This is a genomic window from Geodermatophilus obscurus (assembly GCF_900143215.1).
GTDB classification, from domain to species: domain Bacteria; phylum Actinomycetota; class Actinomycetes; order Mycobacteriales; family Geodermatophilaceae; genus Geodermatophilus; species Geodermatophilus obscurus_A.
Window position 1 is genome coordinate 1 of record NZ_FRDM01000026.1, and the last position, 53,803, is coordinate 53,803.

A 53,803-nucleotide genomic window follows, 5' to 3' on the forward strand; every position below is an offset into this window, starting at 1 on the left:
GTCGCGGACGTCGCGGACGTCGGTCACCCGCTCGGCCATGAGCCCGCCGAGGCTGGTGAACAGGTCGACGAACTGCTGGGCGGCCTGCACGGTCGCGACGGCGGCGGGCGCGCCGGCGTCGATCCGCTGCTCCACCGACGACAGCAGGCCGCGGTCGCGGGCCAGTCCGGCGGTGGTGGCCAGCACCTCCGCGCTCACCCCGGTCGCCGCGCCCGCGCGCTCGGCGAGCCGGTCGGCCACCACGCCGGCGGCCGCCGCGAAGCGCTCCTTCTCCCCCGCGCGCTCCTCCTCGGCGACCACGGCGCCGTCGTCGGACGGCAGCAGGACCGTGCCCGACGGGCGGACGACCGGACCCCAGGCGACCCCGGGGACGACGGGCGTGCCGGGTAGCACCACCGGGCCGGCGGTCGACGGGGCGGCAGTTCCGGGAGCGTGGGTGGTCATGGCTACCTCGCACGGGTCAGGGTGGGACGCGACTACGGCTATGACCAGAGTCACGAATGGGTGTTGACTTGTCAACGGATCACACGTAGAACAACAGCAACACAACACCAAGCCAACACAACCGGGCACCCGGTGTGGGCCACGGCAGGGAGGTGGGACGTGTACGCGGAGGAACGTCAGCAGACGATCGCCGGACTGGTCGCCGACCGCGGCCGGGTGTCGGTGGCCGCCCTGGCCGAGGAGTTCGGGGTCACCACCGAGACGGTGCGCCGCGACCTCGCCGTCCTCGAGCGTGCGGGGATGCTGCGCCGCGTGCACGGTGGTGCCGTGCCGGCCGGCGCGCTTGCCTACGTGGAGACCGCGCTCGCCGAGCGGCACGGCACCCGCAGCGAGCAGAAGCGCAAGATCGCCGCCGCCGCGCTGGACCTGCTGCCCGGCACCGGCGGCAGCCTGCTGCTCGACGGCGGCAGCTCCGTCGCCGCGCTGGCCGAGGTCCTCCCCGCCGACCGCCGACTCCTGGTGGCCACCCACTCGGTGCCGCTCGCCGCCCGGCTGGCCGTCGCCCCCGGTGTCGACCTGCACGTGCTCGGCGGGCGGGTCCGCGGGATCACCCAGTGCGCGGTCGGTGAGCGGACCGTCTCCACCCTGGCCGACCTGCGGGCCGACGTGGCCTTCCTGGGCACCAACGGCCTCACCCCCGAGTACGGCTTCACCACGCCCGACGAGGCGGAGGCCTCGGTGAAGCGGGCGATGATCCGCGCCGGGCAGAAGGTGGTCGTGCTCGCCGACAGCAGCAAGTTCGGCCGGGAGCACCTGGTCCGTTTCGCCACGTCGGCCGACGTCGACGTCCTGGTCACCGACGCCGAGGCCGCACCGGCCGACCTCGCCCGTCTCGAGGACGCCGGGATCGAGGTCGTGGTCGCATGAGCGGGCGCACGAGTGGCCGCGTCGTCACCCTCACCGCCAACCCCAGCCTGGACCGGACGCTCTCGTTGCCCGGCCCGCTCGTGCGCGGCGGCGTGGCCCGCCTGGCGCCGAGCTCCACCGAGCCGGGCGGGAAGGGCGTCAACGTCGCCCGCGCGGTCGCCGCCGCCGGCGGGGACGTCGTCACCGTGCTGCCCGCAGCCGACGACGACCCGATCGTCCGGGCGCTGCGGGCGCTGGACCTGCCGATGGCCACCGTCCCGATCGTCACGCCGGTGCGCACCAACTACACGCTGGCCGAGCCCGACGGCACCACCACCAAGCTCAACGAGCCCGGCGCCGCGCTGGACGACGAGGCCCGGGGCGCGCTGACGATCGCGATGCACCAGCACGCCGAAGGCGCCCAGTGGGTGGTGCTCTCCGGCTCGCTGCCGCCCGGCACGCCGCTGGACTGGTACGCCGACCTGGTCCGCTCGCTGCGGGACACCGGCGCGAGGATCGCCGTCGACACCTCCGAGGCGCCGCTGCTGGCGCTGCTGGCCGCCGGCCCCGACGCCGCGCCGGACCTGCTCAAGCCCAACTCCGAGGAGCTCGCCCAGCTCTCCGGGGTGCCCGAGGCCCACCTCACCGCCAACCGCGCCACCGCCCTGGCCGCCGTCGACACGCTGCACGCGCGCGGCGTGGCCGAGGTGCTGCTGACCCTCGGCGCCGACGGCGCGCTGCTGTCCTGCGCCGAGGGCGTCTGGGCGGCCACCCCGCCGCGGATCGCCGTCCGCAGCACCGTCGGCGCCGGCGACTGCAGCCTGGCCGGCCACCTGCTGGCCGACCTGGCCGGCGCCGGGCCGGCCGAGCGGCTGCGCAGCGCCGTCGCGTACGGCGCGGCCAGCGCCTCGCTGCCCGGTTCCGCCGTCCCCACACCCGAGGAGGTGGCCGCCCTCGACGTCGAGGTCACCACCGTCCGGACCGAGGGCCTGCCCAGCAGCACCACCGCACCGCCCGTCACATGGAGCACCACCGTCCCGGCCGCCGGCCGCGACGTCCGCTGACCACCCGGAGTGTGGGCCATGCCCGACCTGATCACCCCTGACCTGGTGGCGCTCGACGCCGACCTGGGTTCCGACAAGACCACGGTGGTGCGCCGTCTCGCCGGCCTCGTCGCCGGCGCCGGGCGGGCCACCGGAGCCGACGCCCTCGCCGACGACGCCCTGGCCCGCGAGGCGCAGGCCGCGACCGGGCTGCCCGGCGGCATCGCGATCCCGCACTGCCGCTCGGCCGCGGTCACCGAGGCCTCGCTGGCCTTCGCGCGGCTCGACCCGAAGGTCGACTTCGGTGCCCCCGACGGCCCCGCGGACCTGGTGTTCCTCATCGCGGCACCGGCGCACGGCGACGCCGACCACCTCACGCTGCTGACCGCGCTGGCCCGGGCGCTGGTGCGGCCGGAGTTCGTGGCCTCGCTGCGTGCGGCGGGCTCCCCGGCCGACGTCGTGCGCCTGGTGCAGGAGGTCGTCGCCCCCGAGCCGGCGCCCGCCGGCGCGCCCGCGGCGTCCGGCTCCTCGAGCGCCGCGACCGCTGCCACCCCCGCCGCCGCGCCGGCCGCCGACACCTCCACCACCGGCGCCCGCCGCAGCGTGGTCGTCGTCAGCGCCTGCCCGACCGGCATCGCGCACACCTACATGGCCGCCGACAAGCTCACCGCCGCCGCCGAGACCGCCGGGGTCGACGTGCACGTCGAGACCCAGGGCTCCTCCGGCTCCACCCCGCTGGACCCGGCCGTCATCCGGAACGCCGACGCGGTCATCTTCGCCGTGGACGTGGGCGTCCGGGACCGGGACCGGTTCGCCGGCAAGCCGCTCGTCCAGTCCGGCACCAAGCGGGCGATCAACGAGCCGGACGTGATGATCCGCGAGGCCCTGGCCGCCGCGGACGACCCGAACGCGCGCCGGGTGCCCGGGGGTGCCGGTGGCTCGGCCGAGCCCGCCGCCGCCACGGGCGACCGGCCGGGCGCGGGCACGGAGATCCGCCGCTGGCTGCTCACCGGCGTCAGCTACATGATCCCGTTCGTCGCCGCCGGCGGTCTGCTCATCGCCCTGGGCTTCCTGTTCGGTGGCTACCAGATCGTCAACTCGGACCCGACCTCGGCCGACGGCAACAGCTTCGCGCTGAGCTGGGTGCTGAACAACTCCCTGTTCGACCTGCCGACGGCCGAGCCCCTCGAGGGCCTCAACGACGGCTTCTGGGGCTACCTGGGCGCGGTCTGCACCGTGCTGGGTCAGGCCGCGTTCGGGTTCCTCGTCCCCGCACTGGCCGGCTACATCGCCTACGCGATCGCCGACCGCCCGGGCATCGTCCCCGGCTTCGTCGTCGGCGCGGTGTCCTTCACGCTCAACGCCGGCTTCCTCGGCGGCCTGGTCGGCGGCATCATCGCCGGGTTCGCCGCGCTGTGGATCAGCCGCTGGAAGCTGCCTGCCGGGGTCCGTGGCCTGCAGCCGGTCGTGATCATCCCGCTGCTCGCGACGCTGATCTCCAGCGGCCTCATGGCCGTCGTCCTCGCTCGGCCGCTGGCCGCCGCCCTCAGCGGCCTGGGCAACTGGCTCACCGGCCTGACCGGCACCTCGGCGGCCCTGCTCGGCATCATCCTCGGCCTGATGATGTGCTTCGACCTCGGCGGCCCGGTGAACAAGGCGGCCTACGTCTTCGCCACCACCGGCCTCACCGCCGCGGCCACCGGCGCTCCGCTGATCATCATGGCCACGGTCATGGCAGCCGGCATGGTGCCGCCGCTGGCGATGGCGCTCAGCACGGCCATCCGCCCGAAGCTCTACACCCCCGCCGAGCGGGATCAAGGCAAGGCCGCCTGGCTCCTCGGCGCCTCGTTCATCTCCGAGGGCGCCATCCCGTTCGCCGCGGCCGACCCGCTACGGGTCCTCCCGTCGATGATGCTGGGTGGCGCGACCACCGGCGCCATCGTGGCTGCGGCCGGTGTCGAGCTGCGGGCCCCGCACGGTGGCATCTTCGTGTTCTTCGCGATCACCGGTCTCCTGTGGTTCGTCATCGGGATCCTCGCCGGCACGGTGGTGGGCGCGATCGCGGTCACCATCGCGAAGAGCATCGGCCGGCCGAAGGCCGAGGCCGTGCCGGAGGACGCCGTCGACATGGCCCACGCGCACAACGCCGCCCCGGTCACCCAGCCGGCTCGGGCCTGACCCAGCAGGCTGTAGCCGACCGCCCGTCCCCGAAGCGAGGGAGAACCCCATGCCCAGTCAGACCGTCACCGTCGGCTCCCGGGTCGGGCTGCATGCCCGGCCGGCGGCCCTCATCGCCGAGGCCGTCGGCAAGGCCGGGACGCCGGTCACGCTGGCCACGCCCGGGGGCAACCCGGTGGACGCCGGGTCGCCGCTGATGATCATGACGCTCGGCGCGAAGCAGGGGACGGAGGTCGTCGTGAGCAGCGACGACCCCGCCGTCCTCCAGCAGATCGCGGGCCTGGTCGCCCAGGACCTCGACGCCGAGTGAAGGCCCGCCCTCCGCAAGCGCAGCGCGGGCCCTGACGGGCGGCCACCACAGACGACGGCGCCCGTCCCCTGGAGAAGGGGGCGGGCGCCGTCCTGGTGAGGTGCTGGAACGGCCCCCTCGCGGGGCCCCGCCGCCGGCCCCGTCCCGAGGCTCCGGCCCCGTCCCGGGTCCCGCCCCGAGCTTGCGAGGGGTGGGGAGGACGGGGTCCTTCTCCGAGGGATGAGGCGGACGGGGTCCTTCCGCGGTGGGGCGAGGCGGCCTCTCTCAGGCCTGGTCGGGGCGCGGGACGTCGCCGCGCCAGGCGCCGGTCTCGGTGCCGCGGCTCTCGATGAACTCCTTGAACCGCTTGGCATCGGCCTTGACCTGCCGGTCGTCGAAACCGAGCGCCGCGCCGGCCTTCTCCACGATGCCGGTCGGCTCCCAGTCGATCTGGATCATCACGCGGGTCTTGTTGTCGTCGAGGCGGTGGAAGGTGACCACCCCGGCGTGCTTGGCGTCACCGCCGGTGCTGGTCCAGGCCACCCGCTCCTCGGGGTGCTGCTCGGTGATCTCGGCATCGAACTCGCGCTTGACGCCGTCGATGTTGGTCACCCAGTGGGTGCGCGTCTCGTCGAGCTGCGTGATCCGCTCGACCCCGCCCATGAACTGGGGGAAGGACTCGAACTGCGTCCACTGGTCGTAGGCCACCCGGATGGGGACGTCGACGTCGACGGATTCCTGCACGCTGGCCACGTTGGCCTCCTCAGCTCGGGTCCTCGGGTGTGGCTCCGCTGCAGGGCCCCGCCCCGAGCTCGCGAGGGGTGGGGGGCAGCGGGGTCCTTCGACTACCCGGCGTCGCCGGGCAGGACACCTGCCTCGCCCCGGGTCACCGCAGCGCGGCCGCTGCGGCTGGCGGCGTCATCGCAGGCTCGCCGCCACGCTCCCGCGCACCGGGCGGCCGGGGAGCAGCAGCGCCTGCGCCAGGTGGTAGGCGTCGGGCTGCCCGTCCCAGGTGCCTGCGGCGACCGCGCCCTCCGGCGTCAGCTCGTGGTGCCAGCTGCCGGTCGCCGGATCGGCGAAGCGGGCCTCGCCGTGCGCCCACCAGTGGTCGCTCAGGGAGCGGTAGGCGGCCTCGCCGGTGACGGCGGCCAGCGTCCCCGCCGCGGCGACCGCCTCGCACAGCACCCAGTGCATGCGCTGCGACACGACCGGCCGGTCGTCCCAGTCCAGCGTGTACGGGAAGCCGTCGTGCCCGTCGGCGGCCCAGCCGCGCGAGGCCGCCGCGGCGAAGAGCGCCGTCGCGTCCTCGACCAGCCAGGTGGGCGGGTCGGGGGTCGCGGCCCGCGCGTGCAGGGCGAGCCGGGCCCACTCGAACTGGTGCCCGATGGTCACGCCGTACGGGCGGAACGGGTGCGCCGGCTCGTCGCGGTTGTACTCGAGCAGCGGCTGCCACCCGGCGGTGAAGTGCTCGGGCAGCCGCCAGTCCCGCTCCCGCGCCCAGCCGTGCACCACCCGCTCGACGGTGCGCACCGCCTGCGCCCGCAACCGCGCCGCGCGCGGATCGCCGTCCCCGAGGGCGTCGGCGGCGGCGAGGGAGGCCTCGACGCCGTGCATGTTGGCGTTGGCGCCGCGGTAGTCCGACAGCCTCGTCCAGCCGGCGTCCCACTCCTCCACCGCCAGGCCCTCGGCGTCGTCCCAGAACCGGGCCTGCCAGACGTCGAGCGCCTCGTCGAGGAGCTCACGCCCGCCGGGTGCGCCGGCGGTGGCAGCCGTGGCCCCGGCCAGGACGACGAAGGCGTGCACGTACGCGGCCTTGGTGTCGTCGGCGGTCGAGGCGCACCAGCCGCCGTGCGCGGCGTCGTGCAGCGGCCCGCCGGCCAGCGCCCGCACCCCGTGCCGGATCAGTTCGTCCCAGCCGCTCCGGCCGCTCAGCCGGGCGAGCCCGAAGACGTGCGTCATGCGGGCGACGATCCAGGTCTCCTGGCCGCGCTCGGGCCGCACCCGCCCGTCGTCCCCGAGGTAGCCGAAGCCGCCCTCGGGCAACCGGGAACGAGCGGCGAAGTCCAGCAGCCGGTCGAGGTCGGTCACGTCAACGCTCCCCTCGCGACGATCATGGCGTCGCGACCACATCCTGAACCGGATCGGTGGTCACGGCGCCATGATCGTCGGCGAGTTCAGAACGCCAGCGCCGTCCCGGGGTCGGAGAGCAGCGCGCCGACGTCGGCGAGGAACCGGCTGCCCAGCTCCCCGTCGATGATCCGGTGGTCGAACGACAGCGCCAGCTGGGTCACCTGCCGGGGCCTGACCTTCCCCTTGTGCACCCAGGGCATCTCGCGGATCGCCCCGAAGGCCAGGATCGCCGACTCGCCGGGGTTGAGGATCGGCGTTCCGGTGTCGACGCCGAAGACCCCGACGTTGGTGATGGTCATCGTGCCGCCGGTCATGTCCTCCGGCGCGGTCCGCCCGGCCCGCGCCGTCTCCGTGAGCTGCGCGAGCGCGCCGGCCAGCTCGGCCAGCGACAGCCGGCCGGCGTCCTTGACGTTGGGGACGACGAGCCCGCGCGGGGTGGCCGCGGCGATGCCGAGGTTGACCTGCCCGTGGACGACGATCTCCTGCGCGGCCTCGTCCCAGGAGCTGTTGACCATCGGGTGCCTCGCGGCGGCCAGGAGCAGCGCCTTGGCGACGAACAGCAGCGGGCTGACCTTGACGCCCGCGAACTCCGGCCGCGCGGCGATCCGCGACCGCAGCTTGACCATCCGCGTGACGTCGACGGTGAGGAACTCGGTGACGTGCGGGGCGGTGAAGGCGCTGGCCACCATCGCCGCGGCGGTGTGCTTGCGCACCCCCTTGACGGGGATCCGCTGCTCCCCCGCCGCCGCGGCGGGAGCCGGCCGCAGCTCGGTCACCGGTGCCGGGCCGGCGGCGGCCGCCTCGACGTCGGCGCGGGTGATCACCCCGCCGTCCCCGCTGCCGGAGAGCGCGGTCAGGTCGACGCCGAGGTCCTTGGCCAGCTTGCGCACCGGCGGCTTGGCCAGCGGCCGTGGCCGGCGCCGCCCCGCCTCGGCCGCGCGGGAGGGCGCAGCCTCGACCGACGCGGCGTGCGCCTCCGCCTGGCGGCCCACCTCGAGGCCACCGTGCCGCACCGGCTTGGTCGTCACGTCCGGCGCGGTCGCCAGCAGCGGCGGGCGCTGCTGACCGCCCGAGCCGTAGTCGGCACCGGGTGTCGCGGCGTCCGCGGGGACGGCCGCCCGGCGCGGACGGCGGCGGGCCTCGGTGTTCCGCGGCCCGTAGCCGACGAGCACCGCCGTCCGCCCGCCGGGCGCCGCCCCGCCGATCAGCCCAGCCGCCACCTCTTCCCCGCCCGCCCCGTCGGCGGTCTCGCCGCCGTCCCCGGTGGGCGCCGGGGCGGCGTCCCCGCCGACGTCGATGGTGATGATCGGCGTCCCGACGTCCACGGTGGTGCCGGCGTCGTGCAGCAGCGCGGTGACCGTGCCCGCGTAGGGCGAGGGCAGCTCCACGGCGGCCTTCGCCGTCTCCACCTCGCACAGCGGCTGGTTGACGGTGACCGTGTCGCCCACGGCGACCAGCCACTGCAGGATCTCCCCCTCGGTCAGCCCCTCGCCGACGTCGGGCAGCTTGAACTGCTTGAGCGTCCCCATCGGTCAGAACCCCATCGCGCGGTCGACGACGTCGAGCACCCGGTCGAGGTCGGGGAGGTACTCCTCCTCGAGCTTCGACGGCGGATAGGGCGTGTCGTAGCCGCCCACCCGCAGCACCGGCGCCTCCAGGGAGTGGAAGCAGGCCTCGGTGACCCGCGCGGCGATCTCCGCGCCCAGCCCGAGGGTCACCGGCGCCTCGTGGACGACGACGCAGCGCCCGGTGCGCCGCACCGAGTCGACCACCGGGTCGAGGTCGAGCGGGCTGATCGTCCGCAGGTCGACGACCTCCAGCGAGCGGCCCTCCTCCGCGGCCGCCTGGGCCGCCTGCAGGGCCGTCTTCACCATCGGGCCGTAGGCGAGCACGGTGACGTCGTCGCCGCCGCGGACCACGCGGGAGGCGAACAACGGGTCGGGCGTGGCCGCGGTGTCGACCTCGGCCTTGTCCCAGTACCGGCGCTTGGGCTCGAGGAAGACGATCGGGTCGGGGTGGGCGATGGCCTGCTGGATGCCCCAGTAGGCGTCGACCGGGTTGCTGACGGCGACCACCTTGAGCCCGGGGGTGTGCGCGAAGTAGGCCTCGGGGCTCTCGCTGTGGTGCTCGACCGCGCCGATGCCGCCGCCGAACGGGATCCGGATGACGATCGGCATGGTCAGCCGGCCGCGCGAGCGGGCGTGGATCTTGGCGACCTGGGTGACGATCTGGTTGTAGGCGGGGAAGACGAACCCGTCGAACTGGATCTCGCAGACCGGCCGGTAGCCGCGCATGGCCAGGCCGACGGCGGTGCCGAGGATGCCCGCCTCGGCCAGCGGGGTGTCGACGACGCGGTCCTCGCCGAAGTCCTTCTGCAGACCGTCGGTGATCCGGAAGACCCCACCGAGGCGGCCGATGTCCTCCCCCATGAGCACGACCTTGGCGTCGTCCTCCATCGCCTTCCGCAGACCCAGGTTGAGCGCCTTGCCGATGGTCAGCGTCTGGGTCGCCATCAGTGCCCGCCTCCCTCGAAGCTCGCCTGGTACGCCTCGAACTCGGCCTGCTGCTGCGCCAGGTGCGGCGTCTGCTCGGCGTAGACCTGGTCGAACATGGCGGTGCCGGGTGGGTCGGGCATCTCGGTCGTGCCGCGCCGGATCCGGGCCGCGAGCTCGTCGGCCTCGGCCTCCACGGCGGCGAAGAACTCGGCATCGGCGACGCCGGAGCGCGACAGGTACGCCTTGACCCGGGCGATCGGGTCGCGCAGCTTCCACTCCTCGAGCTCGCTGGCCAGCCGGTAGCGCGTGGGGTCGTCGGAGGTGGTGTGCGCGCCCATCCGGTAGGTGAACGCCTCGATGAACGTCGGGCCCTGCCCCTCCCGCGCGGCGGCGAGCGCCGCCCGCGTCACCGCCAGGACGGCGAGGACGTCGTTGCCGTCGACCCGGACGCCGGGGAAGCCGAAGCCGGCGGCGCGCTGGTAGAGCGGCACCCGGGACTGGCGCTCCAGCGGGACGCTGATCGCGTACTGGTTGTTCTGGCAGAAGAAGACGACCGGGGCGGAGAAGCTGGCCGCCCAGATCATCGCCTCGTTGACCTCGCCCTGGCTGGTGGCGCCGTCGCCGAGGAAGGCCAGCACGGCGCTCTCCGCGCCGTCCCGCTGGACGCCCATGGCGTAGCCGGTGGCGTGCAGGGTCTGGGCGCCGATGACGACGGTGTAGAGGTTGAACGCGGTGGCGACCGGGTCCCAGCCACCGTTGTCGACGCCGCGGAACAGGCTGATGACGTGCAGCGGGTCGACCCCGCGGGTCCAGGCGACGCCGTGCTCGCGGTAGGTGGGGAAGGCCATGTCACCGGGCTGCAGGGCGCGGCCGGCGCCGATCTGCGCGGCCTCCTGGCCCAGCAGCGAGGCCCAGATGCCCAGCTCGCCCTGGCGCTGCAGGGCGGTGGCCTCGACGTCCCACCGGCGGACCAGCACCAGGTCGCGGTAGAGGTCGCGCAGCTCCTCGGCGTCGAGGTCGATCGCGTACTCGGGGTGCGCGACCCGCTCCCCCTCGGGGGTCAGCAGCTGCACCAGGTCGGGTTGCCGGGGCAGGTGCGGCGCTCCCGCCCCCGGTACCGGGTCGACCACCTCGGTGGCACTGGACACGCTCACGTGCTCCTCCTCGCCGTCGGCCGCCGCCGCCGGGGTCGCCGGCTCGAAGCGCGCGGTGTGGACGTCTCGCGGCGCCCGGGTGTGGCACCACTCACACATCGTGGCACGACCCGGCCGTTCGTGGAGCAGGCACTCTCCCATCGATCTGCGCAAAATCCCTCGGACGGATTGCGCACGATGACCGGTCGAGGGGCCGAGGGTCCTGTCAGACTGAGCGGCGTGCCGGCTCTCGACGCCACCGACGCCCGCCTGCTGCAGGCCCTGGGCGAGGACCCGCGCGCGACGGTGATGGCGCTGTCGCAGCGGCTCGGGCTCGCGCGCAACACCGTGCAGGCGCGGCTGGCCCGGCTGGAGTCCAGCGGCGCGCTGGCGCCCTTCGACCACCGCGTCCGCCCCGAGGCGCTGGGCTACCGGCTCGGCGCGTACGTGACCGTGCAGGTGGTGCAGCGCAGCCTGGCCGACGTCGGCGAGGCGCTCGGGCACATCCCCGAGGTGCTCGAGGTGACCGCCCTCTCGGGCGTCGCCGACCTGCTGGTGCAGGTGGTCGCGGTCGACGCCGACGACCTGTGGCGGATCACCGAGCGGGTGCTGGCCATCCCCGGCGTCCAGCGCACCGACACCGCGCTGGCGCTGCGCAGGCTGGTCGACCACCGCATGGGGCCGCTGCTGGAGCGGGCAGCAGGGACCGACTGGGCCTGACCGGCGACGCACGCGCACCGGGCCGCGTGCGGTGCCGACGTCGACGACCTCGCCGCGCTGGGTGACCTCCACCCGACCGGCCGCGGCCAGCCGCCCGGCCGCCGCGCGGGCAGCGGGCATCAGCTCCCGCCAGCCGTCCGGGTCGACGGCGCGGGCGGCCTCCGAGGGGCAGATCGTCCCGCCGGCCCGCCGGTGGTCGAGCAGCGAGTCGATCGCCCGCTCGAGGCGTGCGTCGACGTCGTCCACGCCGTCCAGGGTGCGGCGCGGGACGCCACCGCGCCACGGCACCCGGTCCGCTGCCGCTGGGCCCGTCGCGTCGTCGCCCGGGACGCGGCACAGCGCGAGCAGGGCGCCGACAGCCCGTCCCAGGTGCGCATCCCCCGGCCGGGGGATGCTGGGCGGGTGCGCCGCTGGACGACCGGGCTGCTCGCCGGCCTGCTGCTCGTGCTCGCCGGCTGGGTGCTGGCCCCGGCGGCCTCGGCGTGCGGCTGCACCGGGGGGACGCCGTCCGAGCACGCGCTGCGCGCCGACGCGGTGTTCTCCGGCCGGCTGGTCGACCGCGAGGTGGTCGGTGGGACCGCCCTGCACGTCTTCGCCGTCGACACGGTCCACGCGGGCGCGGTGTCCGCCCGCCAGGGCGTGCTGTCGCCCGCGTCCGGGGCCTCGTGCGGCCTCGAGCTCGCCGGGGAGGAGCCCTTCCTCGTGTTCGCCGGCCGCGAGGACGGCCGGCTGGCCGCCGACCTGTGCAGCGGGACGACGGCGTGGACCCCCGAGGCCGCGGCGGAGGTGCAGATGCTGACCGGCGCGAGCGCTCCCGAGCCCGGGTCGGCCGGCACCGAGCTACCCGGAGGCCCCTCCGACACGGCCCTGGAGGCGGTCGGCGCCGTGCTGCTCGTGGCGGCGTTCGCAGGCGGGCTGCTCCTGCGGCGGCGGGCGGCCGGGTAGACCCGGGACGGCGGGGAGGGGCCGGTCGTGCGCCGAGCTGCTGCGCCGCCGGTGCCGCGCCGAGCTGGGTGTACCCGGCAGCCCGGCCGGGGTAGACCGGGCCGATGGCGAAGCGCACCCCGGTGGGGACCATCGGCAAGGGACGACGCGGCATCAGCGTGGCGGGCTGGGCCCTGCGCGGCGCGGCGGCCGGCGCGGCGGGCAGCACCGCGCTCAACGCCGTCACCTACCTCGACATGGTCGTGCGCGGCCGCGGCACCAGCTCCACCCCCGAGCAGACGGTGGAGAAGCTGGCCGAGAAGGCGCACGTACCGATCCCGGGGGACGGCGAGACGCGACGGAACCGGGTGCAGGGCCTGGGTCCGATCACCGGGCTGGCCGCCGGCGTGGGTGTCGGCGTCGGGGTCGGGCTGGTGCGCGCGGCCGGCTACCGGTCGCAGCCACTGGTCGGCACGCTCCTGACCACGCTGGTCGTGCTGGTCGCCGCCAACGGGCCGATGACCGTCCTCGGCATCACCGACCCGCGCACCTGGTCGGCCACCGACTGGGCCAGCGACATCGTGCCGCACCTGGCCTACGGCGCGGTCGTGAAGACGACGATGGATGCCTTCGACCGCCTGTGATGCCGCACCGGGTGCGACGAACTCGTGGTGATCAGCCGCCGATCGCCACGAGTCCGTCGCACCCGCCGCCCGGGCAGGCGCCGCGACGAGCGGCTCGAGGACATCGAGCGCCTGCTACGGCGAGCAGTACTCCGCGGGGCTCCACCCCACGCCTGACGAGATCACGGCGCAGGGAGGGGCGCGGCCTCAGGCCCGCCAGCCACCCTCGTCGACACCGCCGGGCACCGGGGCGCCGGGGTCGTAGGGCGCGCGGGTGAACACGAAGGTGCCCAGGTCCAGGTGGTCGTCGGCGATGCGCAGCGGCTCGCCGGCGTAGTAGCCGTCCAGGCCGATCCACGTGCCGTCGTCCCGCCGGGCGAAGCGGCTGGCCCGCCCGGCGCGGCCGGGCAGCGGTCCCAGGTGCAGCAGGCCGCCGGGCAGCGTCCGCAGCACCTGCGGCCCGGGCCCCCAGTACCAGATGCCGAGGGAGTCCAGGGGGACCGGCGGCGGCGAGGGCGCCCAGGCCTCGACGACCCGCGGCTCGGCGCTGCGCAGGTCGGCGAGCAGGCCGGGCAGCAGCGGGTCCAGGCCCGCGGTGGTGTTGGCCAGCGAGACGGCGCCGGTCTGCTCCTCGCGGTCGACGAAGACGCCGGCGAGGAAGCCGGGCATCGAGCCGCCGTGGCCGGTCAGCGTGCGCCCGTCGACCCGCAGCACCTGCAGGCCCAGCCCGTAGGCCGACCACCCCGGCGCCGAGGAGTCCACGCCCGCGGGCACGGTCATCTCCTCCAGCGTCGCGGGGTCGAGCACGTCGCCGGTGTCGCCGAGCAGGAAGGCGGCGAAGCGCCCGAGGTCGGCCAGCGTCGCCCACAGCTGCCCGGCGGCGGCCATCACGCCCGCGTCGTGCTCGGGCTCCGGCAGGACGACGTCGGCCCACGGGTGCACCGCGCGGCCCTCCGCGGCGGGCGCGACCGGCCGGGACGTCGTCCGCGTCATGCCCAGGGGGCCGAGCACCTCGGCGGCGACGACGTCCGCCCAGGACCGGCCTCGCAGCCGTGCCACCAGCTCGCCGAGCAGGCCGAAGCCGAGGTTGGAGTAGTGGAAGCGGCGGGCGGCCCCGAGGACGACGTGCTCGGGGGCCAGCTGCAGGTCCGCCAGCGAGCCGCCGGGGGCCCGCTCCCACCACGCGCCGGGGCTCTCCGCGGCCGCACCGCCGAGGTGGGCGAGCAGCTGGCCGACGGTGCGGTCGCCCAGCGGGGTGCCGGGCACGTGCCGGTCGAGCAGGTCGTCGAGGCGCACCCGGCCCTCGTCGCGCAGCCGCAGGACGGCGACCGCGGTGACCGTCTTGCTGATCGAGCCCAGCCGGTACTGGACGTCGGTGTGCGGCTCGGGGACGTCGCCGCGCCCGGTCGACCAGGCCAGCCCGCCGTCCCGGACGACGCCGGCGACCAGGCTCGGCGCCCGGCCGTCGCGCTGGACCCGTGCGGTGCGGGCGAGCAGCAGTCGGGCGGTGGACGGCAGGACGGCGTCGGGCACGGGCCCAGACGCTAGCGAGCCGGGACTCAGGAGGTGGGGGCCGCCTCGGGCACGGGCAGCCGGCCGGTGCGGGTGGCCCAGCGGTCGAACCACAGGGTGGCCAGCGGGGGCACCGACGCGGCGAGCGCGAGCAGCGTGGTGGTCGCGTTCCAGCGCAGCACCCGGGCGGCCACGATGGCGACGACGACGTAGGCGACGAAGATGCCGCCGTGGATCGGGCCGAAGATCTGCACCCCGCGCTCGGAGGTCGCGAGCACGTACTTCACGAACATGCCGGCCAGCAGCCCCACCCAGGAACACGCCTCGGCGAGGGCGACGGCACGGAAGGCGAGGGCGACGGCGCGCGGGGTCACGCGTCCCATGGTCCCCGACACCGCGGCGGACCGGTCGCGCCGATCGGGGTGGCCCGCGCCACCCGGCGTCCCTCCGTGGCAGGGTCGGGCTCGTGCACGGTCTGGCGCGGCGCGAGTTCTGCCTGGTGCTGCTGCGCCGGATGGCCGATCTGCACCCGGACCTGGTGGCCGCGGCGCTGCCCCGGCTGGGCGCCACCCGCGCGGAGGCGCACGCGGCGCACACCCGCTGGCAGGCGCTGCAGCACTCGCCGCGGGCGCCGCGTGGGCTGGCGCTGCGGTCCGCCGTCCTCGGCCCGCCGGAGGAGACCGAGGACCGACGCTTCGGCGACCTGGACCTGCAGGTGCGCCGCTGGCCGGTGCCGCTGTGGCCGCACCTCTCCTCGGAGGTGCTCTCCGGCCCGGGCGGCAGCGTGCTGCAGGAGCACCTGGTGCGGGCGCCGGGCTCCCCCGTCCCGCGGGCCACGCCGGGCCGGCTGCGGGTGTGGGAGCACACCCTGGACGACGTGGTCGGCCTGCGCGGGGCGCGGAGCGTGGATCCCGGCGTGGTTCCCCGCTGGGAGGTGCACCTGCCCGGCGGCGTCCGCGCCCGCTTCGTCTGGGGCCTGCTCCAGGCCGTGGACGACCCGTCGCCGCCCTGATCCGGGCGGCCCCGTCCCGAGCCGGAGCTGGCCCCCTGCAGGGTCCCGCCGCGAGCCTGCGAGTGGCGGGGAGCAGGGGGTCCTTATCCAGCGATGCGGTTGAACTTCGGCGTCGCGCCCATGGTGTCGACGCTGGCGACCTTGACGACGTCGCCGGACGTCGGCGCGTGCACCATCTGCCCGTTGCCCAGGTAGATGCCGATGTGGCTGACCGGGCTGTAGAAGGCGACCAGGTCGCCGGCGCGGGCCTCGGCTCGGGAGACCGGGGTGCCCATCTGCGACTGCATGCGGCTGGAGTGCGGCAGGCTGACGCCCACGGCCTGGAAGGCGTACTGCACCAGGCCGGAGCAGTCGAAGGAACCGGGCCCGCTCGCGGCCCACACGTAGGGCTTGCCGCGCTGGGCCAGCGCGCGGTCGACGGCCGCCTGCACCGAACCGCCGGCGGCCCCCACGGGGGCCGAGGGCGCCGCGGCCGGCTCCTCCCGCTCGGTGCGGCTGGCGCGGCCGCCCTCGCCGGCGCCGTGCGCGGCCGCGGCCGCCTCGAGCGCGGCCCGCCGCTCCCCGGCGGACAGCCGGGCGTAGTCGGCCTGGTACTCGGCGATCTGCGCCTGCAGCTCGCCCTGCTGCCGGGCGACGGCGTCGTACTGCTGCTGCGCCTCGCCGGCCGCCCGGTCGGCCACGATCCGCGCCTGCGCGGCGGCCTCCCCCGCGACGACGGCCGCGTCGAGCAGCTCGCCCTGGTGGCCGGCCACGGCCTGCAGCAGGGTCACCCGGTTGACGAACTCGTCGGCGGACTCGCTGGTCATCAGCGCCTGGAACGACCCCATGGTCTCGCCGGTGAAGGCGGTGCGGGCCACGCTCACGACGGAGTCCTGGGCGAGGTCGACCGCCGCCTGCGCCTCGGTCACCGCCGCGGCCGCGGCCTGCGCGGCCGCCTGCTGACCGGCCAGCAGCTCGCGCGCCTCGTTGAACTCCTCGGTGAGGACCTCCAGCTCGTGGCCGCGGGCGGCGACGAGGGCCGCGGCCGCCGCGGCGGTGGTCGGCTCCTCGGCGCCGGCGGAGGCCGGGGCGAAGGTCAGACCCAGGGCGCCGGCGAGGACGAGGGCGGCGCGGCGGGCGGTGCGAGGGGTCGCCATGGTGCGGCGGCACTCCGTTCATCCACGGCCGCCTACCGGGTCAGCTGACGGGTTCGGGCCGGACGTGCCCGGCGCGGCCGGCTGCGGTGCCGGCGTGCGCTTCACCCCAGTGGTTCGGTGGGTCCCCGGCCCCGCGCTCCCGGGGAGGAGAGCGCCGGCTCGGCGGCATCCGCGGGGTGTCACCCAGGATGGTGACGGAGCGCCCCGGCGGATGTACTCACCGTAGGGGCCGTGACACCGACGTGACAATCACCCGGATGTGATTTCGTGGACTCCCGACTCGACCGCACAGGTCGGCCACAACGGGCGGGGCCGGTGTGACGGGTGGGGTTCACCCTCGGCGCGGCGGGGCACGCAGCGGTCATGGATCTCAAGCGACCCCTCGTCGTGCTGGCCCTCGTCGGCGCGCTGACCGGGTGCAGCAGCGCCGAGACGGGCGGGAACACCGACCTGGACCGGGGCACGACCGAGTGCGGCGCCGCCGAGGCCGGGTCGACCGACGAGGAGCAGTGCCAGGAAACCGAGCAGGACAACGAGCAGCAGACCGACGAGGAGGACGACGGCGAGGGCTGACCGCACCGGTTACGGTCCGCCGGTGACTGCGCGCAGGTACGACGCCGTCGTCGTGGGGGCCGGGCACAACGGGCTGGTGGCCGCGGCCTACCTGGCCCGCGCCGGGTGGTCGGTGCTGGTGCTCGAGCGGCTCGCCGAGGTCGGCGGGGCCGCGGTCAGCCGGCAGGTCTTCCCCGGCGTCGACGTCCGGTTGTCCGCCTACTCCTACCTGGTGAGCCTGCTGCCCGACCGGATCCTCGCCGACCTCGGCCTGCAGGTGACGCTGGCCGATCGCGCGGTCGCGTCGTACACCGCCGTCCCCGGCGGTGCGGGCCTGCTCGTCGAGCGCGACGAGGGCCCGGCCACCGCGGCGTCCTTCCGGGCCCTCACCGGTTCCGACGCCGAGCTGGCGGCCTGGCAGCGGTTCTACGGCCGGGTCGCCACGCTCGCCGAGGACCTCGCGCCCACCCTCACCGAGCCGCTGCTGTCCCCCGCCGACCTGGCCGGCCGGCTGCGCGACCCGCAGCTGTGGCACGACCTGCGCGAGCGCCCGCTGGCCGACGTGGTCGCCGACGAGCTGTCGCACGACGTCGTCCGAGGGGTGGCGCTCACCGACGGGCTGATCGGCACGTACGCCGACGTGCACGCCGCCGACGGCCCGGCCGGGCGCTGCTTCCTCTACCACGTGGTCGGCAACGGCACCGGGCGCTGGCGGGTACCGGTCGGCGGGATGGGCGCGGTCAGCGGCGCGGTGGCCGCCGCCGCGCGCGGCGCGGGCGCCGAGCTGGTGACCCGGGCCGAGGTGACGTCGGTCGAGCTGCGGAGCGACGGCGCCACCGTGCACTGGACCGACGACGACGGCACCGAACGGGCGGGAGACGCCGGCTGGGTGGTCGGCGGCGCCGCCCCGGCGGTGCTCGAGCGGCTGCTCGGCGGAACGCCCCGCCCCTCCGCGGACGGTGCCCAGCTCAAGGTCAACATGGTGCTGGCGCGGCTGCCCCGGCTGCGCTCCGGTGTGGACCCGGCGACCGCCTTCGCCGGCACCTGCCACGTCGACGAGGCAGCGTCCCAGCTCGACGCCGCGCATGCGCAGGCCGCCGCCGGCCGGCTGCCCGACGTCGTCCCCTTCGAGGTCTACTGCCACTCGCTGACGGACCCGACGGTGCTGGGCCCGGCCGAGCGGGACGCCGGCTGGCACACCCTGACCCTGTTCGGCCTGCACACCCCGGCGGCGCTGTTCCGCGACGACCCGGAGGGCAGCCGGGACGAGGCGGTGCGCCGGGTGGTGGCCCAGCTGGACGTGCACCTGGCCGAGCCGCTGCTGGACTGCCTGGCCCGCGACGCCGAGGGCCGGCCGTGCCTGCAGGCGGCCTCGCCGCTGGACGTCGAGGCGTCGCTGGCGATGCCGGGCGGGCACATCTTCCACGGCGACCTGTCCTGGCCGGTCGCCGCGACGCCGGTGGAGGTCGGCACCTGGGGCGTGGCGACGGCGCACCCGCGGGTGGTCGCCGCCTCCTCGGGCGGCACCGTGCGCGGTGGGGCGGTCAGCGGCCTCGGCGGCTACGCGGCCGCCCACGCCCTGCTGGACCGGCGCTGAGCCGGGCCTGGTCGGCGCGCCGGCTGCGCGCCGAGACGGCGGCGCTGCTGCGCGACGCCGCCGAGCAGCTGCGCGGCCGGGACGTCGCGCTGATCGCCGCCGGGCTGACCTTCTACGCCGGCATCGCCGTGGTGCCGCTGCTGCTGGTCGCCTTCTCGCTCACCGCGCTGCTCACCTCGGCCGAGCAGGTGCGCGAGCTGAGCGACCGGCTGGCCCAGCTGCTGCCGCCGGAGCTGGGCGCTCCCGGGGCCCTGCGGACGCTGGCCGAGGCCGGCACCGGCCTGGACCTGCTGGGCTTCGTCCTGGCGCTGATCCCCCTGTCCTTCTACGGCGAGGGGCTGCGCCGGGCGCTGCTGCGCTTCACCCCCCGACAGGACCGGCTGACCGGCTGGCGCGGCCGGTTGCTGGCACTGCCGCTGGTGCTGGCGACGCCGCTGCTGATGTACCCGCTGCTGCTGGCCGCGTCGGTGATGGTGGAGCTGACCGAGCAGGGCAGCGCACTGGGCACCGTCGCCGTCGGCTACTACTCGGTGCTGTTCGCACTGACCGTGCCGCTGCTGTGGGGCTTCGGCGTGGTCGCGGCCGGGGACCTGCGCTGGCCGGCACTGGTGTCCGGTGTGCTGTTCACCGCCGCCTGCCTGTCGGGTTTCCTGCAGGGGTTCGTGATCTTCCTCGCCCTGCCGCTGGCCCTGGGCGCGCCGTTCGGCGGGCTGACGGTGGTCGGCGCGGTCGTGGCGATGAGCCTGTGGCTGTTCCTGCTGCACCTGGTCGTGATCGGCGGCTGGCTGCTGACCCAGTCACTCGACGGCCGGCTGCGGCGAGGGGCTCAGTCGTCGTCCGGCCGGCCGGAGTCCGACCGCCCCTGACCGCCGCCCCAGTCCCCCTGCCCCTGCTCCTCGGGGGCCTCCGGCGCCTGCTCGGGCTCCGGGTCGGGCTCGGGCGCCGGGGGGTCGGCCGGCGGCGCCGGGGCCGACGGCTGCTGCCGCTCCCACGACGGCTCGGGGTCCGGTGCCTGCCGCGGCTCCACGTAGTCCTCGCCGTTGCTGACCAGGATGGAGACGACCTGGCCCGGCACCGCCCGGCCGCCGCGCGGCGGGCTGGTGCCCAGCAGCACACCGGAGCGCCGGGCACTGTCGATCTGCACGGTGCGGTGATCGAAGCCGGCCTCGGACAGCGCCGTCCGGCAGGCCCGCACCGACGTGCAGCCCGGCACCGGGCGGGTGTTGCCGTTCATCACGACCTCGTCGGCCGGTGGGAACTCCCCGCTGCCCCGCGCCTCCAGGATCGGCGCCATCGCGTCGCGCCAGACGGTGGCCGCCTTGCCGCCACCGAAGCCGCCGACGTTCTGCTTCCGCTTGGGGTTGAGCACCATGACGCTCGCGGCGATCTCCGGGGTGTACCCGACGAAGGCGATCGAGTCGTTGTCCTGCGACGTCCCGGTCTTGCCGGCGATCTGGTGGCCCGGCACGTACGCGCGGGTGCCGGTCGCGCCGGAGTTCCCCGGCTCGACGTCCTTGCGCAGCATCTGGTTGAGCGTGGCGGCCACGCCGGGTTTGATCGCCTCGGGGGTGCACCGGTCGGCGATGGTCAGCGGCCGGCCGTCCGACCCGAGCGCGGGGTCGCCGTGCTGGTCGAGCACCGCGGTCACCGGGACGACGTCGCACTGGGTGCCACTGGCCGCCAGCGTCGAGTAGGCGCTGGCCAGGGCGAGCGGGCTGGTGGCCTCCGAGCCGAAGGTGAACGACCCCCGGTTCTCGTCGATGATCTGCTGCGGCAGCGCCGGGTCGCTGAACTGGAACAGCCCCATCCGCTCGGCCATCCGCACCGGCTCCTCGACGCTGCCGAGGGCGTCCTCGAGGGCCAGGAAGTAGGTGTTGGACGACTGGTAGAGGGCGGTGGTGAGGTCCAGCGTCGAGCGGTACGTGCCGGCGTTCTCGACGTCGTAGGGCCGGCTGCCGTCCCGGTAGACGCGGGACACGTAGGGGTCCGAGGTCGTCAGCGTGTAGTAGCCGGAGTAGCCCCGGTCCAGGGCGGCCGCGGCGGTGAAGACCTTGTAGGTCGAGCCGGAGCCCTTGCTGGCGGCCAGGTTGAGGTTGAACGACTCCTGCGCGCGGTCGTTCTTGTCGTAGCCGAAGACCCGGTTGACGCTCATCGCCAGCAGGTGGCCGGTGCCCGGCTCGACGGCGGTGAACATGCCGGCCAGCGAGTTGCCCAGGGACAGCGTCTCCAGGACGGCGGCGTCCCCGGCGCGCTGCAGGTCGGCGTCCAGCGTGGTCTGGATGACGTAGCCGCCGTTGTCCAGCTCCTGCTGGGTCAGCCCCACTTCCTGGATGAGGTAGCGCTGCACGAAGTCGCAGACGAAGGCCCCGACCGATGCCTGCGCGCAGCCGCGGGGCGGGGCCGGCGCGGGGGCGAGACCCAGTGGTGCGGCCTGCGCCGCGGCGGCCTCCGCCTGCCCGACCAGGCCCTGCTCGGCCATCCGGGAGAGGACCTCGTTGCGCCGCGTGGTGGCGGCCTCGGGGTCGGTGAACGGGTCGTCCTCGGTCGGGCTCTGCGCCAGACCGGCCAGCAGGGCGGCCTGCGGCAGGGTGAGGACGGCGGCGTCGACGCCGAAGAAGGCCCGCGCGGCCGGCTGCACGCCGTAGGCGTTCTGCCCGAAGTAGACGATGTTGAGGTACCGGGTGAGCAGCTCGTCCTTGGAGTAGGCGTCCTCCAGGGCCAGCGCCAGCCGGGCCTCCCGCAGCTTGCGGCCGAGCGTCTGCTCGGTGGCGGCGCTGCGCTCCTCGGGGGTGTCCGCGGTCTGCAGCAGCGTCTGCTTGACCAGCTGCTGGGTGAGCGTGGACCCGCCCTCCTGGACGCCCCCCGCGGCGATGTTCGTGACCAGCGCCCGCGCGGTGCCCTGCACGTCGAGGCCGTGGTGCTCGTGGAAGCGGGCGTCCTCGATGGCGATCATCGCCTGCTTCATGACCTCGGCGATGCGGTCGCCGGTCACCGGCGCGCGGTTCTCCTCGTAGAAGGAGGTGATCACCTCACCGTTGGCCGCCTTGAGCACCGTGTTGGCCGGTGGGGTGTCGACGGTGAGCTCGGTCGGGAGGTCGCCGAGCAGGCTGGTCGACTGCTGGGCGACCACCGCCGGCCCGCCGACCCAGGGGAAGAGCAGCCCCGCGACGAGTGCTCCGGCCACCACGACCGTGGCGGCGAGCCTGAGCAGCGTCCTGACCCGTGCGTCGGTGCGCAGGTCCATGGGCCTCCTTCCGTGGAGTGTCACTGGAACAGGAATCGGCGTCGGCCACAACCACCCGCGCCGCAGGCATGATCACCCGGTGCGCGTGCGACACAGGCGTCACGCCACGAGCAACTCCGGCAGGTCGCCGGTGTGCAGCACCACCAGTGTGCTCACCGCCCGGGTGAGGACGACGTAGAGCCGGTGCAGCCCCCGCGGCTCGGCAGCGGCGATCGCGGCGGGGTCCACCACGACGACCGCGTCGAACTCCAGCCCCTTGGCCAGCGTGGCCGGGACGACGGCCAGCAGCCCCGCGTCGCCGTCCTCCCCGAGGACCGCCGCGGGCAGCCCGGCGGCGACCAGCGCGCCGGCCACCTCGGCCACGGCGGCGTCGGCGCAGACCACCCCGATCGACCCCGGCGTGGCCGCGAGCTCGTGCACCACGTCGGGCAGCGGGCCGTCGGGCCGGACGCGCAGCGACCCGGGTCCGCGGCGCAGCGCGGTGGCCACCGGCAGCCCCGGAGCGATCGCCGGCAGCAGCCGGTTGGCGTACTCGAGCACCTCGCCGGGCACCCGGTAGCCGCGGGTGAGCGGCCGGACGGCGGTCCCCGGCCGCCCCAGACCCGCGAGCGTGCGGCTCCAGTCGGCCGCCGACCACGGGCTGGTGGCCTGGGCGAGGTCGCCGAGCACGGTCAGCGACCCGGCGGCCAGGCGGCGGGCGATCGCGCGGCACTGCATGGGCGAGAGGTCCTGCGCCTCGTCGACGACCACGTGCCCGTAGCCGGCGGTGCGCTCCAGCAGCCCGGCGACCTCGTCGACCAGCACCGCGTCGGCCTCGGTCCAGGGAGCGCCGCGCAGCGGACCGGCCGGGCGGAGCAGCAGCGCCTGCTCGCCCTCGTCCAGCACGCCGCGGGCCGCCCGCGCCAGGACGTCGGGGTCGGTGAGCAGGGTGTGCACCAGCTCCGCGGCATCCCGGGCCGGCCAGACCGCGTCGCAGAACGCGCGCACCTCCGGGCTGCGGGCCGCCCGGCGGGTCTCGGCGTCGGTGGGGCTGCCGCCGGCGGCCTCGGCCTGCCGTCGGGCGTCCTCGGCCAGCAGCATCGCCAGCCGCTCCCGGCCGGCGGCGTGGTGCATCACCTGCTGGTCCTCGCCGGCCCGGCCGCGGCGGCGCAGGTCGTCGACGTACCGCTTCAGCCGCTCCACCGGCACGCGGCGACGGCGCCCGGTCATCGGCACCTGGACGTCGTCCGCCGGCTTGGCGATCGAGCCCCACAGGGCGCGGTGCAGCACCTCGGCCATGCGGGCGTCGCCCTTGAGGACGGCGACCCCGGGGGCGTCCGTACCGCGCACCGGCACCCGGGCGGTGAGCTCGGCGACGGTGGCCTGGTCGACGTCGACCTCGCCGAGGGTGGGCAGCACCTGCTCGATGTAGCGCAGGAAGGCGCGGTTGGGTCCCACGACGAGGACGCCGGTGCGGGCCAGCTGACCGCCGTGGGTGTAGAGCAGGTAGGCCGCGCGGTGCAGCCCGACGGCGGTCTTGCCGGTGCCCGGGGCGCCCTGCACGCAGATCGACTCGGCCAGCGGCGCCCGCACGATCGCGTCCTGCTCGGGCTGGATGGTGGCCACGATGTCGCGCATCGGGCCGGAGCGCGGGCGCTCGATCTCCTGCTCGAGCAGCCTGCTGGGGGCGGCGTCCCCCACCCCGAGCAGCTCGTCCTCGTAGCTGGTGAGCTCCCCGCCGGCGAAGCCGAAGCGGCGGCGGCGCACCAGGCCCTGCGGATCGGCGGCGCTGGCCTGGTAGAACGGCCGGCTCATCGGCGCCCGCCAGTCGAGAACGACCGGGGTGCCGTCGGTGTCGCGCACGTGCCGGCGTCCGATGTGGAAGGTCTCGGTACCGGTGTCGGTGCGGCCGAAGAACGGCGGGACGCCGGGGTCGGCGGCCAGCGCCCGCAGCCGCTCGGCCCGGGCGGCGCCGAGCCTCTCCGCGGCCCAGGCGTCGACGCCGGCGTCGACGACGGCGGTGGTGGCCGCGCGCATGGCGGTCAGGCAGTCGGCCGCGTGCCCCAGGTGGGCGCGCTCGGCGGTGAGCACGGGATCGGCGGCGGTGGTCGTCTCGCTCGTCGCGGAGGACACGGTCGGTGGACGTTACGCGGGCTCCCGGGCGGGGAGGAAGGGGTCGTGCCCGAGACGATGCTCGCCGGACGGTTGGACGTGCGCACCCGCGCCTTCGCGGTCGAGGAGGTGCCCAAGCCCGCCCCCGGCCCCGGCGAGGTGCTGGTCCGGGTGGCCGCCGCCGGCATCTGCCTGTCCGACGTCCACCTGATCGAAGGCCAGCTCAGCCCGCTGTTCCTCGCCGGCGGCGCGGTGACCCTCGGCCACGAGGTAGCCGGCACCGTCGCCGAGCTGGGGGACGGCGTGACCGGCTGGACGGAGGGGCAGCCGGTGCTGCTGCAGGCCGGCGAGGAGAAGGACGGCTGGGTGCACACCCGGGGTGTCGACTACGACGGGGGTTGGGCCGAGTACGCCCTGGCCACGGTCGGCACGCTCGTGCCGGTGCCGGACGGGATGCCGCTGGAGCAGGCCTGCATCGTGCCGGACGCGGTCTCCACGCCGTGGGCCTCGATCGTGCGCACCGCAGGCGTCCGGGCCGGTCAGCCGGTCGGCGTCTGGGGGATCGGCGGCCTGGGCGCGCACGCCGTGCAGCTGCTGCGGCTGGCCGGGGCGGCGCCGATCGTCGCCGTCGACCCGGTGCCGGCCGCGCGCGAGCGGGCGCTCGCCTTCGGCGCCGACCTCGCCCTCGACCCGGCGGACGACGTCGCCGCGCGGGTGCGCGAGCTGACCGGCGGCGCCGGGCTGGCGTACGCCTTCGACTTCGCCGGGGTGGCGCCGGTGCGCGAGCAGGCGGTGCGGACGCTGGAGCGCGACGGCGCCCTGGTACTCGTCGGGCTCACCGACCAGCCGCTGGCCATCCGCAACGGCACCCAGTTCAGCTACTTCGGCCAGCGGGTGCTCGGCCACTACGGCTCCGAGCCCGGGCACGTCCAGGAGCTGGTGTCCCTGGTCCGGCACGGCCGGCTGGACCTCTCCCGGTCGATCTCCGGCACCCTGCCGCTGACCGAGGCCGCCCGCGGTGTGGAGATGCTCGCGCGCAAGGAGGGCGACCCGATCCGCCTGGTGATCACGCCGTGACATCGTCGCCCTACCGGGCGACACCGCGGCCAGGTGCCGTCCCCCGGCTGGGCTGAGCCCTCCCCGGACCTCGATCGCGGGAGCCTCCGGCCCCCACTCCTCGCGCCGCCTCGCGGGGCGTCTCACCGTGATGCCGCTGGGTCGTCGTCCGGCAGGACGACGGTGTCACCGTTCCTGCGGCTCCACGATGTGGACCTCGACCGCGCGGAACTGCGCCGGGGTCTCCAGCAGCACCGCCTTCGTGGGGTCGCCGACCGCCAGCGCCGGCCCGCGGCGCAGCGCGGCCAGCACCCGCAACCGCGGATCGGCCAGGACGTCGTCCACCAGGCCGCGGTCGCCGCCGGTGAACAGCGCCTCGAGCTCGCGGGCGTGCGGCAGCAGCACCCGGACGGCGGTCTCGACGGCGGCGCCCACCACCGCGTCGGTCTGGTGGGCCCGCCGCCGGGCGAAGCGCTGCTGGGACCAGCCGCCGGCCGCCGTCCGCCCCTGGACCTGGCGCGCGTCGACCTTGGAGACCACCAGGTCCCCGCCGTCGAACACCCCGACCGCCCACCGTCCGCGGCGGACCAGCAGGACGGCGGCGCGGTGCGACACCCGGGCCGCGGCGGTGAACGTGCTGAGCACCGGCGTGGTGAGGAGGGACGTCGCAGCCGGCCCCGGCCGCCAGTCGAACGGCGCCCGCAGGGTGACCTCGGTGGTGTCCGCGCAGGTCACCCGCACCGCCCCGTCGACCAGCCCGACGCTGTGGAAGGCGCCGTGCCGGGCGGCGACGCCGTCCAGCCAGCGCCCCAGGCGCTCGGGCGGGACGCGCAGCTGCCGGCCGCCGCCGGCGGCGGGCCGGGACCGGGTCAGCCGCCGTCCCGGGTGGTGGGCAGCCCGGCCGCGGCCCAGGCCTGGTAGCCGCCGACGACATCGGTGGCGCGGTGCAGGCCCAGGGCCCGCAGCGAGTCGGCGGCGAGACTGGAGGCGTAGCCCTCGTTGCAGAGCACGATCACCTCGACGTCGTGGCCGGTGGCCTCGGGCAGCCGCGCACCGCTGGCCGGGTCCAGCCGCCACTCGAGCACGTTGCGCTCGACGACCAGGGCGCCGGGGACCTCGCCGTCGGCCTCGCGCTGGGCGACCGGGCGGGTGTCGACGAGCAGGGCGCCGTCGGCCATCCGCGCCGCGGCCTCGGCCGGCTGGAGGCGGTGCAGGCGGCGCCGCGTCTCCGCGAGCACCTCGTCGATGGGGCGGGGGGCGGGCGGGGTGTCCACGGGGTCCGTCCTCGACCCGGTCACCGGGCCATCGCCGGCTCGGCGGCGTGCTCGGCCGGCACGTGAAGCAGCCGCTGGGTGGCGGCGACGACCACCGTGGCGACGGCGGCGGCGACGGTGGCCACCCAGAACGCGGAGCTGGCCCCGGTCGTGTCGACCAGCTTGCCGGCGGCCGAGGAGCCGAGGGCGACCCCGAGGCCCAGGGCGGTGCCGATCCAGGTGAACGCCTCGGTGGTCGCCGAGCGCGGGACAAGCACCTCGGCGAGGGTGAACGAGCTGATCAACGACGGGGAGACGGCCAGCCCCGCGAGCACCACGAACGGGATCATCAGCCAGATGTCGCGCACCAGCGCCAGCGGGAAGCTCAGCACGGTCAGCACGGCGAGGACGACGACCAGCCGGTGGCGCAGCGGGTGCCGCCAGTGCACGCTCCCCCAGCCGATGCCGCTGGCCATGGACCCGAGCGCGAGCGCCGCGATGAGCACGCCGGACAGCGGCATGGCGCCGGCCTGGTCGGCGAAGGCGACCAGCGCGATCTCGAGACTGCCGAGGATCGCGCCCACGGCGGCCCCGACGACGAACAGCACCCGGAGGCCGGGCGTGCGGATCGCCGCCGGGCCGCTGCGGGCGGCGTGCCCGTGCGGGGGCGGCTCGGTGCGGCCCTGGGCGGCGAACAGCAGGCTGCCGACGACGGCGAGGACGAAGGCGGTGACCACGCCGGAGGTGGCGTGCCCGGTCGTGGACAGGAAGGTCACCAGCACCGGGCCGACGATGAAGACGAACTCGTCGACCACCGACTCCATCGCCAGCGCCGCCGGCAGCCGGTGCGTGCCGCGGAGCAGGTGGGTCCAGCGGACCCGGATCATCGAGGCGACCGGCGGGATGCAGGCACCGGCCAGCCCGGCCGAGGCGAACAGGATCCAGCGCGGCCAGTCCTCCTTGACCGCGGGCAGGAACACGCACCCCGAGGCCACGAAGACGGCCAGCACCGGCAGCAGCGTGCGGCGCTGGCCGTGGGTGTCCGCCCACCGTCCCAGCAGCGGGCCGGAGATCGCCGTGGTGACGGCCCCGGTCGCGGCGACCGCCCCGCCCAGCCCGTAGCTGCCCGTCTCCGACGCGATGAGCAGGACCGAGCCGAGCCCGACCATCGACAGCGGCAACCGCCCGACGAAAGCGGCCGCCACCATCGGCAGTGCGTGGGGCGTGCGGAGCACGGGCAGGTACGGGTTGGGCACGGGATGGCGACCTGTCGTCTCAGGTGAGGGGGGCTCCGGTACGACGACCCACGCTAACCGACCCGCGCAGGAGCGGCCCGGCGGCGCAGGGCCGGTCGCGCGCCCCGCCCGGGGGACGGCGCAGGGCCCCGCACCGGTCGCCGTTGACCGGTGCGGGGCCCTGTGGGACCGACTCCGGAGAGCCGGCGCGGCCGGCTCTAGGCGAGCCGGTGCTCCAGGATGGCGAGCTCGTCCCACATGGTGCTGGGGAGCTTGTCGCCGAACTTCTCGAACCACTCGGTGATCTGCGGGACCTCGGCGCGCCACTCGTCCTTGTTCACGGCGAGGGCCTGCTCCACCTGCTCGCGGGTCAGGTCCAGGCCGGAGATGTCCAGCGAGTCGGGCGTCGGCACGTGGCCGACCGCGGTCTCCTCGGCCGCCGCGGTGCCCTCGAGCCGCTCGACGACCCACTTCAGGACCCGGCTGTTCTCACCGAAGCCCGGCCACAGGAAGCCGCCGTCCTCGTCGCGGCGGAACCAGTTCACGTAGAAGATCCGCGGCAGCTTGGTGGCGTCGTGCTGCTTGCCGGTCTCGACCCAGTGGCCGAAGTAGTCACCGGCGTTGTAGCCGATGAACGGCAGCATCGCGAACGGGTCGCGGCGGACGACGCCGACGGCGCCGGTGGCGGCGGCCGTCGTCTCCGAGGACAGCGTGGCGCCCATGAAGACGCCGTGGTTCCAGTCCCGCGCCTCGGTGACCAGCGGGATCGTCGTCTTGCGGCGGCCGCCGAAGAGGATCGCCGAGATCGGCACGCCCTTCGGATCGGTGTACTCCGGCGCCAGGATCGGGCACTGGGTGATCGGCGTGCAGAACCGGCTGTTCGGGTGGCTGGAGGGCTCGTCGCTGTCCGGCGTCCAGTCCCGGCCCTTCCAGTCGGTGAGGTGGGCCGGCGGCTCGTCGGTCATGCCCTCCCACCAGATGTCGCCGTCGTCGGTGAGGGCGACGTTGGTGAAGACCGAGTTGCCCTTCTCGATCGTGCGCATCGCGTTGGGGTTGGTGTCCCAGCCGGTGCCGGGGGCGACGCCGAAGAGGCCGTACTCGGGGTTGAGCGCGTGGAGCCGGCCGTCCTCGCCGAAGCGCATCCAGGCGATGTCGTCGCCGAGGGTCTCGACCTTCCAGCCCGGGATGGTCGGCTCGAGCATCGCCAGGTTGGTCTTGCCACAGGCGGAGGGGAAGGCCGCGGCGATGTAGTAGGTCTTCTGCTGCGGGCTGGTCAGCTTGAGGATCAGCATGTGCTCGGCGAGCCAGCCCTCGTCGCGCGCCATCACCGAGGCGATGCGCAGCGAGTAGCACTTCTTCCCCAGCAGGGCGTTGCCGCCGTAGCCGGAGCCGTAGGACCAGATGGCCCGCTCCTCGGGGAAGTGCACGATGTACTTGGTGTCGCTGCAGGGCCACGGGACGTCCTGCTGGCCCTCGTCGAGCGGGGCACCGAGGGAGTGCATCGCCGGCACGAACGGCCGGTCCTCCCCCATCGCGTCGAGGACGTACTGGCCGATGCGGGCCATGACCCGCATCGAGACGACGACGTACTCGGAGTCGGTGAGCTCGACGCCGAACATCGGGTTCTCGGCCTCGACCGGACCCATGCAGAACGGGATGACGTACATCGTCCGCCCGCGCATGGACCCGCGGTACAGCTCGGTCATGATCGACTTCATCTCGGCCGGTTCCATCCAGTTGTTGGTGGGACCGGCGTCGGCCTCGTCGACCGAGCAGATGAAGGTGCGGTCCTCGACGCGCGCGACGTCGCTGGGGTCCGAGGCGCACCAGAAGGAGTTGGGCTTCTGGTCCAGGCGGGTGAAGGTGCCGGCGTCGACCAGCTGCTGGGTGAGCCGCTCCCACTCCTCGTCACTGCCGTCCACCCACACGACCCGGTCCGGCGTCGTCAGCTCGGCCATCTCCCGCACCCAGGCGAGCAGCCGGGCGTGCGTGGTGGGGGCGTTCTCGAGACCGGGGGTGGCCACGGAAGTCACGGCGTCTCCATCCTCTGGGCACACCGGGCGGGGACCCGCCGGCGCTGTACTCGTCCTGCTCAGCTGTCGTCCGGACCGCCGGGCGCCACGGGCGCCGGTGGAGTCCGGGGGTCCGGACAGCCTAACGGCGTGGACGACCACTGTAACCGTGAGAGATGTTACGTATAGGACGTCTACCTCGCGGGTCGGAAGTCCCTGGTGGGGTCGTGCGTTGACCCTCCCCGTGGACACCACGGCGACCCTCCCCGCTCTGCTGACCCCGCTGACCCTCCGCGGGGTCACGTTCCCGAACCGGCTGGTCGTGGCCCCGATGTGCCAGTACGCGGTCACCGACGGCTTCGTCGGCGACTACCACCTGGCGCACCTGGGCCGGTTCGCGCTGGGCGGCTTCGGCCTCGTGGTCGTCGAGGCGACCGGGGTCACGCCGGAGGGCCGGATCAGCCACGGCGACACCGGCCTGTGGTCCGACGAGCACGTCCCCGGGATGGCCCGGGTGGTCGACTTCCTGCACGCGCACGGGTCGCTGGCGGGCATCCAGCTGGCGCACGCCGGCGCCAAGGCCGCCAGCTTGCGGCCCTGGGACGGCGAGGGTCCGGTGAGGGCGGAGAACGCGCACCCCGGCGAGGAGCCGTGGCCCACCGTGTCGGCCAGCGCGGTGCCGGTCGCGCCGGGCTGGCCCACCCCGCACGCGCTGACCGTCGACGAGCTGGCCGAGGTGCGGGAGGCCTTCGTCGCGGCCACGCGGCGTTCCCTGGCTGCGGGCTTCGACGTCGTCGAGGTGCACGCCGCCCACGGCTACCTGCTCAACCAGTTCCTCTCCCCGCTGACCAACCGGCGCGAGGACCGGTACGGCGGCTCGCGCGAGGGCCGCATGCGGTTCCCGCTCGAGGTGGTCGAGGCCGTGCGCGCGGCGTGGCCCGACGACCGGCCGCTCTTCGTGCGCGTCTCGTCGGTCGACGGATCCCGCGACGGTGTGACGCTGGAGGACACCGTCGCCTTCGCCCGCGAGCTCGAGGCGCGCGGGGTGGACGCCGTCGACACCTCCGGCGGCGGCCTCGGCGGCGGCTGGCACCACCCGATCGGCTACGGCTACCAGGTGCCGCACGCCGCCCGGATCCGTGCGGAGGCCGGCATCGCCACGATGGCCGTCGGGCTCATCGTCGACGCCCGGCAGGCCGAGGCGATCGTGGAGCAGGGCTTCGCCGACCTCGTGGCCGTCGCGCGCGAGGCGCAGGACGATCCCAACTTCGCCGCACGCGCCGCACGGGAGCTCACCGGCAGCCACGACGTCTACCCGGTGCAGGCCGGACCCCGGCTGGCCGCGCGCGACCGGCTGCTCACCACGCTCGGCCCGTGGACCGGGCCCGACCCGGTCCAGCTGGCGTCCCCGAGCTGAGCCGTTCAGGACCCGGACGACATCCCGTAGACCGGCCCGGCGACCTCGGTGACGAAGGCGTTCCAGTCCCCCGGGACGGGGCGTCCGCCGACCTCCGCGCCGAACTTGTCCAGGTACCAGTGCCAGCCGGCGGCGAAGTCGGCGACGTCCGCGTCGGCGGCGAACACCTGGCGGAAGCGCAGGACCGTGCGGCCCTCGTCGGCCCACAGGTCCAGCTCGACGGACCAGTCGTCCTGCCCCACCCACTCGACGACCAGCCGGCGCGGCGGGTCGCACTCGGCGATGCGCAGCACCTCACCCACCGGCTCGTCCTCGTGGGTCATCGTGAAGGTGCCGGTGCCGCCAGGTGCACGCTCGCCGTCGTAGGTGCCGATCCAGCGGGCCAGGCGGTCGGGCTCGGTGAGCGCCGACCACACGTCCTCGACCGGGTCCGGCCAGGAGCGGCGGAACTCCAGCCGCTGCCGGCCGTCGTCCTCGGTGGTGACGACGCCGCGGCGGGCCATCGCGTCGGACAGGGCGTCCTGCTGGGTCCTGGCGTCCTGCTGGGTCATGGCGTCCCTCCACTCCTGCGGGCCCGTCGGCCGCGGGCCATCTCGGTGTCCAGTGCGTCGAACCGCCGGGCCCACAGGTCGCGGTAGGGCTCCAGCCAGTCGTCGAGCTCCCGCAGCGGGCGCGGGTCGAGCGCGTAGAGCCGCCGGCGTCCCTCGACCCGGCTGCGGACCAGCCCGGCCTCGCGCAGCACGCGCAGGTGCCGGCTGATCGCCGGCCGGCTCACCGGGAACCGCTCGGCGAGCTCACCTGCGGCACGTTCGCCCCGCGCCAGCAGGGCGACCAGTTCGCGCCGGGTCGGATCGGCGAGCGCCGCGAGCGCCTCCACCGGGCATGCGTAACACATCCGTTACGCATTCGGCCAGGGGTTGGCGCGCGATCCCGCCGGGCACCGGAGACGCATGACCGTCACCGACCCCGACGTCCCGGACCCGCTCAACGACCCCCGCACCCTGCAGGCCGACCCCGGCGCCTACGCGCAGGGCGGGGACCTCGCCTCGACCGAGGACGACGCCGTGTCGACCGGCGAGGACGAACTCGCGGAGGACGACCTGGTCGCCGGCCGGGACGCGGCCGACGACGCCGGCGGTGGCGACGTGACCGGCGGCGCCTTCTCCGAGGCACCGCGCGACTGAGACGGGGCGGTCCGTTTCAGGACCCGCCGACCGGGCACCCATCGGGGCCTCACAGTTCCCAGCGAGGAGGACCGCGATGGCCACCGGTGAGACCGGCTTCGAGGACGTGACCTACGACCTCATCTCCGTGCAGTACCACTCGCTCAAGGCCGGGCACGACTACGGCCAGTACGTCCGCGACGCGGAGAACGCCGGGCTGCAGGACATCGCGGCCTTCTTCCGCGAGGTCATGGAGCAGGACTCCGCGCGGGCGCGGCGCTGCCACGAGTTCCTGCGGCAGATCTCCGGGACCGAACAGGGCGGACCCGCGACCCGGTAGCGGAAGGAGCCGTCCTCCCCACCCCTCGCAGGCTCGAGGCGGGGCCCGGGACGGGGCCGACCCGGGATGGACATGGCGGGCACGATGGCGGCGTGATCCGCACACCGCTGACCCGCACCTTCTCCCTGGCCGCACCGGTCGTCGGGGCACCGATGGCCGGTGTGGCCGGCGGCGCGCTGGCCCGGGCCGTCTCGCTGGGCGGGGGCCTCGGGATGATCGGCGTCGGCAACGCCGCCACGACGGACTTCGTCGCCGAGCAGGCGGCCATCCCGGCGGCCGACGGCCTGCCGTTCGGCATCGGCCTCATGGCCTGGGCGCTGGCCGAACGCCCCGAGCTGCTCGACGCGACGATCACGGCGGGCCCGGCACTGGTGTCGGTCTCCTTCGGGGACCCCGCACCCGCCGCCGCCCGGCTGCACGAGGCAGGCATCGCCGTCGCCGCGCAGGTGAACACCGCCGACGACGTCCGGCGGGCGCAGGCGGCGGGGGTGGACGTGCTCGTCGCCCAGGGCACCGAGGCCGGCGGCCACACCGGGCACCGGGCCACCCTGCCCCTGCTGCAGGAGGTGCTGACCCTGGCCGACCGCCCGGTGCTCGCCGCCGGCGGCATCGCGACCGGTACGGGCATGGCCGCGGCCCTGGCGGCCGGCGCTGCCGGGGTGTGGATCGGGACGCCGCTGCTGGCCTGCCCCGAGGGGCTCAACTCCCCCGCCGCCCGCGCCCGCGTCTGCGCGGCCGCCGGCGAGGAGACGGTGCTGACCCGCGCCTTCGACGTCGCACAGGGCCTGGCCTGGCCCGAGCGGTGGCCGGGGCGGGCGATCGTCAACGACTTCTGCCGCGAGTGGCACGGCCGGGAGGCCGAGCTTGCCCGCGACCCCGACGCCGCCCGGAGCGTGATCGAGGCCCGGCGCACCGGCGATCTGTCCGCAGCGCCGCTCTACGCCGGGGAGTCGGTCGGCCTGGTCACCGGCGAACGGCCCGCGGCCGACGTCGTCCGGGAGATGGCAGCCGGTGCCGAGCGAGCGCTACGGGCGGCCTGCGACCTGCTGAGCTGACCGCGCGGTGTCGGACCAGGCCCGCTCCAGGAGCTGCAGCAGCAGGTCGGCGGGCTGGGCGCCGGCGGCGCCGTACCTGCGGTCGACGACGAAGAAGGGGACGCCGGTCGCGCCGAGCTGCTGCGCGGTGCGGATGTCGTCGAGGACCGCGGCGCGGTACCGGTGGTCGGCGAGCGCGGCGCGCACCTCGGTCTCGTCCAGGCCGGCCTCCACCGCCAGCGCGGCGAGGGAGTCGCCGTCGAAGACCGAACGCCCCTCCGCGAAGTGCGCGTGCAGCAGCCGCTCCTTCACCGCACCCTGCAGCCCGCGCTCGGCGGCGAGGTGGATCAGCTCGTGGGCCGGCAGCGTGTTGCCGCTGACGCCGTTCGCCAGGTCGTAGTGCAGGCCCTCAGCGGCGGCGGTCTCCTCGACGTGCCGCATCATCTCGCGCACGTCCTCGACCGGGCGGCCGAACTTGGCGGCCAGCGCAGGGAGGGTCCGGTGGGTCTCGCCCTCGGGGATGCTCGGGTCGAGCTGGAAGGACCGCCAGACGACCTGGACCTCGTCGCGGTGCGGGAACCGCTCCAGCGCGGCCTCCAGCCTTCGCTTGCCGATGTAGCACCACGGACAGACGACGTCGGACCAGACCTCTACCTGCATGACCGCTCAAAGGCGGTTGAGCTGTCAAGCATTCCGCTCCGCGCGAGGATCAGGTGACCTGATCGCGAAGCGTCCTCCCGCACGTTCCACGGTGAGGGAGGACACCGCATGATCAGGTCACCTGATCCCGGCGGGCCCTCGGGCTACCGGACGCCGACGAGGTCGACGACGAAGACCAGCGTCGCGCCGGGCTTGATGACCCCGCCGGCGCCGCGGTCGCCGTAGGCCTTGTGCGGCGGGATGGTGAGCCGGCGGCGGCCGCCGACGCGCATGCCGGCCATGCCCTCGTCCCAACCCTGGATGACCATGCCGACGCCGAGCCGGAACTCCAGCGGGTCGCCGCGGTCCCAGGAGGCGTCGAACTGCTCACCGCCGTCGTGGGTGACGCCGACGTAGTGCGCGCTGACCAGGTCACCGGCCTTGGCCTCGGGGCCGTCGCCGACGGTGATGTCCTCGATCACCAGGTCGTCGGGCGCGGGGCCGGTCGGCGGCTCGACGTCGGGGCGGGTGGGCTGGGACATCGGTTCTCCAGAGGAACGGCGCCGGGTGGGTCCCGACGGTCGGCTCCCATCCAAACAGCGGTTCCACCGGGTCGCCGGGCGGACTACGGTCCGGCGGCGTGATCGACCACCTGGGGCTGCAGTCCGCCGACGTCCCGGCCGCCGCGGCCTTCTACACCACGGTGTTCGCGCCGGCGGGCCTGCGCGAGGCGATGCGGTACGAGACGCCGGGCGGCCCCGTGGTGGGGATGTGCGGCCCCGACGGGCACCCCCAGCTGTGGCTGAGCCCGCTGGCCGAGGGCACCGAGCGTCCGGTGCACCTGGCGCTGCGGGCGCCGTCGCGGGAAGCGGTGGACCAGGTGTTCGCGCTGGTCCGCGAGCAGGGTGCCGAGGTGCTGCACGAGCCGCGGATCTGGCCGGAGTACCACCCCGGCTACTACGGCGTCTTCTTCCGGGACCCCGACGGCAACAACGTCGAGGCGGTGCACCACACGCCCCCGGAGGGCTGATCAGCGGCCACCGGTGACGTCGAGCACGCTGCCGGTGCAGTAGCCCGCGCCGTCGCCGAGCAGCCACAGCACGGCGTCGGCCACCTCCTCCGCGCGACCGGCCCGGCCCATCGGCACCGTCGGCCCCAGCCGCGCGACCCGGTCGGGCTGGCCGCCGCTGGCGTGGATCTCCGTCTCGATGATCCCGGGCCGCACGACGTTGACCCGGACGCCCTCGCCGGCCACCTCGCGGGCCAGGCCGACCCCGAGGGTGTCGACGGCGCCCTTGCTGGCCGCGTAGTCGACGTACTCGCCGGGCGACCCGAGCCGGCTGGCGACGGAGGAGACCAGCACGATCGACCCGCCGGAGCCGCCGTGCCGGGTGGACATCCGCCGCACCGCCTCCCGGCAGCACAGGACGGTGCCGAGCACGTTGACCGCCAGCATGCGCTGCACCCGCTCGGCGGTCAGCTCGTCGACCCGCGCCCGCCGGCCCACGATCCCGGCGTTGGCCACCAGCCCGGTCACCGGGCCCAGGCCCTCGGCGGCGGCGAAGGCGGCCAGCACGTCGTCCTCGACCGAGACGTCGGCGCGCACGGCACACGCGGTCCCGCCGGCGGCCTCGATGCCGGTCACGATGGCGGCGGCCGCGGCCTCGTCGTCCCGGAACGCCAGGGCGACCGACCACCCGGCCGCCGCCGCGGCGCGCGCGGTCGCCGCGCCGATGCCGCGGCTGCCGCCGGTCACGAGCACCACACCGGAGGGCACGGTCGGACCGTAGCGCGGCGCGGGTGCGGGTGCGGGGCGCCGCACGCCGTGCTGGGCTGGGCGCATGCCCGCCGACCCCCCGTGGTGGACCCGCGCCGTCGTCTACCAGGTCTACCCGCGCTCGTTCCAGGACTCCGACGGCGACGGGATCGGCGACCTCGGCGGCATCCTGCAGCGCGCCGACCACCTCGCCGACCTGGGCGTCGACGTCGTCTGGCTCTCGCCGATCTACCCCTCGCCGCAGGCCGACAACGGCTACGACATCAGCGACTACACCGACGTCGACCCGCTGTTCGGCTCGCTGGCGCAGCTCGACGAGCTGATCACCGCCCTGCACGCGCGGGGGCTCAAGCTGGTGATGGACCTGGTGGTCAACCACACCAGCGACCGGCACCCGTGGTTCGAAGAGAGCAGAGCGTCCCGTGCCTCACCGAAGCGCGACTGGTACTGGTGGCGGCCGCCCCGGGAGGGCAGGGCGGCGGGGCAGCCCGGCGCCGAGCCGACCAACTGGCACTCGTACTTCTCCGGCCCGACCTGGGAGCTCGACGAGGCCAGAGGCGAGTACTACCTGCACCTGTTCGCGCGGGAGCAGCCGGACCTGAACTGGGAGAACCCGGAGGTCCGCCACGCGGTGTACGCGATGATGCGGGGCTGGCTCGACCGCGGCGTCGACGGGTTCCGCATGGACGTCATCAACATGATCAGCAAGGACGTCGCCCCGGACGGCTCGCTGCGCGACGGGCCTCCGCTGCCGGGCCTGCCCTACGGCGACGGGACGGGGTCCTTCCTGTGCGGGCCGCGGATCCACGAGTTCCTGCAGGAGATGCACCGCGAGGTGTTCGCGGGACATCCCGAGCAGCTCCTGCTGGTCGGCGAGATGCCGGGCGTGACGGTGGAGCAGGCCCGGCTGTTCACCGACCCGGCGCGGGCCGAGGTGGACATGGTGTTCCAGTTCGAGCACGTCGGCCTGGACTTCGACGAGTCCAAGTGGCGCCCACGCCCGCTGCGGATGCGCGACCTCAAGGCCTCCTTCGGCCGCTGGCAGGCGGGGCTGGCCGACGTCGGCTGGAACTCCCTCTACTGGGACAACCACGACCAGCCGCGGGCGGTCTCCCGCTTCGGCGACGACTCACCCCGGTACCGGCGTGACTCCGCGACCTGCCTGGCCACCCTGCTGCACCTGCACCGGGGAACGCCCTACGTCTACCAGGGCGAGGAGATCGGGATGGCCAACGCCCCGTTCGACAGCATCGACGACTTCCGGGACGTCGAGTCGCTCAACCACTTCGCGCAGGCGGTCGCGCACGGCGAGGACCCGGAGGCGGTGCTGGCCGCGCTGCGCCGGATGAGCCGGGACAACGCGCGGACGCCGGTGCAGTGGGACGGCTCGCCAAGCGCCGGCTTCACCACCGGGACGCCGTGGATCCCGGTCAACCCCGACGCCACCGAGTGGAACGCCGCGGCCCAGCGCGCCGACCCGGCCTCGGTGTTCGCCCACCACAAGCGGCTGATCACGCTGCGGCACACCGATCCGGTGGTCGCGCTCGGCGACTTCACCATGCTGCTGCCCGAGCACGACGAGCTGTACGCCTTCACCCGCAGACTGGACGGCGCGGCGCTGCTCGTCGTCTGCAACCTCGGCGCCTCGACCCACCCGCTGGGCGAGCTGCTGCCCGAGGCGGTCGCCGCGGAGCTGGTGCTGGGCAACCTGACCGACGACGGCGACCCCGCCGTCCTGCGGCCGTGGGAGGCGCGGGTGCTGCGCCCCGTTGACTGAGCGGCCCTGCTCGCGGCCCCGTCCAGGGGCCCGCCCCGAGCCTGCGAGGGGTGGGGAGGACGGGGTCCTTCAGCACCCCAGCAGCAGGTCCAGCGCCGCCGCCGCCGTCCAGGACTGGTCGGCGCTGCCGAGCGGCTCACCCGTGAGCGGCTCGTGGTACTCCGCGAACGACCCCCCGGCCAGCTGGTCGAGCAGCGCCCGGCGCAGCGGCGCGGCGACGTCCGTCCGGCCGCGCCGCTGCAGCAGCCACACGAAGAGCCAGGTGACCACCGGCCAGCTGGGGCCGCGCCAGTACGCGCGGGGCCGGAACCCCGGCGACGCCGGGGTGGCGCTCGGCAGGACGGCGTGCCGCAGCCCGGGGTGCCCGGTCCAGCGCTCGGACCGCAGCAGCGCCACCATGTCGCGCTCGGTCGCCGTCCCCAGGCCGCCGCAGAGGAGCGGGCGAACCCGGCCACCGTCTCCGCGCGCAGCGGCTCGCCGGTCCGCAGGTCGGTGTCCAGCGCCAGCCCGAGCTCGGCGTCCACGCTGCCGGCGACGCCGGCCCGGAAGCGCGCGGCGTGCTCCTCGAGCTCGGCAACCTCGCCGGTCCCCAGGTCCCGGGCGATCCCGGCCAGCGCACCGCTCGCCGCCGCGAGCACGGCGGAGGCGAGGACATCGGTGACGAGAAAGCTGCCCGTCGCGCGGATGCGCGCGCCGTCGTACCGGGCCCGCCGCAGCTCCTCGACCCCGGTCAGATAGCGGTCGTACTCGAGCCGGGTGGGGCGCTGGGCTGCGTCACGGACGATGCGGGTGTCCCGGCGCCGGTAGGGCGGCAGGTCGGGGTCGACGGCGACGCGGGACCACGGCCCGTCCCACCGCGGGGAGTTGTCCATCCCGCTCTCCCAGCCGTGGTGGATGGTGAGCAGGCCGGTGGCGTGCGGGTCGCGCTCGCGCACGAGGTAGCGGTGCCAGGCCAGCAGCCGGCGGTAGGCCCCCGGCAGCCAGGCGCGGACGCGGGCGGCCGCTGCGGGGCCGCGGCGCTCGGCGAGGGCCACGACGCGCTCCACGGCCAGGGCGTGCACGGGCGGCTGGCAGATGCCGCTGGTCCGGGGGACCACCGGGGCGTCGCCGGTGAGCTCCGCACACCCCCAGCGCTCCGGTCCCGGGGAGTAGTCGTGCTCGTCGGGGTCGAAGACGATGTGCGGCAGCATCCCGGTGCGCCACTGCCCGGTGAACAGGTGGTCCAGCTCGGCGCACGCCCGGTCCGGATCGAGGTGCGCGAGGCCGACCGAGACGAACGCGGCGTCCCAGCTCCACTGGTGCGGGTAGAGGTCCGGGGCGGCCCGGACCATGACCCCGGTGTCGTTCGCCCGCAGGACGGCGGCGGCGCGGGCGGCGAGCTCGGCGCCGCGGTGGACCGCGAGGTCGTCGACGGCGATCACGGGGCGGCTCCCGTCACGCGGCGACCCGTCGCGCCGACCGCAGCATCGCCGTCGCCCGAGGGAGCACCCGGGCGGGGTCCCCGGACGGCCGGCACTCGAAGGCGAGCCAGCCGCCGTAGCCGATCCCCTCCAGGCAGCGCAGCAGCGCCGCCCAGTCCAGGTGGCCGGCGCCGGGCTCGAGGCGGTTGCTGTCGGAGAGCTGCACGTGGCCGATGCGGTCGGCGTCCGCGCGCAGCGCCGCCGGCGGGTCGGCCTCCTCGATGTTCATGTGGTAGGTGTCCGCGCCCACCCGCACGCTGTCCCACCCGGTCGCCCGCGCCAGCTCCGCCGCCTGCGCGACGGTGTTGACCATGTGGTCCTCGTAGCGGTTGAGCGGCTCGAGCAGGAGGAGGACGCCCTCCCGGGCCGCGACCTCGCCCAGCCGGCCCAGCGCATCGAGCAGCACCTCGCGGTCGGCCTCGGCCGAGCGGGGCGGGGTGAACGGGGGCAGTCGGCGGGAGAAAATCCCCCAGGACGCCGGCGTCATCGCACCCACTCCACCCAGCTCGCCGATGACGGCGAGCTGGGTGGTCATGTTCGCCACCGCGTCGGCCCGGCGCTCCGGGTCGAAGTCGCCGATGAAGTGGTCCATGTCCACGCAGACCGTCGGCATCACGACGCCGTCGCGCTGGGCGGCCCGCAGCTCCGGCAGCCGCGCCCGCAGCGCGTGCCCGCCCGCCCCACGGAGTTCGATGGCGTCGAAACCCCAGGTGAGCGCCGCTTCCCACCTGGCCTGCATCGTGTCGCCGGGGAGCAGCTGCTCCTGGACGGCCAGTCTCACGTGACCCCCCGCCACGTCGCGGTCGGCAGGTACGGGACCACTTTATCCGTGATCAGCGGCGCTTAATGCGTGTCGCGTCGACATAACCGGGTTGTGATCCAGCCATGTGACGAGCGGCTACTGTCCGGAGTCCGGCACCGACGCCGGCGACTCGAGGAGAGCTGATGGGCGGGACGAAGCGGCAGGTCCAGGTCTCGGCGGCGGCGGTCGGGGTGACCGTCCTGCTCGCTGCCTGCGGTTCCGGCGACGGTGGCGGTGGGGGCGGCGACGAGGGCGGCCCGCTCACCGTGTGGACCCTGGAGAACCTCCCCGACCGCCTCGCCGCCCAGCAGGAGATCGCTGCCGCCTTCACCCAGAGCAGCGGCATCGAGGTCGAGCTCGTCGGCATCGACGAGGACCAGTTCAACCAGCTGCTCACCTCGTCGGCCGCCGCAGGGGAGCTGCCCGACGTCGTCGGCGCGCTGCCGCTGGCCGGCGTCCAGGCGCTCGCCGCCAACGAGCTCCTCGCCCCCGACGTGGCAGCCGACGTGGTGGAGGGCCTGGGCGCCGACACCTTCTCCGAGCAGGCCCTCGAGCTGACCAGGGACGGGGACACGCAGCTCGCCGTCCCGAGCGACGGCTGGGCCCAGCTGCTCGTGTACCGCAAGGACCTCTTCGACGCCGCGGGCCTGGCCGCGCCGGAGACCTACGAGGGCATCCTGGCCGCGGCGCAGGCCCTCGACAGCCCGGAGCGGGCCGGCTTCACCGGCGCCACCGCGCCGAACGACGCCTTCACCCAGCAGACCTTCGAGCACCTCGCCCTCGGCAACGGCTGCCAGCTGGTGGACGACGGGGGCGAGGTCACCCTCGACAGCGACGAGTGCGTCGCCGCGTTCCAGTTCTACGACCAGCTGATCACCGACTACTCGGTCTCGGGCACCCAGGACGTCGACACCACCCGCGCGGCCTACTTCGCGGGGCAGGCGGCGATGGTCGTCTGGTCGTCGTTCATCCTCGACGAGATGGCCGGCCTGCGGGCCGACGCGCTGCCCACCTGTCCCGAGTGCTCCGCCGACCCCGCCTTCCTCGCGAAGAACAGCGGCGTGGTGACGACCATCGCCGGCCCGGACGGGGACGAGGGGGCGCAGTTCGGCGAGGTCGTCTCCTGGGCCGTGACCGCCGACGCGCAGACCGACGCGGCCACGCAGTTCGTCACCTACATGATGGAGGACGGGTACGAGCAGTGGATCGGCTTCTCGCCGGAGGGCAAGGTGCCGACCCGGCAGGGCACCGCCGACGAGCCGAGCCGCTTCATCGACGCCTGGGCCACCCTGCCCGCGGGCGTGGACACGAAGGCACCGCTGTCGGACTTCTACTCGGCCGAGGTGCTCGACGCCCTGCGGAACGCCCCGGACACCATCTCCCCGTGGGGCATCCCCCAGGGACAGGGCGCCCTCGTCGGGGCCTCCCTCGGTGAGCTGCCCGTGCCGCAGTCGATCAGCGCGATGACCGGTGGCGAGCTCGACCCGCAGCAGGCGGCCCAGCAGGCGGCCGACGCGCTCCGCGAGATCGCCTCGTCCCTGGAATGACCGGGGCACCGCGATGACCGGGGCTCCGGTGCACTCTCCCCCTCGACGGTCCCGCGACCGCGATCCGGCGACCTCCGGCCGCGGGACCCTGCGGTGGCGGGAAGCCCGGACCGGTCTGGCGATGATCTCGCCGACCGTGGTCCTGGTCCTGGTGCTCGTGGTGCTGCCGATCCTCTGGACGGTGGTGCTGGCCTTCCAGGACCTGCGGCTGATCCGGCTGCGCACCGCCGGCCTGTTCGGGGACTACACGGTCGAGAACTTCGTCGACGTCTTCAGCTCCCCGGGGTTCTGGCAGGCACTGGTCACCACGCTCGTCTACGCCGGGTGCGGCACGGCGGCGTCCGTCGGGCTGGGACTGGCCGCGGCGCTCGCGCTGCGCCGTCCCTTCCGCGGCCGCACGTTCGTGCGGGCGTCCCTGCTGCTGCCCTACGTGGCACCGGTCGTGGCGGCCACCTTCGTGTGGGGCGTGATGCTCAACCCGCAGTTCGGCGTCGTGAACGAGATCGGCACCGGCCTGCTCGGCTGGGACGAGCCGATCGCCTTCCTGTCCGAACGCCCGACCGCCCTGATCACCGTCATCGTCTTCGAGATGTGGCGGTCGTTCCCGTTCGCCTTCCTCTTCCTCACCGCCCGGCTGCAGGCCGCGCCGGCCACGCTGGAGGAGGCCGCCCGGGTCGACGGCGCGACCCCGACGCAGCTGTTCCGCCACATCGTCTGGCCGCAGCTGCTGCCGACGATCGCGGTCCTGGCGCTGCTGCGCTTCATCTGGACGTTCAACAACTTCGACGACATCTACCTGCTGACCGGCGGCGCCGCCGGCACCGAGGTGATCAGCGTGCGGGTGTTCGACTACCTGGTCAGCCGCGGGGACATCGGCGCGGCGTCGGCGCAGGCGCTGGTCCTCGCCACGGTGCTCATCGTCCTGGTCTCCGTGTACTACCGGTTCGCGGCGAAGGACGAGGTGGCCTGATGACCCGCATGGTGACGGCGCCGGCGGACTCGCCGGCCGCACCCGACACCCGCCCGTCCCGGGCCCCGACGGGGCGGGGCTGGTCGCGCAACACGGTCGAGACGCGGGTGCTCGGCGTCCTGCGCTGGATCGTGATCGTGGGGTTGGCGCTGTTCACGCTGTTCCCCTTCTACTACATGGCGCTGCTCTCCGTCCGGGACCTGAGCTCGCTGCTGCAGGAGCCGGCCCGGCTGTGGCCGCTGCTCTCGGAACTCACGGTCGGCACCTACCGCGACGTGCTCACCCCGACCGAGTCCGGCGGGCAGGGGTTCGTGCGGTTCATGGCCAACAGCGCCCTGATCGCGCTGGGCACGGTCGCGGTGACGCTCGTCTTCGCCGTCCTCGGCTCGTACGCCCTCGCCCGGCTGCGCTTCCCCGGCAGGCGCCGGATCGGCGTGCTGTTCCTCGCCGTCTACCTGTTCCCGAGCATCCTGCTCGCCGTCCCGCTGTTCGTGTTCTTCACCGCCCTCGGGCTGCGGGGCAGCCTCGGCCCGCTCGTGCTGGTGTACGTGTCGCAGACGATCGCGGTCGCGATCTACACGCTCCGCAACTACTTCCAGACGGTTCCGGCCAGCATCGAGGAGGCCGCCGCCGTGGACGGCGCCACGCGGTTCACGATCATGCGGAAGGTGACCCTGCCCCTGGCGATGCCGGCGATCCTGTCCAACGCGCTGTTCGTCTTCATGATCGCGTGGAACGAGTTCCTCTTCGCGCTGCTGTTCCTGGTCGAGGACCGCTCGCGGTGGACGGTCTCGCTGGGGCTGTCCCAGCTCGCCGGGAGCATCGAGATCCCCACCACCGTGCTCATGGCCGGATCGGTCATCCTCACGCTGCCGATCGTCATACTGTTCTTCGCCACCGAACGGCTGCTGACCGGCGGGCTGACCGCGGGGGCGGAGAAGGGGTGAGGACCTGGGGGAGCGCGCCGGGCAGCTGCTCGAACTGATCCGCCGGGGCCGGGCCCGCACGCGTGGGGACCTCATCGAGCTCACCGGGCTGTCCCGCTCCACCGTCGCCGCCCGCGTCGACGACCTGGTCGACGCCGGGTACCTGCGCGCGTCGGGCAAGGAGGCCTCCGTCCGCGGCCGCCCCTCCCACGTGCTCAGCCTCGACGGCTCGCACGGGGTGGTGCTGGCCGCCGACCTGAACGTCACGCACGCGACGGTCGCGCTGTGCGACCTGGCCGGGCGGCCGCTCGCCGAGACGGTGCACGAACTGCGGCTGACCGACGGGCCCGAGCCCCTCCTCCGGTGGGTCGAGCAGCGCTGGCGCCACCTGCTGGACGCCGCCGGGGTCGGGGCCGACCGGGTCCTCGGTCTCGGGGTCGGCGTGCCGGGCCCGGTGGACGTCGCCACCGGACGGGTCGTGCACCACACGCCGGCCCTGCCGGGCTGGCGGGACTTCCCCCTGCGTGACCACCTGGAGCGGCAGTTCGGCGTCGTCTGCGTGGTCGACAACGACGCCAACGCGATGGCTCTCGGCGAGTACCACGCCGAGCAGCCCGCCGCCTCGCCGCTGCTGTTCGTCAAGGTCGCGACCGGCATCGGTGCCGGCGTGGTGGTCGACGGGCACGTCCTGCGCGGCGCGGACGGCGCCGAGGGCGACCTCGGGCACGTCCGCATCGCCAGCGCCGAGCACGGCCCGCCGTGCGTCTGCGGGGCACGGGGCTGCCTGGCCGCGTCGGCGAGCGGGCGGGCGCTGGCCCGGGTCCTGCGCGAGCAGGGCGAGGACGTGCCGGACAGCCGGTCGGTCGTCGAGCTGGCGCTGACCGGCCACGCCGAGGCCACCCGGCTGGTGCGCGAGGCGGGTCTGGTGGTCGGCGACGTGCTGGCGACCGCGGTGAGCCTGCTCAACCCGCGCGTCCTGGCCCTGGGCGGGGACCTGGCGCTGGCCCAGGACCACTTCGTCAGCGCTGTGTGCGAGCGGCTGTACCAGCGCACCCAGCCGCAGGCCGCGCGGGGCCTGCGTGTCGTGGCCAGCGGCCTGGGGCACCGCGCCGGGGTGGTGGGCGCGGCGCGGCTGGCGCTGGAGGAGGTCCTCTCCGCCGAGGCCGTCGACCGGGCGCTCGCCGGCCGGCGGCAGCCGGTGCCCTAGTACGTGACCGGCGGCCCCCCTGCAGGGTCCCGCCGCGAGCTGACGAGTGGCGGGGGGTCCTCAACCCTTCCAGTCGACGAGCTGGACGATCACGCCGTTGGGGTCGCGCACCTGGAAGGCGCGCTCGCCCCACTCCTCGACGGTGAGCGGCATGGTGATCACCACGCCCTCGTCCTGCAGCCGGTGCAGCTCGCCCTCCAGGTCGTCGACGACGAAGGCGAGGATCAGCCCGGCCGCGGGCACGTCGCGCTGGTCGGCCGGGAGCGTGGCCAGGCCACGACGGAGGAAGACCACGTTGACGCCGGCGTCCTCTCGGGTCAGCGAGGCGAAGCCGTCGGCGGCCATCTCCTCCCGGAAACCGAAGTGGCGGGCGAGGAAGGCACTGCTGGCGGGGACGTCGTCGACGTTCAGCGAGACGGCGGTGGAGGTGATGCGCACGGGGGCCTCCTGACGTGGGGATCGAACTCCGTACACTGTACGCGGTTTTTAGTGGGAAGGATCCCCTCGTGCCGACCGACCGGAGCAGCGCGGGCGACCCCGCCCGCACCCTGGCCCTGCTGTGGCGGGAACCGCCCGAGGGCCCGCGGCGGGGGCCGGCGCGGGCGCTGGACCTCGACGCGGTGGTGTCGGCGGCCGTCGGCCTCGCCGACCGGGACGGTCCGGACGCGGTGACCATGCGCGCGGTGGCCCAGGCGCTGGGGGTGGCGCCGATGACGCTCTACACCTACGTGCCCGGCCGGGCCGAGCTGCTGGACCTCATGCTGGACGCCGTCCACGCGCAGACGGCCCGCCGCGACACCGCCGGGCGGCCCTGGCGGGAGCGGCTGACCGCCGTCGCCGAGGAGAACCGCGCGCTGTTCACCGCCCACCCGTGGGCCGCCGCGGTCTCCACGCTGCGCCCGCCCCTGGGGCCGGGCTCGACCGCCAAGTACGAGCACGAGCTGGCCGCCCTCGACGACACCGGGCTGGACGACGTCGAGCGCGACGACTGCCTCACCCACCTGCTGTCGTTCGTCCAGGCCAACGCCCGGGCGGTCGCGGAAGCGCAGGCCGCCCGGCGGCAGAGCGGGCTGGACGACGCCCAGTGGTGGGCCGCGGCCGGGCCCCTGCTGGCCCGGGTGCTGGACCCGGCGCGGTACCCGCGCGCCGTCCGGGTCGGGGCGGCGGCCGGGGCCGCGCACGGCAGCGCGCACGACCCCGACCACGCCTACCGGTTCGGCCTCGCCCGGGTCCTCGACGGGCTGGCCGCGCTCATCGACGCCCGTCGCTGACCCCGGCTCAGGCCGGGGCGGCGACCGGCTCGGCGGCCTCGGGCTCGTCCAGCGGGTGGGCGAGCTCGTCGGCCGGCAGCCGCCACGCCAGGACGGCGACGACGGCGAGCACCGGCGGCACCAACCCGGCGAGCAGGAAGGTGCCGGTCAGGCCGACCGACTGGCTGACCGGGCCGGCCAGCGCCATCGACAGGGGCATGAACGCCAGCGAGACGAAGAAGTCGAGGCTGGAGACCCGGCCGAGCAGCGCCGGGGGCACCCGCCGCTGCAGCAGCGTGCCCCAGATGACCGTGCCGGCCTCGAACGCCGCCCCGAGCAGCCCGGCCGCCGCGATCATCACCCACAGCTGCGAGGTCGCGCCGAAGACAACCAGCGGCAGGCAGCCGGCGCCCCACAGCAGGTTCATCACCGTGAGGTAGCGGCGCGGCAGCCGCAGCGAGGCGACGACGGCCGACCCCAGCGCACCGCCGATGCCGAAGGCGGCCAGCACCCAGGCGTGCTCGGCGGGCCCGCCGCCGGCCCGGTCCCGGACCGCGAAGGGCACCAGGACCTCGAACGGGCCCATGATCAGCAGCACCATCAGCGAGGCGAACAGCAGCGTGGCCAGCAGCCAGGGGGTGCGGACCATGTAGGCCACGCCCTCGCGGACGTCGGTGAGCAGCCCCGGCTGCTCGCCCTCGCGGCGGACCGGCAGGGTCGGCAGCGCTGCCACGCACGCAGCCGCGGCGGCCGAGGTCAGCGCCGTCGCCAGCAGCGCCGCCCCCGGCGAGAGGACCGCCACCAGCAGGCCGCCGACCGCGGGACCGGCGGCCATCGCCAGCGCCGGGCGGACGACCCCCTCCAGGCCGTTGGCCGCGAGCAGCTCGCCGGGCGGGACGACGCCGGGCACCAGCGCCGAGTAGGCCGGGTAGTACAGCCCCATCGCGATGCCACCGGCCAGGGACGCCGCGGCGAGCGGCCCGAGCGCGAGGGCGCCGGCCAGCGACAGCAGCGCCACCGACCCGACCGCCGTCGTCTGCAGCAGGGCGACGCCGAGCAGGATGCGCCGCTGCGGCACCCGGTCGGCCAGCGCGCCGCCGAGCAGCGTGCTGGCCAGCATGCCGGCGGCCTGCAGCGAGGTGGCCAGGGAGAGCGCGCCGGGGCCGCCGCCGAGGTCCACGACCTGCCAGACCAGCGCCACGGTCCACAGGCCCTGCGCGAACAGCGACAGGCCCATGGACGAGGCCAGCAGGCGGTAGTCCCGGGAGCGCAGGGGCGCGAGCGCGCGCGGCAGGCCGGCCATCTCCCCCTCCGTCGTCGGCGGGCGCGCCGTCGGCGCCCGGACCCCCATGCTCGCGGAGGGCACCGACAGCGGGCACGTGGTTATCGGGAGGACGGCGAGGACGGTCGGGCGGCCGCCACCGACCCGCCTCTCGGGGCGTCGAGCGAGGAGCGGGCGGGGCGGGCTCGCCGAGGAGCGAGGGCATCGAGGTGCTCGAGCTGGACGTCGACGAGGCGCCGGCCATGGTCGACGACGGCCGGATCGCCGACGCCGGGACGCGCGCCGAGTGCGACGAGCTCGTGGCCATCGCGCGCTGATCGCCACCAGTTCGTCGCATCCAGTGGGGTGCGGGTTCGTCGCATCCAGTGGGGTGCGGGGACGTCAGCGGGCGCCGCGCTCCTGGGCGAGGCGGACGTAGTGGTCGACCGCGGCGGGGTCGTCGACCGCGCCGACGTTGAGCGCCTTGGCCGGGTCGATGCCCTGGAAGAGCCGCTTGAGCGGGACCTCCAGCCGCTTGCCGGTGCGGGTGTGCGGCACGGCGGGGACGACGAGCACCTCGTCGGGCACGTGCCGCGGGCTGGCCTGGTTGCGGATCGCGGCCGTGATGCGACCGGTCAGCTCGTCGGTGAGCTCCGCGCCGTCCGCCAGCTGGACGAACAGCGGCATCCAGTAGCCGCCGTCGCGCTGCTCGACGCCGAGCACGACGCAGTCGAGGACCTCCGGGATCGACTCGACCGCGGCGTAGATGTCCGCCGTCCCCATGCGGACGCCGCCGCGGTTGAGCGTGGAGTCCGAGCGGCCGGTGATGATGCAGGTGCCGCGCTCGGTGATCTCCATCCAGTCGCCGTGCCGCCAGACGCCGGGCCAGGGCTCGAAGTAGGCCTCGCGGTAGCGGGAGCCGTCGGGGTCGTTCCAGAAGTACAGCGGCATCGTGGGCATCGGCTCGGTGATCACCAGCTCGCCGAGCTCCTCGGTGACCGGCCGGCCCTCCTCGTCCCAGGCAGCCGCGGCGACGGCGAGCATCGGCCGCTGCAGCTCACCGGCCGTCACCGGCAGCAGCGGTGAGCTGCCGATGAACCCGGTCGCGACGTCGGTCCCGCCGGACAGCGACCCGAGGAGCACGTCGCCGTCCACCGCCTCGTAGACCCAGTGGTAGGCGGTGGTCGGCAGGGGCGACCCGGTCGACCCGATCGCGCGCAACGCCGACAGGTCGTGGGTCTCCCCCGGCCGGATCCCCGCCTTCTCGCAGGCCGCCAGGTAGCCGGCACTGGTGCCCAGGTAGGTGATGCCCGTGCGGGCGGCCAGCGCGAACTGCGCATCGAGGGACGGGTACGCCGGGGCGCCGTCGTAGACCACGACGGTGGCGCCCGCCAGCAGCGCCGACGTCGAGATGTTCCACATGATCCAGGCGGTCGACGCGTACCAGAAGAACCGGTCGCCGGGACCGACGTCGAGGTGGAACCCGAGCTGCTTGTGCTGCTCGAGGACGACGCCGCCGTGGCCGTGCACGATCCCCTTGGGCAGCCCGGTGGTGCCCGACGAGTAGACGATCCACAGCGGGGCGTCGAACGGCAGCGGCTCGAAGACCGGCTCCTGGGCGTCGGCGACCGCGTCGGCCCAGCTCACCGCGCCGTCGGGCAGCTCGTCGGGGAACAGCCGGGGGACGGCGATCGTCGTCCGGACGCCGGGCAGAGCCGCCCGGAGCTCGGCGACGACGTCGCGCCGGTCGTACTCCTTGCCGTTGAACCGGTAGCCGTCGACGGCGACCAGCACGGTGGGCTCGATCTGGGCGAAGCGGTCCAGCACGCTGCGGGTGCCGAAGTCCGGCGCGCACGAGGACCACACCGCGCCCACCGCGGCGGCGCCGAGGAACGCGACGACCGCCTCGGGGACGTTGGGCAGGTAGCCGGCCACCCGGTCGCCGCGCTGCACGCCGAGCCGGCGCAGCGTGGCGGCGAAGGCCCCGACCTGCCCGCGGAGCTGCGTCCAGCTGGTCTCGACGGGCTCGGCGTCCTCGGCGACGGCGATCAGCGCGGGGCTGCCCGGGTCGACGGCGCCCTCGTCCGCGTGCCGCAGCGCCTGCTCGGCGTAGTTGACCGTCGTCCCGGGGAACCACTCGGCGCCCGGCATCGCGCGGCGGGTGAGCACCCGCTCGTCGGGGACGCCGGGCAGCACGCCGGACCAGTCGGCGACCTCGGCCCAGAACTGGTCGAGGTGCTCGACCGACCACCGCCAGATCGCGTCGTAGTCCGGCGGGTCGCCGAAGTCGATCCCGCGCCGGGCGGCCACCCGGTCGGCGAACTGCGCGAGGCGGGTCGCCCGGATCGACTCGGGCGTGGGGCTCCAGAGGACCTCGGGACCGGTCGACGTGTCCGTGCTCACAGCAGCACCTTGCCACCCCGCTGCGGCCGGTCGTGCAGCACCGGTGGTGCACGCATCGCGAACGCGCGGCCGGTGGGTCCGCGATGCGTGCACGAACCGCGCCGGGAGTCGAGGAGCGCGCACGGGCCGCCCGCAGCAAGATGGACTCCCATGAGCGAGCCGGAGGGGGAGGTCGAGCGCAACGTGCTCGGCGGTCTGCTGCAGCCCTGCGGCACGGACCCGCTCACCGGTTTCTACCGCACCGGCGTCTGCAGCAGCGGCCCCGACGACGTCGGCAGCCACACCGTGTGCGCCGTCGTCTCGGCGGAGTTCCTGGACCTGCAGCGCCGGCTGGGCAACGACCTGTCCACCCCGCGGCCGGAGTACGGCTTCCCCGGCCTGCGCCCCGGGGACCGCTGGTGCGTGGTGGCCGTGCGCTGGTTGCAGGCCTACCAGGCCGGTGCCGCATCGGGCGTCGTCCTGGCCGCCACCAACGCCCGAGCGCTGGAGGTGGTGCCGCTCGAGGCGCTGCGGCAGCACGCGGTCGACGTCCCCGACGACCTGAGCAGCCTGGACTGAGCAAGGACCCCGTCCACCCCACCCCTCGCGAGCTCGGGGCGGGTCCTGGGACGGGACCGCCCTCGCCTCCCACCATGGAAGGACCTCGCAAGGTGACCACCGACCTGCTGGACGCTCCCCTGACCACCCTCCAGGGCGAGGACACCACCCTCCGCTCGCTCACCGGCGGCGGCGCCGCCCTCGTGGTGAACGTCGCCAGCCGGTGCGGCCTCACCCCGCAGTACACCCAGCTCGAGGCGCTGCAGCGGGAGTTCGGTGCCCGGGGCCTCACGGTCGTCGGGGTGCCGTGCAACCAGTTCGCCGGCCAGGAGCCGGGCACGGCCGAGGAGATCGCCGGGTTCTGCTCGGCGACCTACGGCGTCACCTTTCCCATGACGGAGAAGCTCGACGTCAACGGCCCGGGTGCGCACCCGGTGTTCCAGCGGCTCACCGAGGCGCCGGACGCCTCCGGTACGGCCGGCGACGTGCAGTGGAACTTCGAGAAGTTCCTGCTGAGCGCCGACGGTGAGGTCGTGGCCCGGTTCCGCCCGATGACCCAGCCGGACGCCCCCGAGGTCCGGCACGCGATCGAGGCGGTGCTCGGCCGGTGAGCAGCCCGTCCCCTGACGCCGACCTGCGCTTCTGGTTCGACCCGGTCTGCCCCTTCGCCTGGATGACCAGCAAGTGGGTGCGCATGGTCGCCGAGCAGCGCGAGTACCGCGTCGAGTGGCGGCTGATCTCGCTGCGGCTGCTCAACCGGCACGTCGACTACGACGCGCAGTTCCCGCCCGAGTACGAGGCCGGGCACACCTCCGGGCTGCACCTGCTCCGGGTCGCCGCCCGCGCCCGCGCCGAGCACGGCCCGCAGGCGCTCGACCCGCTCTACGCGGCCCTGGGCCGGCACGTCTTCGAGGACCCGGCGGGCCAGCCGCCGCCGGAGCGGGCCACCGGCCGGGCATTCCTCGAGCAGGTCCTCGCCGAGGCCGGGCTGCCGGACGACCTCGCGGCCGCCGCCGACGACGGGTCGTGGGACGCCGGGATCCAGGCGGAGACCGACGCCGCGCTGCAGCTCACCGGCAAGGACGTCGGGACGCCGATCCTGCAGTTCCGCCCGCCGGACGGCGCCGCGTTCTTCGGCCCGGTCATCAGCCGGCTGCCGAGCCCGGAGGACGCCGTCGCGCTGTGGGACCACATCATCGCCCTCGCCGGCTTCCCGGGCTTCGCCGAGCTCAAGCGCAGCCTGCGGGAGCGCCCGCAGCTGCCGGCCTCCGGCGTGCGCCCGGGCGAGGCCGGACTGCAGGAGGACTGGCACGGGGGGAGCCGCCGCCAGCACCGCTGAGTCGAGCGCTCGGCCGACTCCGGCCGGGCGCGACTAAGGTGAGGCTGGCCTATCTCGCCGTCAGCCCCAGGAGCCGCTCGTGCCCTCGTCGACCGACGCCGCCCTGCGACGGCAGGGTCCCGGCGGGCCGGGGCGCGCCGCTCCGCAGCGGGGCGGCCTGCTCCACCAGCGCCGCAGCCACCTGCTCGGCCTGCTGCTGCTCGTCCTGGTGGTCGTCGCCGCGACGCTCAGCATCGCGGTCGGCTCCCGCGGCATCGGCCCGGGTGCTGTGTGGCAGGCGCTCACCGACCCCGGCGTCCCGACCGAGGAGACGGTGATCGTCCGCGAGCTGCGGGTGCCGCGCACCGCGCTCGGGCTCATGGCCGGCCTCGCCCTCGGCGTCGCCGGCGCGCTGGCCCAGGGCCACACCCGCAACCCGCTCGGGGACCCGGGCCTGCTCGGCGTCACCGCTGGGGCCTCGCTCGGCGTCGTCCTCGCCATCCACACGCTGGGCGTCGGCACGCCGGCCGGGTACGTCTGGTTCGCCTTCGCCGGCGCACTGCTGGGCACCGTGCTCGTCTTCGCGCTCGGCTCTGCCGGCCGCGGCGGCGCCTCCCCGGTCACCCTCGCGCTCGCCGGCGCCGCGCTGTCGGCGCTGTTCTACGCTCTGGTGCGGGCCGTCCTCGTCAGCGACACCGACAGCCTCGACGCCTTCCGCTTCTGGGTGGTCGGCGCGCTGGCCGGCCGTGGCGCCGATGTCGCCTGGCAGGTCGCGCCGTTCATCGTCGCCGGCCTGCTGCTCGCGCTGGTCAACGCCCCCGCCCTCGACCTTCTCGGCCTCGGCGAGGACGTCGCCCGCGGCCTGGGTCAGCGGGTGTGGCCGGCCCGGCTGGTCGGCCTGGCGGCGGTCACCCTGCTGTGCGGCGCGGCGACCGCGGCGTGCGGGCCCATCGCCTTCGTCGGCCTCATCGTGCCGCACGTCGTCCGCGCGTTCACCGGCCCGGCGCACCGCTGGCTGGTCCCCTGCTCCGGCCTGCTCGGGGCCGTCCTGCTGCTGCTCGCCGACGTGGTCGGCCGGGTCGTCGTCCACCCGGGTGAGCTGCAGGTCGGCATCGTGCTCGCCCTCGTCGGGGCGCCGTTCTTCATCGCGCTCATCCGCCGGCGCCGGCTGGCGAGCACATGACCGAGCTCGCGAGGTCGTGCGGAGGCCCAGCACCGCCGGGCGCGAGCCGGACGAGCGCCAGCGAGGGAGGCTCGTGACCCAGCTCGAGGCGCCGTCCGCGGCCGCAACCCGGGTCCGTCAGCCCGGCGAGACCGCCGTCCGCGTCGGCCCGGTGTCCGGCCGGGTCCGCTGGCGCCAGGTCACGGTGGCGGGGGGCGCCGCCCTCACCGTCGTCCTGCTCGGTGCGGTCAGCCTCGGCCGCGGCGACTTCCCGATCGGCCTGACCGACGTGCTGCGCACCCTGGTCGGGCTCGGCGAGGACACCCAGGAGTTCATCGTCCTGCGGCTGCGGGCGCCCCGGATCGTCGTCGGCGCGCTCGTCGGCGTGGCCCTCGGCGTGGCCGGCGCGCTGTTCCAGACCTTCGCCCGCAACCCGCTGGCCTCCCCCGACGTCCTCGGCATCAGCCAGGGCGCCTCGGCCGGCGCGGTCGCGGCCATCGTGCTGGGCGGGACGGCGGGCGGTTCCGGGCTGTTCGGCGGCCTCGGCGTCCCCCTGGCGGCGCTGCTCGGTGCGCTCGTCACCGGACTGCTGCTGCTCCTCCTGGCCTGGCGCCGCGGCATCGACGGCTACCGCATGGTGCTGATCGGCATCGCGCTGTGGGCGGTCGGCGCGGCGCTCGTCGACTGGCTGCTCACGCGCGCCGAGATCCACGACGCCGCGTCGGCCTACGTCTGGATCACCGGCTCGCTCAACGCCCGCACCTGGGCCGAGGCGGTGCCGCTGCTGGTGGCCCTCGCCGTCCTGCTCCCCGCCGCGCTGGCCACCAGCCGCGCGCTGGCCGTCGTCCAGTTCGGCGACGACACCGCCCGAGGCCTGGGAGTGCGCCTCGTCCCCACCCAGGCGGTCGTCGTCCTCGTCGCCGTCGCGCTCACCGCCGCCGCCGTGGCGGCGGCCGGACCCATCTCCTACGTCGCGCTGGTCGTCCCCCAGGTCGCCATCCGGCTCACCCGCGGCCCGCGGCCGCCGCTGCTGGCCTCCGGCCTGCTCGGCGCCGCGCTCGTCGTCGGCGCCGACCTGCTCACCCGCACCGTGCTCCCCCAGGCGCTGCCCGTCGGCGTGCTCACCGCCGCCGTCGGCGCGCCGTTCCTGCTCTGGCTCCTCGTCCGCGGAAGGCGGCGATCGACGCTGTGACCACCCACCCCGTGACCACCCACCCCGTGACCACCC

Annotated in this window: 52 protein-coding genes and 3 pseudogenes; 29 read left to right on the forward strand and 26 right to left on the reverse strand. The window is 75.2% G+C overall.

The window, feature by feature from the left end:
* On the reverse strand, nucleotides 1–444 hold a 444-nt coding region (locus tag BUB17_RS18600; RefSeq protein ID WP_280173892.1), incomplete at its 3' end, for a phosphoenolpyruvate-utilizing N-terminal domain-containing protein.
* Between the two features lie 159 nt (nucleotides 445–603).
* On the opposite strand from BUB17_RS18600, the gene BUB17_RS18605 reads away from it, so the two are divergent.
* The 4 genes from BUB17_RS18605 to BUB17_RS18620 are packed head-to-tail and all read left to right on the forward strand — an operon-like array spanning nucleotide 604 to nucleotide 4,881.
* On the forward strand, nucleotides 604–1,371 hold the full coding sequence (locus BUB17_RS18605) for a DeoR/GlpR family DNA-binding transcription regulator (RefSeq protein ID WP_072920181.1): 768 nt from the start codon (nucleotides 604–606) through the stop codon (nucleotides 1,369–1,371).
* Nucleotides 1,368–2,414: a 1-phosphofructokinase family hexose kinase gene (locus tag BUB17_RS18610; RefSeq protein ID WP_072920182.1), complete on the forward strand. Its 1,047-nt coding sequence runs from the start codon at nucleotides 1,368–1,370 to the stop codon at nucleotides 2,412–2,414. The genes BUB17_RS18605 and BUB17_RS18610 overlap by 4 nt, the downstream gene beginning before the upstream one ends.
* 18 nt (nucleotides 2,415–2,432) lie before the next feature.
* Complete coding sequence (locus tag BUB17_RS18615) at nucleotides 2,433–4,571, forward strand: PTS fructose transporter subunit IIABC (RefSeq protein ID WP_072920183.1); 2,139 nt, start codon at nucleotides 2,433–2,435, stop codon at nucleotides 4,569–4,571.
* Nucleotides 4,572–4,620: 49 nt separating this feature from the next.
* Complete coding sequence (locus tag BUB17_RS18620; RefSeq protein WP_072920184.1) at nucleotides 4,621–4,881, forward strand: HPr family phosphocarrier protein; 261 nt, start codon at nucleotides 4,621–4,623, stop codon at nucleotides 4,879–4,881.
* A gap of 264 nt (nucleotides 4,882–5,145) precedes the next feature.
* Here BUB17_RS18620 and BUB17_RS18625 read toward each other — a convergent pair whose 3' ends face one another.
* From BUB17_RS18625 to pdhA, 5 genes are all read right to left on the reverse strand, one after another.
* Nucleotides 5,146–5,613, reverse strand: a complete 468-nt coding sequence (locus BUB17_RS18625) for an SRPBCC family protein (RefSeq protein ID WP_072920185.1) — start codon at nucleotides 5,611–5,613, stop codon at nucleotides 5,146–5,148.
* Nucleotides 5,614–5,778: 165 nt separating this feature from the next.
* Nucleotides 5,779–6,948 (reverse strand): AGE family epimerase/isomerase, encoded by a 1,170-nt coding sequence (locus BUB17_RS18630; protein WP_244277370.1) that lies wholly within the window; start codon nucleotides 6,946–6,948, stop codon nucleotides 5,779–5,781.
* An 86-nt stretch (nucleotides 6,949–7,034) separates the two neighbouring features.
* Nucleotides 7,035–8,519, reverse strand: a complete 1,485-nt coding sequence (locus tag BUB17_RS18635; RefSeq protein WP_072920187.1) for a dihydrolipoamide acetyltransferase family protein — start codon at nucleotides 8,517–8,519, stop codon at nucleotides 7,035–7,037.
* A gap of 3 nt (nucleotides 8,520–8,522) precedes the next feature.
* Nucleotides 8,523–9,503 (reverse strand): alpha-ketoacid dehydrogenase subunit beta, encoded by a 981-nt coding sequence (locus BUB17_RS18640; RefSeq protein ID WP_072920188.1) that lies wholly within the window; start codon nucleotides 9,501–9,503, stop codon nucleotides 8,523–8,525.
* Nucleotides 9,503–10,639, reverse strand: a complete 1,137-nt coding sequence (pdhA, locus tag BUB17_RS18645) for a pyruvate dehydrogenase (acetyl-transferring) E1 component subunit alpha (RefSeq protein WP_072920222.1) — start codon at nucleotides 10,637–10,639, stop codon at nucleotides 9,503–9,505. Before pdhA ends, BUB17_RS18640 begins: the two co-directional genes overlap by 1 nt.
* Before the next feature lie 219 nt (nucleotides 10,640–10,858).
* On the opposite strand from pdhA, the gene BUB17_RS18650 reads away from it, so the two are divergent.
* Complete coding sequence (locus tag BUB17_RS18650; protein WP_208983481.1) at nucleotides 10,859–11,338, forward strand: Lrp/AsnC family transcriptional regulator; 480 nt, start codon at nucleotides 10,859–10,861, stop codon at nucleotides 11,336–11,338.
* A 63-nt stretch (nucleotides 11,339–11,401) separates the two neighbouring features.
* On the opposite strand, the pseudogene BUB17_RS27460 reads toward BUB17_RS18650, so the two are convergent.
* Nucleotides 11,402–11,626: pseudogene (locus tag BUB17_RS27460) on the reverse strand (DUF3253 domain-containing protein); the annotation flags it as partial.
* Here BUB17_RS27460 and BUB17_RS27465 point away from each other — a divergent pair.
* Together BUB17_RS27465 and BUB17_RS18665 are read left to right on the forward strand one after the other, a co-directional pair.
* The gene (locus tag BUB17_RS27465) at nucleotides 11,531–12,283 is read left to right on the forward strand and encodes a hypothetical protein (protein ID WP_072920189.1); all 753 of its coding nucleotides are present in this window, start codon (nucleotides 11,531–11,533) and stop codon (nucleotides 12,281–12,283) included. The pseudogene BUB17_RS27460 and the gene BUB17_RS27465 sit on opposite strands and share 96 nt — an antisense overlap.
* A gap of 104 nt (nucleotides 12,284–12,387) precedes the next feature.
* Nucleotides 12,388–12,906, forward strand: coding sequence for a hypothetical protein (locus BUB17_RS18665; RefSeq protein WP_072920190.1), 519 nt, complete (start codon nucleotides 12,388–12,390; stop codon nucleotides 12,904–12,906).
* A gap of 186 nt (nucleotides 12,907–13,092) precedes the next feature.
* Here the strand turns inward: BUB17_RS18665 and BUB17_RS18670 are convergent, their stop codons facing one another.
* Nucleotides 13,093–14,418 carry a serine hydrolase domain-containing protein gene (locus BUB17_RS18670; RefSeq protein ID WP_072920191.1) on the reverse strand — a complete coding sequence of 442 codons (1,326 nt, stop codon included), beginning with the start codon at nucleotides 14,416–14,418 and terminating at the stop codon, nucleotides 13,093–13,095.
* Between the two features lie 26 nt (nucleotides 14,419–14,444).
* Complete coding sequence (locus BUB17_RS18675; protein ID WP_072920192.1) at nucleotides 14,445–14,780, reverse strand: DUF3817 domain-containing protein; 336 nt, start codon at nucleotides 14,778–14,780, stop codon at nucleotides 14,445–14,447.
* Between the two features lie 83 nt (nucleotides 14,781–14,863).
* On the opposite strand from BUB17_RS18675, the gene BUB17_RS18680 reads away from it, so the two are divergent.
* Entirely contained in the window at nucleotides 14,864–15,409 is a 546-nt protein-coding gene (locus BUB17_RS18680) for a hypothetical protein (protein WP_072920193.1), read from the forward strand.
* An 83-nt stretch (nucleotides 15,410–15,492) separates the two neighbouring features.
* On the opposite strand, the gene BUB17_RS18685 is transcribed toward BUB17_RS18680, so the two are convergent.
* Entirely contained in the window at nucleotides 15,493–16,545 is a 1,053-nt protein-coding gene (locus BUB17_RS18685) for a C40 family peptidase (RefSeq protein WP_072920194.1), read from the reverse strand.
* Nucleotides 16,546–16,908: 363 nt separating this feature from the next.
* Between BUB17_RS18685 and BUB17_RS18690 the strand changes: the two genes are divergently transcribed.
* From BUB17_RS18690 to BUB17_RS18700, 3 genes are all read left to right on the forward strand, one after another.
* Entirely contained in the window at nucleotides 16,909–17,118 is a 210-nt protein-coding gene (locus BUB17_RS18690) for a hypothetical protein (RefSeq protein ID WP_141243093.1), read from the forward strand.
* A 22-nt stretch (nucleotides 17,119–17,140) separates the two neighbouring features.
* Nucleotides 17,141–18,694 carry a phytoene desaturase family protein gene (locus tag BUB17_RS18695; protein WP_072920196.1) on the forward strand — a complete coding sequence of 518 codons (1,554 nt, stop codon included), beginning with the start codon at nucleotides 17,141–17,143 and terminating at the stop codon, nucleotides 18,692–18,694.
* A 68-nt stretch (nucleotides 18,695–18,762) separates the two neighbouring features.
* On the forward strand, nucleotides 18,763–19,560 hold the full coding sequence (locus BUB17_RS18700) for a YihY/virulence factor BrkB family protein (RefSeq protein ID WP_072920224.1): 798 nt from the start codon (nucleotides 18,763–18,765) through the stop codon (nucleotides 19,558–19,560).
* Here the strand turns inward: BUB17_RS18700 and BUB17_RS18705 are convergent.
* Together BUB17_RS18705 and BUB17_RS18710 are read right to left on the reverse strand one after the other, a co-directional pair.
* Nucleotides 19,521–21,938 carry a transglycosylase domain-containing protein gene (locus tag BUB17_RS18705; protein WP_072920197.1) on the reverse strand — a complete coding sequence of 806 codons (2,418 nt, stop codon included), beginning with the start codon at nucleotides 21,936–21,938 and terminating at the stop codon, nucleotides 19,521–19,523. The two genes, BUB17_RS18700 and BUB17_RS18705, sit on opposite strands and share 40 nt — an antisense overlap.
* Nucleotides 21,939–22,037: 99 nt before the next feature.
* On the reverse strand, nucleotides 22,038–24,050 hold the full coding sequence (locus BUB17_RS18710; protein WP_072920198.1) for a HelD family protein: 2,013 nt from the start codon (nucleotides 24,048–24,050) through the stop codon (nucleotides 22,038–22,040).
* Nucleotides 24,051–24,095: 45 nt separating this feature from the next.
* Between BUB17_RS18710 and BUB17_RS18715 the strand changes: the two genes are divergently transcribed.
* Nucleotides 24,096–25,106 carry a zinc-binding dehydrogenase gene (locus tag BUB17_RS18715; RefSeq protein ID WP_244277372.1) on the forward strand — a complete coding sequence of 337 codons (1,011 nt, stop codon included), beginning with the start codon at nucleotides 24,096–24,098 and terminating at the stop codon, nucleotides 25,104–25,106.
* 165 nt (nucleotides 25,107–25,271) lie between these two features.
* Here the strand turns inward: BUB17_RS18715 and BUB17_RS18720 are convergent, their stop codons facing one another.
* The 4 genes from BUB17_RS18720 to BUB17_RS18735 all read right to left on the reverse strand — a co-directional run bounded on the left by BUB17_RS18720 (nucleotide 25,272) and on the right by BUB17_RS18735 (nucleotide 29,606).
* Nucleotides 25,272–25,958: an acVLRF1 family peptidyl-tRNA hydrolase gene (locus BUB17_RS18720; protein WP_083606438.1), complete on the reverse strand. Its 687-nt coding sequence runs from the start codon at nucleotides 25,956–25,958 to the stop codon at nucleotides 25,272–25,274.
* A complete protein-coding gene (locus tag BUB17_RS18725) occupies nucleotides 25,955–26,359 on the reverse strand; it encodes a rhodanese-like domain-containing protein (protein WP_083606433.1) in 405 nt (134 codons plus the stop codon). Before BUB17_RS18725 ends, BUB17_RS18720 begins: the two co-directional genes overlap by 4 nt.
* 20 nt (nucleotides 26,360–26,379) lie before the next feature.
* Entirely contained in the window at nucleotides 26,380–27,594 is a 1,215-nt protein-coding gene (locus BUB17_RS18730) for an MFS transporter (protein ID WP_072920200.1), read from the reverse strand.
* 197 nt (nucleotides 27,595–27,791) lie between these two features.
* Nucleotides 27,792–29,606 (reverse strand): phosphoenolpyruvate carboxykinase (GTP), encoded by a 1,815-nt coding sequence (locus tag BUB17_RS18735; protein ID WP_072920201.1) that lies wholly within the window; start codon nucleotides 29,604–29,606, stop codon nucleotides 27,792–27,794.
* A 211-nt stretch (nucleotides 29,607–29,817) separates the two neighbouring features.
* Here BUB17_RS18735 and BUB17_RS18740 point away from each other — a divergent pair, with 211 nt between their 5' ends.
* Entirely contained in the window at nucleotides 29,818–31,002 is a 1,185-nt protein-coding gene (locus BUB17_RS18740; RefSeq protein WP_244277374.1) for an NADH:flavin oxidoreductase/NADH oxidase, read from the forward strand.
* A gap of 5 nt (nucleotides 31,003–31,007) precedes the next feature.
* Here BUB17_RS18740 and BUB17_RS18745 read toward each other — a convergent pair whose 3' ends face one another.
* Both BUB17_RS18745 and BUB17_RS18750 read right to left on the reverse strand, forming a co-directional pair.
* Nucleotides 31,008–31,553 (reverse strand): SRPBCC domain-containing protein, encoded by a 546-nt coding sequence (locus tag BUB17_RS18745; RefSeq protein WP_083606434.1) that lies wholly within the window; start codon nucleotides 31,551–31,553, stop codon nucleotides 31,008–31,010.
* Nucleotides 31,550–31,879 (reverse strand): metalloregulator ArsR/SmtB family transcription factor, encoded by a 330-nt coding sequence (locus BUB17_RS18750; RefSeq protein ID WP_072920203.1) that lies wholly within the window; start codon nucleotides 31,877–31,879, stop codon nucleotides 31,550–31,552. Before BUB17_RS18750 ends, BUB17_RS18745 begins: the two co-directional genes overlap by 4 nt.
* A 73-nt stretch (nucleotides 31,880–31,952) precedes the next feature.
* On the opposite strand from BUB17_RS18750, the gene BUB17_RS18755 reads away from it, so the two are divergent.
* The 3 genes from BUB17_RS18755 (at nucleotide 31,953) to BUB17_RS18765 (ending at nucleotide 33,560) form a co-directional block, all read left to right on the forward strand.
* The gene (locus BUB17_RS18755) at nucleotides 31,953–32,186 is read left to right on the forward strand and encodes a hypothetical protein (RefSeq protein WP_072920204.1); all 234 of its coding nucleotides are present in this window, start codon (nucleotides 31,953–31,955) and stop codon (nucleotides 32,184–32,186) included.
* Nucleotides 32,187–32,262: 76 nt separating this feature from the next.
* Complete coding sequence (locus BUB17_RS18760; RefSeq protein ID WP_072920205.1) at nucleotides 32,263–32,505, forward strand: acyl carrier protein; 243 nt, start codon at nucleotides 32,263–32,265, stop codon at nucleotides 32,503–32,505.
* 92 nt (nucleotides 32,506–32,597) lie between these two features.
* Complete coding sequence (locus tag BUB17_RS18765) at nucleotides 32,598–33,560, forward strand: NAD(P)H-dependent flavin oxidoreductase (protein WP_072920206.1); 963 nt, start codon at nucleotides 32,598–32,600, stop codon at nucleotides 33,558–33,560.
* Here BUB17_RS18765 and BUB17_RS18770 read toward each other — a convergent pair.
* Entirely contained in the window at nucleotides 33,531–34,199 is a 669-nt protein-coding gene (locus tag BUB17_RS18770; RefSeq protein ID WP_072920207.1) for a DsbA family oxidoreductase, read from the reverse strand. The genes BUB17_RS18765 and BUB17_RS18770 overlap by 30 nt on opposite strands.
* A 143-nt stretch (nucleotides 34,200–34,342) precedes the next feature.
* On the reverse strand, nucleotides 34,343–34,720 hold the full coding sequence (locus tag BUB17_RS18775; protein WP_072920208.1) for an FKBP-type peptidyl-prolyl cis-trans isomerase: 378 nt from the start codon (nucleotides 34,718–34,720) through the stop codon (nucleotides 34,343–34,345).
* Between the two features lie 98 nt (nucleotides 34,721–34,818).
* Here BUB17_RS18775 and BUB17_RS18780 point away from each other — a divergent pair, with 98 nt between their 5' ends.
* Complete coding sequence (locus tag BUB17_RS18780; protein WP_072920209.1) at nucleotides 34,819–35,208, forward strand: VOC family protein; 390 nt, start codon at nucleotides 34,819–34,821, stop codon at nucleotides 35,206–35,208.
* Here the strand turns inward: BUB17_RS18780 and BUB17_RS18785 are convergent, their stop codons facing one another.
* The gene (locus BUB17_RS18785; protein ID WP_244277376.1) at nucleotides 35,209–35,955 is read right to left on the reverse strand and encodes an SDR family oxidoreductase; all 747 of its coding nucleotides are present in this window, start codon (nucleotides 35,953–35,955) and stop codon (nucleotides 35,209–35,211) included. It lies immediately after the preceding gene.
* Between the two features lie 64 nt (nucleotides 35,956–36,019).
* Here BUB17_RS18785 and BUB17_RS18790 point away from each other — a divergent pair, with 64 nt between their 5' ends.
* Nucleotides 36,020–37,732 (forward strand): alpha-glucosidase, encoded by a 1,713-nt coding sequence (locus BUB17_RS18790; protein ID WP_072920210.1) that lies wholly within the window; start codon nucleotides 36,020–36,022, stop codon nucleotides 37,730–37,732.
* A gap of 69 nt (nucleotides 37,733–37,801) precedes the next feature.
* On the opposite strand, the pseudogene ggh reads toward BUB17_RS18790, so the two are convergent.
* Both ggh and BUB17_RS18800 read right to left on the reverse strand, forming a co-directional pair.
* Nucleotides 37,802–39,063, reverse strand: a pseudogene (gene ggh, locus BUB17_RS28605) (glucosylglycerate hydrolase).
* Between the two features lie 103 nt (nucleotides 39,064–39,166).
* Entirely contained in the window at nucleotides 39,167–39,973 is an 807-nt protein-coding gene (locus BUB17_RS18800) for a sugar phosphate isomerase/epimerase family protein (RefSeq protein ID WP_208983474.1), read from the reverse strand.
* Nucleotides 39,974–40,137: 164 nt separating this feature from the next.
* On the opposite strand from BUB17_RS18800, the gene BUB17_RS18805 reads away from it, so the two are divergent.
* The 5 genes and pseudogenes from BUB17_RS18805 to BUB17_RS18820 all read left to right on the forward strand — a co-directional run bounded on the left by BUB17_RS18805 (nucleotide 40,138) and on the right by BUB17_RS18820 (nucleotide 44,644).
* On the forward strand, nucleotides 40,138–41,541 hold the full coding sequence (locus BUB17_RS18805) for an ABC transporter substrate-binding protein (protein WP_072920211.1): 1,404 nt from the start codon (nucleotides 40,138–40,140) through the stop codon (nucleotides 41,539–41,541).
* A 121-nt stretch (nucleotides 41,542–41,662) separates the two neighbouring features.
* Nucleotides 41,663–42,511, forward strand: coding sequence for a carbohydrate ABC transporter permease (locus BUB17_RS18810; RefSeq protein WP_208983476.1), 849 nt, complete (start codon nucleotides 41,663–41,665; stop codon nucleotides 42,509–42,511).
* Nucleotides 42,511–43,458: a carbohydrate ABC transporter permease gene (locus BUB17_RS18815; RefSeq protein ID WP_208983478.1), complete on the forward strand. Its 948-nt coding sequence runs from the start codon at nucleotides 42,511–42,513 to the stop codon at nucleotides 43,456–43,458. Before BUB17_RS18810 ends, BUB17_RS18815 begins: the two co-directional genes overlap by 1 nt.
* A 4-nt stretch (nucleotides 43,459–43,462) precedes the next feature.
* A pseudogene (locus BUB17_RS28610) lies at nucleotides 43,463–43,594 on the forward strand (winged helix-turn-helix transcriptional regulator); the annotation flags it as partial.
* A gap of 54 nt (nucleotides 43,595–43,648) precedes the next feature.
* A complete protein-coding gene (locus tag BUB17_RS18820; protein WP_208983480.1) occupies nucleotides 43,649–44,644 on the forward strand; it encodes an ROK family protein in 996 nt (331 codons plus the stop codon).
* Between the two features lie 60 nt (nucleotides 44,645–44,704).
* Here the strand turns inward: BUB17_RS18820 and BUB17_RS18825 are convergent, their stop codons facing one another.
* Nucleotides 44,705–45,082, reverse strand: a complete 378-nt coding sequence (locus tag BUB17_RS18825) for a VOC family protein (RefSeq protein ID WP_072920214.1) — start codon at nucleotides 45,080–45,082, stop codon at nucleotides 44,705–44,707.
* Between the two features lie 68 nt (nucleotides 45,083–45,150).
* On the opposite strand from BUB17_RS18825, the gene BUB17_RS18830 reads away from it, so the two are divergent.
* Nucleotides 45,151–45,915, forward strand: coding sequence for a TetR/AcrR family transcriptional regulator (locus BUB17_RS18830; RefSeq protein WP_072920215.1), 765 nt, complete (start codon nucleotides 45,151–45,153; stop codon nucleotides 45,913–45,915).
* Between the two features lie 7 nt (nucleotides 45,916–45,922).
* On the opposite strand, the gene BUB17_RS18835 is transcribed toward BUB17_RS18830, so the two are convergent.
* Together BUB17_RS18835 and BUB17_RS18840 are read right to left on the reverse strand one after the other, a co-directional pair.
* Nucleotides 45,923–47,245, reverse strand: a complete 1,323-nt coding sequence (locus BUB17_RS18835; protein ID WP_072920216.1) for an MFS transporter — start codon at nucleotides 47,243–47,245, stop codon at nucleotides 45,923–45,925.
* A 312-nt stretch (nucleotides 47,246–47,557) separates the two neighbouring features.
* Nucleotides 47,558–49,558: an acetoacetate--CoA ligase gene (locus BUB17_RS18840; RefSeq protein WP_072920217.1), complete on the reverse strand. Its 2,001-nt coding sequence runs from the start codon at nucleotides 49,556–49,558 to the stop codon at nucleotides 47,558–47,560.
* Nucleotides 49,559–49,708: 150 nt separating this feature from the next.
* Between BUB17_RS18840 and BUB17_RS18845 the strand changes: the two genes are divergently transcribed.
* The 5 genes from BUB17_RS18845 (at nucleotide 49,709) to BUB17_RS18865 (ending at nucleotide 53,767) form a co-directional block, all read left to right on the forward strand.
* Nucleotides 49,709–50,116, forward strand: a complete 408-nt coding sequence (locus BUB17_RS18845; RefSeq protein WP_072920218.1) for a DUF2237 family protein — start codon at nucleotides 49,709–49,711, stop codon at nucleotides 50,114–50,116.
* Nucleotides 50,117–50,208: 92 nt separating this feature from the next.
* Nucleotides 50,209–50,706, forward strand: coding sequence for a glutathione peroxidase (locus tag BUB17_RS18850; RefSeq protein WP_280173893.1), 498 nt, complete (start codon nucleotides 50,209–50,211; stop codon nucleotides 50,704–50,706).
* Nucleotides 50,703–51,434, forward strand: a complete 732-nt coding sequence (locus BUB17_RS18855; RefSeq protein WP_072920220.1) for a mycothiol-dependent nitroreductase Rv2466c family protein — start codon at nucleotides 50,703–50,705, stop codon at nucleotides 51,432–51,434. Before BUB17_RS18850 ends, BUB17_RS18855 begins: the two co-directional genes overlap by 4 nt.
* A 79-nt stretch (nucleotides 51,435–51,513) precedes the next feature.
* A complete protein-coding gene (locus BUB17_RS18860) occupies nucleotides 51,514–52,596 on the forward strand; it encodes a FecCD family ABC transporter permease (protein WP_083606436.1) in 1,083 nt (360 codons plus the stop codon).
* 73 nt (nucleotides 52,597–52,669) lie between these two features.
* Entirely contained in the window at nucleotides 52,670–53,767 is a 1,098-nt protein-coding gene (locus BUB17_RS18865; RefSeq protein WP_072920221.1) for a FecCD family ABC transporter permease, read from the forward strand.
* The last annotated feature ends 36 nt before the right edge of the window (nucleotides 53,768–53,803 follow it).

What these genes read in the sequence shown, in the direction of transcription:
- BUB17_RS18610 (WP_072920182.1), top strand. Translation starts at nt 1,368, where the DNA reads ATGAGCGGGCGCACGAGTGGCCGCGTCGTCACCCTCACCGCCAACCCC.
- BUB17_RS18615 (WP_072920183.1), top strand. Translation starts at nt 2,433, where the DNA reads ATGCCCGACCTGATCACCCCTGACCTGGTGGCGCTCGACGCCGACCTG.
- BUB17_RS18620 (WP_072920184.1), top strand. Translation starts at nt 4,621, where the DNA reads ATGCCCAGTCAGACCGTCACCGTCGGCTCCCGGGTCGGGCTGCATGCC.
- BUB17_RS18635 (WP_072920187.1), bottom strand. Translation starts at nt 8,519, where the DNA reads ATGGGGACGCTCAAGCAGTTCAAGCTGCCCGACGTCGGCGAGGGGCTG.
- BUB17_RS18640 (WP_072920188.1), bottom strand. Translation starts at nt 9,503, where the DNA reads ATGGCGACCCAGACGCTGACCATCGGCAAGGCGCTCAACCTGGGTCTG.
- BUB17_RS18665 (WP_072920190.1), top strand. Translation starts at nt 12,388, where the DNA reads ATGGCGAAGCGCACCCCGGTGGGGACCATCGGCAAGGGACGACGCGGC.
- BUB17_RS18675 (WP_072920192.1), bottom strand. Translation starts at nt 14,780, where the DNA reads ATGGGACGCGTGACCCCGCGCGCCGTCGCCCTCGCCTTCCGTGCCGTC.
- BUB17_RS18685 (WP_072920194.1), bottom strand. Translation starts at nt 16,545, where the DNA reads ATGGCGACCCCTCGCACCGCCCGCCGCGCCGCCCTCGTCCTCGCCGGC.
- BUB17_RS18690 (WP_141243093.1), top strand. Translation starts at nt 16,909, where the DNA reads ATGGATCTCAAGCGACCCCTCGTCGTGCTGGCCCTCGTCGGCGCGCTG.
- BUB17_RS18705 (WP_072920197.1), bottom strand. Translation starts at nt 21,938, where the DNA reads ATGGACCTGCGCACCGACGCACGGGTCAGGACGCTGCTCAGGCTCGCC.
- BUB17_RS18745 (WP_083606434.1), bottom strand. Translation starts at nt 31,553, where the DNA reads ATGACCCAGCAGGACGCCAGGACCCAGCAGGACGCCCTGTCCGACGCG.
- BUB17_RS18755 (WP_072920204.1), top strand. Translation starts at nt 31,953, where the DNA reads ATGACCGTCACCGACCCCGACGTCCCGGACCCGCTCAACGACCCCCGC.
- BUB17_RS18760 (WP_072920205.1), top strand. Translation starts at nt 32,263, where the DNA reads ATGGCCACCGGTGAGACCGGCTTCGAGGACGTGACCTACGACCTCATC.
- BUB17_RS18770 (WP_072920207.1), bottom strand. Translation starts at nt 34,199, where the DNA reads ATGCAGGTAGAGGTCTGGTCCGACGTCGTCTGTCCGTGGTGCTACATC.
- BUB17_RS18775 (WP_072920208.1), bottom strand. Translation starts at nt 34,720, where the DNA reads ATGTCCCAGCCCACCCGCCCCGACGTCGAGCCGCCGACCGGCCCCGCG.
- BUB17_RS18790 (WP_072920210.1), top strand. Translation starts at nt 36,020, where the DNA reads ATGCCCGCCGACCCCCCGTGGTGGACCCGCGCCGTCGTCTACCAGGTC.
- BUB17_RS18805 (WP_072920211.1), top strand. Translation starts at nt 40,138, where the DNA reads ATGGGCGGGACGAAGCGGCAGGTCCAGGTCTCGGCGGCGGCGGTCGGG.
- BUB17_RS18810 (WP_208983476.1), top strand. Translation starts at nt 41,663, where the DNA reads ATGATCTCGCCGACCGTGGTCCTGGTCCTGGTGCTCGTGGTGCTGCCG.
- BUB17_RS18815 (WP_208983478.1), top strand. Translation starts at nt 42,511, where the DNA reads ATGACCCGCATGGTGACGGCGCCGGCGGACTCGCCGGCCGCACCCGAC.
- BUB17_RS18835 (WP_072920216.1), bottom strand. Translation starts at nt 47,245, where the DNA reads ATGGGGGTCCGGGCGCCGACGGCGCGCCCGCCGACGACGGAGGGGGAG.
- BUB17_RS18845 (WP_072920218.1), top strand. Translation starts at nt 49,709, where the DNA reads ATGAGCGAGCCGGAGGGGGAGGTCGAGCGCAACGTGCTCGGCGGTCTG.